This is a genomic window from Lysinibacillus sp. FJAT-14222 (genome assembly GCF_001278875.1).
In the GTDB taxonomy this organism is placed as follows: domain Bacteria; phylum Bacillota; class Bacilli; order Bacillales_A; family Planococcaceae; genus Lysinibacillus; species Lysinibacillus agricola.
This window is the reverse complement of the sequence record NZ_LIYL01000046.1, coordinates 34,774-92,444: the sequence shown is the minus strand read 5'-3', so window position 1 is coordinate 92,444 and position 57,671 is coordinate 34,774. Positions and strand designations below refer to the sequence as shown.

The following is a 57,671-nucleotide window of genomic DNA, read 5'->3' as shown; positions in this document are numbered from 1 at the left end:
ATTGCATTTTTTGTTTTTATTAATCTTTACTATACGCCACATACAATTTGGGCAATCTATCCAATTTTCGCAATATTATGGTGGCCTCTAGCTATGTACTTCGTTTGGTCACGTAAGAAATGGAGTGAATAAAACATGAAGAACTTTATTAGCTTTTCGATTGTTGGTAGTTTGATGACAATGATTTTTTTAGGAATCGTCAATTATACGACGTCACCTCAGGAGCTTTGGTTTATTTACCCGTGCTTACTAGTTTTGCTATGGCCAATTACGTTATTCTTTATGTCTAAAAGAATGTATAAACAATATTCTCTTGTTTGTAGTGCCATGATTATTGCTTTTCTTATCATTGAAAATTATGTATACTCGCCCGATCATATATGGTTCATTTATGCGGTTTATCCAATCATCTGGTGGCCAATTCTTATGTATTTAGAGGAAAAAGCAAAAACATTAAAAATTGCACTAATAGGCTGTGCAAGTACCATTATTTATTACTCCTTATTAAATATTATTTTGTCCCATCCATACCCTTGGGCGATCTATCCAGCATTTTTAGTAATTTGGTGGCCCTTAGCTTTATACCACGCACAAAGAAAAACGTTTGTAGCATTCTCTGTTACCGCTACAGTTCTTATCAGTATCTTTTTTATTACAGTAAATATTGTCTCTTCACCAGGAGTGATATGGGCGTTTTATCCAATCTTTGTAGTTCTATGGTGGCCCCTAAGCATGTACTTTTATGTTTATAAAAGAAAAATGTACAATTCAACAACTCTTCCTAAAAGAATCTAAAAATTTTGATTACAATTTACATTCGCAGAGGGAATTAGATGAAAAAGATAATGAGATTAATATCTTCTACAGTGTCCGTATTTTACATTGACAAGAAATTAATTTCCTTAAGGATATCGGCAGTAGCCCATATTATTTATTTGCTATATAATTTAGTTATTAAATATTTTAACAGGCTGTGATTATATGTCAGAAAACAATCAACTGCATAACGTGGAAATCATTATGAGAGAGATGCTTGAAATACAGCAAAAATCAAAAATGTTTGTAAATCTCTTATCTGAAGGAGAATCATTATCTCAAAACCAACTGATCCTCCTACTTCAGCTAAAAATTAATGGTGGTATGAAAGCAACAGAAATTGCTGAATTCTTTAGTGTGACACCTGGAGCCGTTACATCAATGTGCGATAAGCTGGAAAAATTAGAATTAGTAGAGCGGCTTAGAGAGAAAGAAGATCGTCGTGTCGTAAAGATGATTTTAACTAATAGCGGCGAATTGAAGGTTCAAGATTTATTTTTAAAGTTTTCACAGGAAAAACTGATAGATATGGCAAAAGTATTGCGTGAGGTTAATCAGTTAATGAATAAAATTTTTTAGGATTTCATAAAATTGAAATCCTTTTTTTATTGCCCAGAAAATATGTGTGGTAATTCATGAAATTCTCATTATTTCCATTGGTTCATTATTCACTTGCACAACTTATTTATATCATATAAACTACTAAAAATTATTATTATTTATACCTTTCTTAATTTAAATAACATTAGAAATATTCTGATTTAATTTTAAGATGAAATGTTAAAATGGAATATAAGAGGTGAGTTCAATGCGTTTAGAAGTAAATCAAAAATTAGATTTAAAATTAGCTATGACAAAACAATTGAGACAAGCAATAGAATTGTTACAAATGCCTTCAGATGAGCTTGAAACATTTCTTATAGAACAATCACTTTCAAATCCCTTAATTGAAGTGAAAGATAGCTTTCACTTTAAGGAAGGTTATCATACAAACAAATATATGAATCTACCTGAAAACAATGCGGAGTTCCGGATATCAAATGTAGATTACCTTTTAAGTGAAATTCGTTTAACTTATCATTCATCTGAAGATTATCAGCTTCTTCAACAGCTTATTCTAAACTTAAATGAGTTTGGTTATTTACCAAATGTGACTCAGTTATTTTCACAGTCTCAATACAACCACGCTTTACAGCTTCTGAAAAATTTAGATTATGTAGGTGTGGGGGCTGCAGATTTTAAGCATTGCTTACTGTTACAACTAGAAGCTTTCTATCCTGATGAATTATTTGCTAAAGAAATTATCCAACATCACTTAGAAAAATTAGCTGATCGTAAGTGGAATGACATAAAAAAATGTTTACAGATAGATGAAGAAGAACTGAAATATAATATAAATATTATAAAATCATTAAACCCAAAGCCTTTTAAACCTGATTATTCTAGTATGTCTGAAGTTATTCGTCCCGATATAATAGTTGACATTAAAGATGATTTCATAACTTACGCTTTAAGTGACTGGTTCTCTCCTTCTATTACTATGACAAAAATAGAGTCGATGTACTTATCAACAGAAGAACAAAAACAAATGAATAAATGGGAGAAGGATTACAACTGGTTATCTCAATCTCTTGAACAACGAAGAGAAACAATGATCGCTATAATGGAGTACTTAATACGAGAACAATTGGAAGCCCTTAAAAATGGACTATATTTTATAAAACCAATGACTCTTAAAGATATTTCAGTAGCTATTGATCGTCATGAATCTACTGTTAGTAGAGCAACGATGAACAAATATATTCAAGCACCTTGGGGAACTTTCTTAATGAAGAATTTATTTTCATCTAAGGTAACGACTCATTCTGGGGAAGATATCTCTAAGGAAAAAATAAAAACACAAATTCTTGAACTTGTAAAAAATGAAAATAAGAAAAAACCATTATCTGATAATAAAATATTGGAACTCATTTGCAACCAAGAAGGAGTTGAGTTATCTAGAAGAACAATCGCTAAATACCGAGATGAATTAAATATCCCCTCATCCTCTAAACGAAAAGAATTGTAGAACGCAAAGAAAGGTGAAGAAAACCGCTAAGCTCTTCTTCACCTTTTGATATATTTTAAGGGGAATTTAATTTTTAATGATAGTCATTATTTATTTATTAAATTTACCATCTGACTGTAATTTACATCTTTCTGAAACCACATTTTTATTGCCTTGTGATTTTGCATAACTAGCATGGTCATACCATTTTGTATACGGGCACCTAAATTTTTAGCTTGTTTAAGAAATGCTGTGTTTTTGGGATTATAAATGACATCCGAAACAATCGCTTTTTCTTTTAGCTGTACAATATTTAGAGGCATGGCATCCGTATGTGGCCACATACCTATAGGGGTAGTTTGAATGATAACGTCATATTTAAGTGTTTGCTGCTCAGCTTCTTCATAGGATAAGATCTTAATATTCGGTCTATCTATCGAGTTCTTCACCTTATCTACTGTTCGGTTTGTTATATCAATTTCAACATCTTCAAATTGCAGGAGCTCAAAGTAGATGGATTTAGCTACTCCACCAAATCCAATCAAAAGAATTTTCATTCCATTCAAGTTTGATAGGTTAAACTCTTGTAAAAGTCCTGCTAACCACGCTTGACCATCAAAATTATATCCAATAAGCTTACCGTTCAATGCTTGAATAATGTTAACAACCCCTGTATTTTTAGCAGTAATATCTAACTCATCTATATATGGCAGCACTTTCTCCTTATAGGGAATGGTGACAAGTAATCCTCCTACACGACTGGATTTTAATTGCATCATTATATTTGTTAATCCATCATCTGCCACTTCAAACTTTTGAAACGTGGCTTGAATATTATTCTCTTTATAGGTTTCATTTTGCAATAAAGGCGAAAGTGAGTGCACTAAGGGATTTCCCAAAATACCATAGACTTGAATAAAAACCACCCTCTCTATTCTTATTGATTCCAAATAACTAGCTTTAATTCTGTCATTTCTTCTATAGCATATTTTATACCCTCTCGACAGTTACCACTTTCTTTCACACCTCCATACGGCATATGGTCTACTCTAAATGTTGGAATGTCATTAATAACTACTCCACCTACTTCTAAAAGATGCATGGCTTTTGAAGCTTTTCGAATATCATTTGTAAAAATACCAGCTTGTAATCCAAACCGAGAATCATTTATTGCTTCAATAGCTTCTTGAACAGTACTAATTTTATTTACTGTAACAATGGGCGCAAAGACCTCTTGGCACGATACTTTTGAAATTGAAGGTACTTCAGCTAAAATAGTAGGTTTTAAAATATTTGCTTCTACTTGGCCCCCACTAATTAATTTTGCTCCCTCTGCTATCGCCTCATCAATCCAGCTTAGGGCTCGATTATTGTCCTCTATACTAATCAGCGTTGAAATATCTGTCGTTATATTCAGCGGATCTCCCAATACCAATTTCTCAGCCTTTTCTTTAAACTTTTGCAAAAATTCTTCTGCCACACTTTCATGCACATAAATTCGTTGTAATGAAATGCAAATTTGTCCTTGATTTGAAAATGCCCCAACCACACATTTATCAGTTATTACATCAATATCCGTATGTTGATCGATGATTAATCCTGCATTCGATCCTAGTTCTAGGGAGACTTTCTTCAGTCCAGCACGTTGTTTTATACCTAACCCAACGCCTGGACTTCCCGTAAACGTAACCATTTTTACTTTTTCACTTTCTACCAAAACATCTCCAACTGTTCTTCCACTTCCAGTTACCAAATTAAATGCGCCTTTTGGTAAATCTGTTTGGCTTAATAATTCCGCTAAAAATATGGATGATAGCGGTGTTTGAGATGCTGGTTTTAGAACAACCGTATTACCCGCTGCAATCGCTGGCCCTAATTTATGTGCGACTAAATTCATCGGGAAATTAAATGGCGTAATAGCTGCTACCACTCCTAATGGTTCTCGAATTGTTAATCCAATTTTATTCGCACCATTTTTGGCAGCATCGATAGGTAGAACTTCACCGTAAATTCGTTTTGCCTCTTCTGCCGCGAATTTATAAGTTTCTATTGTTCGTTCTACTTCACCTATTGCAAATTTCAAAGGCTTCGCAGATTCTAATGAAATAATCTCTGCGGCTTTGTCTTTATTAGTAATTAACAGGTTTACCAACTGTTCTAATATATTTGAGCGCTCATAAGCCGTTAGATTTCGCATTACTTTAAATGCTTCTTGTGCTGCATCGATTGCCTCTTCAACCTGCTCGATTGAAGCCTGGGCAATCTTTGCGATTGTTTGTTGTGAATAAGGTGACTTTAAATCACTATATATTTCACTTTCTCTCCATTGTCCATCAATATATAAATTTTTTCTCATCGTGATAAAACACCTCCATCGACTGGGATTAAAATGCCTGTAACATAATCAGATGCTTTGGTAGCTAAAAACATAGCTGTACCTACAATATCTTGAGGATCGCCCCATTTTTTAGATGGAATGCGATCTTCAAATTCTTTTTTACGTACTGAGTCCTGTAAAATATCGGAATTCATGTCTGTTAAAATATACCCCGGAGCAATGGCATTTACTTGAATCCCATATTGAGCCCATTCATTTGATAATGATTTTGTTAATTGTAGTACCGCTCCCTTACTTGCTGAATAAGGTGAAGAATTGTACGCCCCAACAATGGATACGATTGAGCTTAGATTAATAATTTTACCTTGTCCAAATTTTTTCATTTCGACTGCCGCTAATCGACTTAATTCAAATAAAGATAAGACATTTAAGTTAAATATTTTTTGCCATGTATCTAATGGTACATCCACCGCTGGACTACGTTTAATAATTCCTGCACAGTTAATAAGAACATCTACTTTTCCATCTAATAGCTCTAAAGCTTGTTTAAAATATAGTTTTATTTTCTCGACTTCCATTAAGTCACACTTAATATAGCCAACATTTAAAGAGCTAAGTGAGGCTGTTTTGTCAGAAATATCCAGAACAATAATTTCAGCTCCAGCCTGCTTAAAGGCCTTTACGAATTCATGGCCAATTCCTTGAGCCCCACCGGTTACAATTATTTTTTTCCCTTTTAGATTAAAAAGTTCAGTGTTGTCTGTCATGTTAATGAACCCCTTTACCAATACTTAAATTAGCTACTTCCATAAATATTTCAGACAGTGATGGGTGTGGTTGAATCATCTCAGCCATTTCATACACGGTACCTTCAAGACTCATATATGCCGATCCTTGTCCAATTAATTCTGTTACATATGGACCTACCATACACATACCATAAATTTCACCGTATTTAGAATCTGTAAATACTTTGACAAAGCCATCTTTTTTTCCTAAAGTCTGAGCTTTTCCATTTCCAAAAAGATTATATTTAGTAACTGTGTAATCAATACCTTTACTTTTCAAGTCATTTTCTGATTGGCCAATACTTGCAATTTGTAAATTTGTATAAATGCATCGTGGCACAATTGAATAATCGATTTTCTTTTGTTTACCTAAAATATTCTCAATGACAGTTAATCCTTCTGCACTTGCAACGTGAGCAAGCTGATATCCGCCTATTACATCTCCGACCGCATAAATATTTGAAATATTTGTTTGTAAATAGTCGTTAACTTTAATAAATGCTCCATTGTACGCTAAGCCTAATTGCTTGGTCGCAGAATCGTTAGGTGTCCGTCCTACTGCCATAAGTAACTCTTCTGAAGAAACGACAACTTTCTCTCCTGATTTCTTCTCTACTTTTAGTGTCTTTAATCCATTTTCTTCACTCATACTTGTCACAAGATGTTCCGTTAAAATATTAATTCCTTTTTCGTGAAGCTTTTTGTGTAAAACTTTTGAAGCTTCCTCATCTTCCATAGCAATAATTCTGTTGCTATATTCAATAATAGTCACTTTAGATCCTAAACTATGAAATACATCGGCCAGCTCTACGCCAATTACCCCACCACCAACAATCGTAATAGATGATGGTAACGTTTTAAGATCAAAAATTGTATCAGTTGTATGATATTTAACTTTCTCTAAGCCTTCCATTTTCGGAATAAATGGACGGCTTCCTGTTGCAATAATAATATTTTTAGTTGAAAGAGTAGTCTTTTCATTATTTGAAATGACTTCAACCTCTTGAGGATTTTTTATTGATCCTAACCCATTAAATACTTCTACTTTTCTAGTTTTTAATAAAGATTGGATACCCATTCTTAAATTATTAAGAACTGAATTTTTGTAGGCAACCATACCTTCCATCGAAAATTCTACGTCTTTTACTATAATCCCACGTTGCTTTCCTTGCTCAATTTCTTCTAGTATTTCTGCATTTTTTAGAAAGGTTTTTGATGGGATACAGCCTTGATTGAGGCAAGTTCCTCCTAGCTGTCCAGCTTCTATAAGCGCAACCTTTAGTCCTTCACTGGCCCCTCTCAACGCAGCGACATATCCCCCGGGACCTCCGCCAATTATGATTACATCAAATGTTGTCATGTTCTCACCTCAATTTAAACAAGCATTCTAAATGGATTCTCTAGATTTTCTTTCAAGTCCGTCATAAACTGAGCAGCTGGTGCTCCGTCAATTACTCTGTGGTCAAACGATAATGATAATTGCATCATTGAATTTATAACTACCTCACCATTTTTTACAATTGGCTTTTCCAAAATTCTTCCTACACCTAAAATCGCTGACTGTGGCTGATTAATAATCGGTGTAAATGAATCAACAGCAAACATGCCTAGATTGCTAATTGTAAAAGTACCATTTTCAAAATATTCCGGACTCAATTTTCCACTCTTTATGTTTGCAACTATTTCCTTACTTCTTTTTACAATCTCCGCTAAACCTATTTGATCTGTATTTCCAATTACCGGTACTACCAAACCTTCATCTAGAGAAACGGCAAATCCAATATTGACCTCCTCATAAAAATGAATTTCGTTATTTTGTAATGAAATATTTAATGCTTTGTTTTTAGATAATGTATGTGCAACTGCTTTAACAATTAAATCGTTAAAGGATAATCGATACCCTGTTTCTTTCTCAATTACAGGTAGTAATTGTTTACGCAGACTTACACATTCCGTCATATTGATTTCTGTTGTCATTGTTACATGCGGTGCAGTATAATAGCTTTCGCTCATTCGCTCTGCAATTACTTTTCGCATGCCTTTTAACGGTACTTTTTTCAGCGGTGTAGATTCTACTTCTTGTGATGATGTTGTTGCAGAAACAGCGGACAAGACATCCTTTTTCGTTATTTTACCGTGCTGTCCTGAGCCAATTAAATCTTTATCATCTATCTTTAGGTCCTGAACCATCTTTTGTGCCAATGGTGTGATTTTAGATGTATCTTGTTGTAAGTAATTTTCAACATCCTGTTTTTGTACTCGACTGTTTGGACCTGTTCCAGATATAAGAGAAAGGTCAACTCCATTATCTTTTGCAAGCTTGTTGGCAGCAGGTGTTTTTCGTACTTTTCCTTGCTCATTGCTTTCTTCTAATTTATTATCTATAGATTCTGAGGAGTTTTCAGTTTGCTCTATTGCCTCATTTTCTTCACCCATATAGGCAATAATTTCATGTACTTTTACTGTGCTACCTGCATCATATAGTTTTTTTAAAAGATGTCCTGAAGATTCAGCTTCTACTTCTAGAACAATTTTATCTGTTTGAATTTCAGCAATCGGATCGCCTTCCTCGATAAATTCACCATCATTTACAAGCCAACTAACAATGATGCCCTCCTCCATCGTTGCTCCTAATTTGGGCATTACCACTTCTCTTGCCATTTCGGTTTCACCTCTATTTATTCATTAATTCTAAACATTTTTGATAAATATCTGATACTTGAGGGATTGCAGCTTTTTCAAGTTTTGGGTTATATGGTATTGGTGCTTCTACTCCACCTAATCGTAAAATCGGTGCATCTAAGTAATCAAAGGCATCACTCTCAGCGATTAAACTAACGATTTCTGTACCAAATCCGCCTCTTTTCACTGCCTCATAAACGACTAGTACTCTCCCAGTTTTCTTAACAGATTCTAAAATCGCCTTTTCATCTAACGGAACAAGTGTCCGTGGATCAATTACCTCCACATCTATTCCCTCTTGTTCAAGTTGTTGTGCAGCTTCTACTGCATGATTTACCATCATACCTGTAGCAATAATAGTAATGTCCTTCCCCTCTCGTTTAATATCTGCCACGCCAAGAGGAATTTCATAAGATTCTTCAGGAACATCTCCTTTTAGGTTATAAAGCATTTTATGCTCATAAAATAAAACCGGATTGTCATCTTTTATTGCAGCTTTTAATAAGCCCTTAGCATCGTATGCATTGGAAGGTTGTACAACTTTTAAGCCCGGTATATGTGTCATCCATGCTTCTAAGCTCTGTGAATGTTGTGCTGCAAATCCTGCACCAGAGCCAGCTGGTAATCTTACTACCATTGGAACTTTTGCTTTCCCACCAAACATATAACGCATTTTAGCTGCTTGATTTACAATATTATCCATAGCAATTACAACGAAATCGGAAAATTGAATTTCTAAAATTGGGCGCATTCCTGTCATTGCTGAACCGACCGCACAACCACTAATTGCTGCTTCTGAAATAGGAGTAATACGAACTCGTTCAGGACCAAATTCATCAATCATTCCACTTGTGACACCAAAAGCTCCACCATATACTCCGATGTCCTCACCCATAATAAATACATCATTATCTTCACGCATCACTTGAGTCATTGCTTCTTTAACAGCTTCTGAATAACTAATTTCTCTCATCTTGATTTCTCCTTTTCCCCTAGGCGTAAATATCTGTCATTAAAGTATCTATACTTGGATCATCACTATTTTCAGCATATTCAACCGCTTCTTTCATCTGGTTTTGAGCTTTTTCGTTTAACTCTATGAATTCGTTTTCATTTATGACATTATTTGAAATTAGAATTTCCTTAAAAACTTCGATTGGATCCTTTTCTTTCTTCCACTCCTTCTCCTCTTCGCGCGTTCTATATTTTCGAGCATCACTTCTTGAATGCCCTTCCCATCGATAAGTTTCCGCTTCAATCAATGTAGGGCCCTCACCCTTTTTCGCACGTTCGACTGCATCTTGTGTCGCTTTAATGACCTCTAAAATGTTATTACCGTTAATTGTTTCGCTTGGAATTCCGTAGCTTGATCCTCTGACAGCAATGGACTCAATATTTGTCATTTCTGTAATAGAACCTGACATTCCATATAAATTATTTTCACAGAAGAAAATTACCGGAAGCTTCCATATAGATGCAAGGTTAAGTGATTCGTGGAACGCCCCTTCATTTGTTGCACCATCCCCGAAGAAGCAAAGTACTACATAGCCTAGCTCCTTCATTTTTGATGTCAAAGCAGCGCCGACACCAAGTGGTAGACCAGCTGCTACAATTCCATTTGCACCTAGATTTCCAACTGTCATATCAGCGATGTGCATAGAACCTCCTTTGCCTTTGCAATGACCCGTTACCTTCCCAAATAGCTCTGCGACCATCTTTTTAACATCTGTTCCTTTAGCAATACTGTGTCCATGACCGCGATGTGTGCTTGTAATCTTATCTTCATTATTCAGAGGGAAACAAGCACCTACTGCTGTGGCTTCTTGGCCAATACATAAATGCATAGTTCCATGAATTTTTCCTTGTTGATATAGTTGTTTCAGTGTCTCTTCGAACTTTCTAATGAGAATCATGTCATACAACATTTTCTTTAAATCCTGATTGTCTAAGCCTAATTCTTGAAATAATAACTCATTTGACATATATAGAACCTCCTAAAGATATTTACATTAATTATTAATGCAAAAAGCATGCCAACTTTTATTGATGCAAAAATCCAGTATTTTCTCATCGAACAAGGGGAAAATTGATGTATAATTGTGCCGAAGTGATGAGTTATTACATCACATCTACTTAAGGGGGAGTATGAATGTTTTACAATCAATTAAAAGTACTAGGGGTTATAGAGTGGGATCAAGTTAGAGATGTTCTAGCAATTAATGAAACTGCCAAGACTTATGAAAAGTTTTTTGATGATATAAAAAAGCAAGTTTCTAATGGTTATAAGTATTTTTGTATGTTGTCTTCTAACTTGGAGATAAATGTTATAAACAATGCTGAGGATTTTTCTAAACTAACAATTTTTATATTACCTCTAACAGAATCCGTTAGCTTAAATCAGGAAATTGATAAGTTGGATAATTTAAAAAAAGAGTTAGATGAAGTTATTAATTCATCGTTTGACGGTATTGTTATTTCTGATGCGAAAGGGAAAATTATGTATCAGAATCCTGCCTATGAAAGAATTACAGAGCTTTCAACTGAATTTTGCATAGGAAAAAATCTACAATCCTTAGTAGACAAAGGAATTATTGATGTTTCTGCATCATTAAAAGCTATCAAGGGGAATCGTTCTATCACAATAAGTCAGAAAATTAAAACAGGGAAAAATGTTTTAGTTTCAGCCGTTCCAATCAGAAGCAAGCAAGGGGAAATCATCAAAATTGTTAATAATGTCCGTGACTTAACTCAACTAAATAATCTAGAGACAGAAATTCAACAATTAGAAATTAAAAATCAAAGAATCCATGAAGAGTTACAACAATTAAAAGGGATTAGTGACCCGAAATATTCAATTATCGCACACTCTACACAAATGAAAGATGTCATTGACCGGGCTTTAAGAGTTGCTCAAATTGATTCAGGTGTATTAATTCAAGGGCCGTCTGGTGTAGGTAAAGAAAAAATAGTAGATTTAATACACCGAAATAGTATTCGGAAGGATGGGCCATTGATTAAAATTAATTGTGGTGCAATCCCTGAATCTCTTCTTGAATCGGAATTATTCGGATATGAATCAGGTTCTTTTACAGGTGCCACAAAAAAAGGGAAGGCTGGATTATTTGAGGCTGCTAATAATGGTACAATCTTTTTAGATGAAATTGGAGAGATGCCTCTACAGCTTCAAGTAAAACTATTACGAATACTTCAAGAACGAGAAGTTATGCGCATTGGTGGTACAACACCAATTCAAGTAGATGTCCGTGTAATTGCTGCAACAAACAGGAATTTATCGGATATGATTGAAGAGACGAAATTTAGAGAAGATTTATACTATCGACTTAATATTATACCAATCAAAATTCCACCACTTGAGCAAAGAGTAGCGGATATCATTCCTCTTATTTATCATTTTACGAATAATTTAAATATTAAATATGGATTAAATCGTTCTTTTTCATCTGAAGTGCTTGAAACGTTTGCGAACTATAAATGGCCAGGGAATGTCAGAGAGTTACAGAACATCGTAGAACGAGTTGTTTTAATGAGTCAACACTCAGAGATTACGATGGATGATTTACAAAGAGAATTAAACTTAAATAGCGATAGCATTCAAGTATCAAATGGCAATACATTAATTACCCATCATCTACCGTTAAAGGATCAAGTTGAATCTTTTGAGGAAAATATTATTCGAGAAGCAATTAAAATTTATCCTAGTATAAGAAAAGCAGCAATTGCATTAAAAATAGATCAATCCACACTTGTAAGAAAACTACAAAAATATAAAATAGAGAACCATTCATAATAAAAAACGACCTCCTGCTTTTGAACAGTGGAGGTCATTTTTATTTAACTTTAATATCATTACTTACTAGATAATAACTGTGGTAAAAATAACGTTAATTGCGGCACAAATGTAATGACGCCTAGTAATATTAGTAACGCTATTACAATAGGCGTTAAATGTTTAAAAGTTTCTTCAAAACGTATATTTGCCACTTTTGCACCAATAAACAGATTTAACCCCAATGGTGGTGTTAATAAGCCTAATGTCAGGTTGAAGCACACGATCATTCCAAAATGTAATGGATCTACTCCTAAAGGCGTAACGATTGGTAAAAGTAATGGTACAAATATTAATAATGCTGCAACTGTTTCAATAAACATTCCTACAACTAATAAGAAAAGATTAATTAACACTAGAACGATAATCGGATTTGTTGTAAAGCTTGAAATACCATTAGCTATATATTGTGGTACTTGCTCTAATGTTAAAATTTTACCGAAGAACGTTGCTGTACCAACGAAAATCATGACAGAACCAGATGTAACAGAAGCTTTTAAAAATACATCCATTAAATCACTTAATCGTAATTCTTTATAAATGAATAAACTTACGATTAAGCTATAAACAACAGCTACTACCGCTGCTTCTGTAGGCGTTACAATACCACCATATATCCCACCTAAAATAATGATAGGGGCTAATAATCCGAACTTTGCTTCATTTAACGATCGCCAAAAACCTATTTTTTCTTCTTCCGGTTGTTGGTCTACATAACCTTCTCTTTTACATACAATATAGTTAATGATGATTAATATCACTGCAATTAATAAACCTGGGACAATACCAGCGATAAATAAGTCGCTAATTGACACTCCTGCCATGATGCCATAAAAGATAAAGACAATACTTGGTGGAATGATAGGACCGAGAGCGCCTGCACTTGCTGTTAATGCTGCGGCATATGGTTTCTTGTAACCACTGTTAATCATGTGCGGTATCATAATTCCACCGATACTGGCAACCGTTGCTGCACCTGATCCAGAGATTGCTGCAAAAATTAAACTTGCGAGTATTGTAATTAAACCTAAGCTACCTGTCCAGGAGCCCACCATTGATTTGAAGAAATCAATAAGTCTTCTAGAAATCCCCCCTGTACTCATTAACTCTCCTGCTAAAATGAAAAATGGTACAGCTAATAATGAGAACGAATCATTCGATGTAAATGTCGCTTGAATAAGAAATGAAATAGGGATTGTTCCTTCAATTAGAACAACGGTTAACGCAGAAATTGCTAAAGAAATTGCAATCGGGATATTTATTAATAGACATAGAATAAATACAATTGTGAGAATTCCAATGGCACCTAACATTATTTCTCACCCTCTTTTCTCTTTACAAAAACATCTAATATCTCCACTACAAAAATTCTTATAGCCATTAAAAAATACCCAATCGGAATCCCTAAATAGACTACTCCCATTGGTAAATTAAGTGCTGCTGAAGTTGCGTTTTGTTTGTATAGATTATTTGCATATTGAAAGCCTAGATACGAAATATATAAACTGAACAGCATCCATATCATACTACCTACCAAGTTCACATATGGCCGGATTTTTTTTGGGATAATCATATTCAATGCTTCTACTCTAATATGTGCTTTCGTAATGACAGCATAACTTGCACTTATAAAAACAAACCAAACAAACAAATATCTTGATAGTTCTTCTGCCCAAACAATTGAGGAGTTAAAAACATATCTTGAAACCACAGCTGCAAACATGACTACCGTCATAATTAATAGAATTGCAAAGCTAGCATAAGCTTCGATTGGTCTCTTCATAAGCTTCCCCATTGCTTGTCCCCTCCTTTTGTACCCTTGTAATTATCAATAGGTCTTTTCATTACAAGGGCAATAAATTGAACTTTATTTCTCAGGAAATTATTTCAATTCCTCTAGTAATTTGATAGCTAAATCATAATTTTCTTGACCAATTGCATCCATGTTGTCTTTGGCAACATTTGATGTCACTTCTTTAAATACCTTTCTCTCTTCCTCAGATAATTCAACTACATCTACACCTTTATCTTTTAAGCCTTGGATGGCATCTTTTTCTGCTTTCGCTACAAGGTCTATCGCATATTTTGTATATGAAGCTACAGATTCATCTATCATCTTTTTCATATCTTCACTTAAACCATCATAGAAATCCTTATTTACTAGCACACCATGTAATAATAAAATGTGATTTGTCGCTGTAAAATGGTTGTTTACTTCATAAAAACGATCTCCGTAAATTAAAGGTGTTGTTGTAGATACACCATCGATTGTACCTTGCTGTAATCCTGTAAACACTTCACTATAAGCCATTGGTGTTGGGTTTGCTTTCATTGACTTCAAAGTACTTAAATGTAAATTCGCAGATGAACTTCTAATCTTCAAACCTTTTAAATCTGATGGTTTCTTAACAGATGTTTTACCGTTTAAAATGCTATAGTAGCCTAAATCTATAAATCCAAGGAGATACATATTTGATTTATCAGCAACCTCTTTCTTTAATAGGTCCCCATATTCTCCCTCTAGGAAAGAGTAAAATTGTTCGCGACTATCAAATAAAAATGGTACATCAAAAATATTAAAAGCATTTGCACCAATTGAATTTGCAATACCGTAAGCTGATGTTGTTGACAGTTGAATTGTACCGTTTTGTAATAATTCAGCTGTTGTTTCATCAGAAGTTGTTAATGTACCGCCATTATAAATTTCAACGTTTATATCACCATTGCTTTTCTCTTCGATTGTATCTTTAAAATTCTCATATCCTAAATTTAAAAAGTTGTTTGCATCGACTTGGTTTGCCATTTTTATCGTAATTTCTTTACCATTAGATGCTGATTCTTTTCCACTGTTGCTTGAACACGCTGCTAAAAATATTAACGACAACGCCATTATTGAAAACATCAATTTCTTTAGTACATTTTTATTTTTCATAGTATAAGCCTCCTGCTTTTCACTAAACATTCGTTCAATTGATTTGATGATTTAAATTCATAAAAATTGTCCAATTCTACCGGATTAAAAATTCATTTTAGATTGTCCACCGTCTACATTGATGGTTGCACCAACAATCCAAGAAGCTTTTTCAGACGTTAAATAAACAACTACATCTGCAATTTCTTCTGGTGTACCAAAACGACCTGCTGGAATATCATTCTTTACAAACTCTTCAATTTTATAAGGATTCTCTCTCGTTAACCTTCCCCAAACACCACTTTCATGATAAACACTACCAGGTGCAATGCTGTTAACTCTTATACCGTATTTAATGACTTCGCTTGCTAACGCTTTCGTGAAACTAATTAATGCTGCTTTTGAATTATTGTAGGTTGCCTTGCCTCCACTTTCCCTACCATAAATAGAAGAAATATTAATAATATTCCCTCTTCCTTGTTTTTTCATATGTTTAATGACCAATTTGCTAAGATGTACGGTCGAAAAATAATTTAATTCAAATGCTTCATAGAAATTCTCCATGGGAGTTTCTAATATGCTAGAGCCATTACTTCCCCCTGCATTATTTATCAATATATCGATATGATCATGATCTAATATGTATTTTTCTATTAGACCCTCACGCTCATAATTATTCGTAATGTCAGATTGATAGGTCGTAACATTTTTTAACTGTAGTTTGGCTTCATTCAAATGCTCTATAGAACGGCCAACAATTGAAACATTCGCATTTTCTTCTATAAATCTCTTAGCTATTTCTAGTCCAATACCCTTTGAACCACCAATAATCAATACATTTTTCTTAGCTAGATTCAACTCCATATAATTGCTCACTTTCTCGAGATTATCGTTTATCTCCTACTAACTCGCTACCTATCTATAATTCCTTATCTAGGTTTACTAGTTCAAAGAGGATATCATTTCTTATAATTCCAACTCCAACTTTTTATCTTCCTAAAAAACCACCGTCTACTGGTAAGAGGATGCCATTGATATAGTCTGATTTATCTGAGCATAAAAATTGTAAAGCACCAGCTAATTCATTTGGCTCGCCAAAGCGTCCAGCAGGTACACGGCTAATTAGTGATTGATATCTTGACTCATCCTCAAGAATAAATTGATTTAATGCTGTTTTATAGTATCCAGGAGCAATTGCATTTACGTTAATACCATCTTTAGCCCATTCGTTAGATAAAGATTTTGTCAATTGGGAAACTGCTCCTTTACTTGCGGAATAAGCTGATGCATTATAACCACCCTGTACAGCTAATACAGATGCAATATTGACTATTTTCCCAGCGCCCTTTTTCAACATTTCATGATATGCCAGTCTACTTAATTCGAATATTGCAGTGACATTAACATCAATGATTTTTTGGAAATCCTCAATTTGTAAATCAATCGCAGGCATTGGTTTATGAATTCCAGCGTTATTTACAAGAATATCTAACTCCCCACCTAATAGTTGAACTGCTGCATGGAATACTTCAGGAATTTTCTCTAAGTTCGATAAATCTGCTCGCGCCCCGTATACAGAAAATCCTTCATTCTGCATATCTTGAGCAATCTTCTCTACATCATTTGAATAATCAATGATACAAACCTCTACACCATATTCACAAAGACCCTTTACCATTGCTAACCCGAGACCTTGAACGCCACCTGTAAGTATTGCTTTTTTACCCTGTAAACTTTGCATAAACTCCATCCTTTACTGAATTCGCTTTCATTAATTTGTACTCTTTTCCATCAGCTCAATAATATATCCATCCGGATCATACATATAAATAGCTTTTGATCCCTTATTTGCACCTAATGTAATATCTACAATTTTTTTAGATCTAAATTGAACTCCAGACAATTTTAGATCCTCGTACATTTCTTCTATCCCTTCAACCTTTAGACAAATATGTCCCGATCCATAATCGCATGGACGAACATTGCCTGGGTATCTTTCCATGCCTACATACTCAAGTAGCTCTATTTCATTTCCTCCTGGAATTCTAATAAATGCAATTTTGACCTCTTGTAAATTGACAAGTTCAACTATGCTTGAAATATATTCATTACTTGAAATTTGTCTCGAAATTAATTCTAAACCTAACTTATTTACGTAAAAATCTAAAGAAATCTCTAAATCCTTTACTGTTATTCCACTATGGATAAAACCTGTAACTTTCCCCTTCACATTTATCCCCCCTTTCCGCCTCACTTTTATATCATGCAAAAACCGTGCCAATTTTAAACCATGATTAAAAGTTGGTGAAGTTAGATTAATAACACCAATGACACATAAAAATATTTGCAAAAAATCATCACTTGATGATTTTTAACATCATTTAATTTTAGGGCTTTATAATTTTTTATTACCCGAAAATAGGCGAGAACTCATTTAATGGATATTTAGACATATTATTTAGTTCTTGACAAAATGGAGTGGTATATACTTTAATTAATATATGTTTTAATAATTAAAATATATATTAATTAAATTAACATGAGGTGATTATCCGTGATTCAAAAACTACGTACAGTAACCCTTACAAATGGCAATATTAAAGACTTAGCAGCAGACTGTGAGCAATTAAATATCCGTGGATCCGTTGCTTTACATCAAGAAGTACGCCTAAAAAAGATCTCTACTCATGGTCATAGTTCTTTTCATTCCCGTGTTGAAGCGCAGATTTTAAATAGTACAGGATCATGCTCTATAAAAGATTTTTGCGAAATTAATGAGGTTAAAAATGCCGGGAGCTTAAATATGCGCAATGGGCAAGTAACAAAATTGAATAGTTCTGGGAAGCTGACCATTGAACAAAGTTTAGAGGCTGAAATTGTGGATGCAATCGGTATTGTGAAAGCAGCAGAAATACTAGCCAAACATTTTCATTTAAAATTGTCTGGTGAAAGTGGAATTAGGGAGCTTATTGCAGATGAAATATGGATAGAAAAGGATAAGATTTCTGTTCTTCCTTTATTAAAGAAAAAATTAATTTGTCATTGTATAAAAGGGAAAAATGTACGACTTTCCTATACGCATGCGGAAGTAGTCGAAGGAGATGTGGTCATTGTAGGCAGTAATTGTAGAGTAGAAACACTTTATTATAAGGATAGCTATTCAATCGCTCCAAATGCTAAAGTGCAACAAATTGTACGGAGGGAAAAGGAATGACATTCGTAAAAATCATTCAGGCCTTTTTTTGCTCATCGGCACTCCTTGTGTTATCTATCCTCTATGTATGTTTGGTAGTAAGTGCATTAGTGTCAATACTAGCTGGCATTTTGCGAACATTTGGCCTTGAGCAAATAAAGATGGGCATTTGGTATGGCGTTGACCTTCCAGTCATCTTTAGCATTCCCCTAGCCCTTCTTGTATCTTTTTTGCTGTTCTTTTGTTCAATGTATGTTAAACGCTCTATCGTATTCTGTCTTTCGAAGCTTAGGTTTTAAAATAAAAAGGCACATCTTTTGTTTTAATCATAAAAGATGTGCTTCCCTCTCATATCTTGTCCAGAAATAGATACTTTTATTAATTCTGAGAATACTAAATTAGAATTTGAAAAGCTTCTCTTACACCTAAAAGAGGAACTAGTAATAATAATCCGCTGGAGACTTTAGGCCAACAGATGTAAGAAAAACATATTGAAATGCTTTAGGCTGAGTGACGAAATACATGGACATCCCCTCTACAGCTCCCCTTCGAGAAACTTGATAAGATATATTTCAGGCTTCGTAAGAAATTCTTTAAAGCTACACAAATCAGCATACTCCTGATGCTCCACATCATAGCAACCAATTTGTCCTTTTTTCTTTGGATTCCATACTATCTGTAAATCTGAATAATTGTCGATATCTGCTGATAAACGCAGTAGCTTTTGACGACCAACCTTCATTTCAATGGTATCCGTCAATGTGAAAAACTCGATATAGCTGATTTCATAATCATTGGGATCTAGCTCAAGGCGCAGCTTGTCTCCTGTAAGAAAGCTCATCAGCTCATCACTCAATTTATATTTTTTCAACGCATATTTTTTGTTCTCTAAATCATGAAGCTCGGTTGGCTCCAGTGATTTCAAATAGTCGGCCAATACAGTATTTTTATTGCCCACCGCAATCGTATATGGACGCTCTCCATCCTTTTCCGCTAAGGTAACGTCTGCACCACGTTCAACCAAGTATTTCACCATTGTTAGATTCCCTATTCGTGTTGCCTCTGTTAATGGAGTCGCTTCATAAGGATAAACCATATTCGGCTTATTATAATTAATGTCCACCCCTTGATCGAGTAAATATGTAATTGTCTTCATGTCATGATCCGACACAGCTTGACGTAATACTGGACCGCCGTGCTGTTTTATATCCAAACCTAGTTCATGAATGAGGGGCATATTTTTTTTATTACCATAGTAGGCCTGTGAATAGGCGCCAGACCCGACCTGATTGAGCATGTCCAGCTTCGCTCCATGCGCTACAATATAGCGAACTACATCTTCCTTACAATAACGAACAGCACACAAAAAAGCTGGGTTATTTTTAACGTTCAGGTTGACACCATGCTCTACTAATAGCTTTACAACATTCAGTCTCTGCGATATAAGCGCCAAATCTAACGGACTTAACGAGATATGTTTACTCAATATAATGTCATCTTCAATATCCCAGCCCTCTTCAATAGCGTTCAGTAAAGCAGGAATATTTCCATTGTATATATGCATTGCAATTTCCGACAGTTCATTAAATCTCCCGATATCTTTTAAATTAATCATCCATCTCGCTCCTTCCTAGTGTTTATGAAAAGTATAGAAAACAACCTTATAGAACACAACGGTCCATAAGGCTTACAGGAAAACGGCAGGATGAAAACCTTGTGCTACAAGGAGATGCTAGCGCTACTTTTATTAACTTAAAGTCATCCACTATGCTTTTCAAAGCTGAAATCTTTGGTTGGATTATCATCCTAATTACTGACATTGTAGTTACCTGGGTGTTTTATATTTTTCTAAAGCCCATTAATAGAGGCCTTGCATTGCTCGCAGCATGTCTCCGTCTTACCTATACGACGATATTAGGCATTGCCATTCTGTTTATGATGATTAATATTTGAAATGGCTTGTTCATTGGATGTGACCTCTTTTCTTGTTTCATGACTGTATCTCTTCAACAATCGCCTGTTTTTGTTCTTCATTAAGTGTTAAATACTTCATTAGTATTTTTTCTCATTTAGCTCTCCACTCAACTTTTTTCATTAAATTATTGTGATTTTGTCATTAATTTAAGCCTATTTTAATATATTAGTTAATATGGATGATAGTTCTCACTACACCCTAGGAAAGCACCCAGTCAGAGCGAAAATCTCCATCTCGTTATCATAATGAGCCTTATTTTTTTGCAAAATATGCTTCTCAACGGTTTATGAAATAAAAAAATAGAACCTTCAATCCAAAATTAGATTGAAGGCTCTATATTATATTTTGTAGAAACAATTGCTTAAACGCTTACATCCTCTGTTTCTACATCAAAATTTTATTTTAAACCAAGCGCTTCGTCTGTGGATGTACTAATTTCCTTAAATAGCTCTGGGTTTTCTGCTAATGCTATGCCGTAAGATGGGATCATTTCCTTAATTTTCGCTTCCCATTCTTTACTATGTTGAGGGAAGCATTTATTGATTACCTCAAGCATAACGTGTACAGCAGTAGATGCACCTGGAGAAGCTCCAAGTAATGCAGCAATTGAGCCATCAGAAGCACTTACAACTTCCGTACCAAATTGAAGCGTTCCTTTACCACCAGCTTCAGTATCTTTAATAACTTGTACACGTTGACCAGCTACAATAATATCCCAATCATCGCTCTTAGCATTTGGGATGAAATCACGTAACTCTTCCATACGTTGTTCTTTAGAGAGCATTAGCTGTTGGATTAAATATTTTGTTAATCCCATTTCTTTAACGCCTGCCGCTAATAACGTTGTAAGATTATGCGGTTTTATAGAAGCAAATAAATCCATATTTGAACCTGTTTTTAAGAACTTAGGTGAGAAACCTGCGAACGGTCCAAATAGTAAAGATTTTTTGTTATCAATATAGCGTGTATCAAGATGCGGAACAGACATTGGTGGAGCACCAACTTTAGCTTTTCCGTATACTTTCGCATGATGTTGTTCAGCAACTTCTTGGTTTTTACATACTAAGAATAATCCACTGATTGGGAATCCACCAATATGTTTTCCTTCAGGAATACCTGATTTTTGTAGTAATTCTAGGCTTCCTCCACCAGCTCCAAGGAAGACAAATTTTGCTGTATGGTATTCCATTTTACAGCCATCCTTGTCATGCACTCGTACTTCCCATGAACCGTCGCTAGTACGTTTCATGCTTTCAACACTATGGTTGTAGTTGATGTCAACACCTTTAGTATTTAAGTGGTCGAATAACATACGTGTTAATGCACCAAAGTTAACGTCTGTACCAGTGTCGATTTTTGTTGCAGCGATAGCTTCATCTGCTGGGCGATCCTGCATAATAAGAGGAATCCATTCCTTTAGTTTTTCTGGGTCATCAGAAAATTCCATGCCTTGGAATAAAGGATTTTTTGTCATCGTTTCATGACGTTTTTTTAGAAACTCTACATTATCCTTCCCTTGTACTAAACTCATGTGAGGTAAAGGCATAATGAAGTTTTGTGGATTATTGATTAGTTTATTGTTCACAAGATAAGACCAAAACTGTCTTGAAACCTGGAACTGTTCATTAACGTTAATCGCTTTACTGATATCGATTGATCCGTCTTTTTTCTCTGAAGTGTAGTTAAGTTCACAAAGCGCCGCATGCCCAGTTCCCGCATTATTTAATTCGTGAGAACTTTCTTCACCTGCTTTATCGAGCTGCTCAAACACTGTAATTTTCCAATCTGGCGCTAATTCTTTGAGCATTGTACCCAAAGTCGCACTCATGATTCCGGCACCAATTAAGATAACATCTGATTTAATTTGTCTGTTACTCATTTTTACCTTCCTTATATATTAAGATTTGCAGAAAGGATGTAAGCTCTCCTGCTTGGATGTCACAGTAAGCCATGGAGTAACCTAGGAGCACACCTTTTCTGTATCAATTATTACCTTATTGCAGTGTATCACAATTACATAAAGATTAAAATATCAACTATCTATATGAGAGTTATGTGCATTTTTCGAGCCTTCTCCTTAATAAATCAAGAGAAAAGCCTCCTATTCCCTCATCACGAAATCCAACCTTTTTTTAAGCTTTATGGAAAAATAGACCTAAAATTGGCTAGCATTTTCATATAATAATGAGCTTTACTAATTATTATATCTATATAATAACATAAAAATATGGAACCGGTCTTGTTTTTGCACCGGCTCCTTTCCACTTATCTCTTTTCGCTATTTTTCTAAATAAACGAGTTCTGTCCCAGCCTCTTTTTTCTAATTATGAATGGATGAATTATTTTAGCCTGTCTCTGTGTCTAGAAGATACAATCCGCTTATTTAAAAATATCAGCTAAATAGGTTTGAATAGATTCAGGTAATATTTGAAAAAACAATCCTTCATATTTGATATCGAGTATACCAGCAATGAAAATAATAATAATGATGACTAATAAAAGGGGTTTCTTATTTTTAGAAATCCACTTCAATAGGCTCCCTCCTCTGAAAAAATAACGTTGCAATTTAAGTATATATTGATTCATGTAATGTATAAACCTATCCTTTTGATGATAATATCATTCTCTGTCACCCATATTGGAAATGTTACATAAATTAAAATGATACTGTACTAAAGGTGCTTCCCTTGGGCAAACAATAATCAGATAATCGATTGAGATTTAATAAAGAAAGGAATGGCTATGGTAAATTTCAAGTCTTTTCGTGGGGTCGTTACACAGATTGATGATTTTTCAATCGGGCAAAATGGGGAAAGGGAAGGTTGTTATAAACTTATGACGGTAGAAGATAATACTGGCGGCATCGTCAATTTTGTCGTCTCACCTTCTACTTATTTTGTAAACCAAGAAATTGTGACTCTCGGTGATCAGGTTACTGGATATTATGATGGGGATGCACCTGTACCTTTAATATACCCTCCTCAATATCGAGCACTCGTCGTTGTAAAGGAAAATAACTATCAAAATGTCAAAGTCGACTTTTTTAATAACCAATTAGTAAGTAGTGATGGCCAATTACAACTAAATCTCTTTTCTTACACACTTATCTTGCTCAAAAATGGGCAACCCTTTTCAAAAAGTCCAGCAAATCGAAACCTAATTGTTATCTATGGCCCTACTACAAGAAGTATTCCTGCACAAACCACACCTTACAAAATAATCGTTTGGTGTTAACGAAAGATTAGACTCATCACCACCGTTAATTTACTGCAAGCAAACTAAATAAATAAAAAACAAACGGCTTAAGTCCTTTAGAATACAAGGCTCAAGCCGCTTAAAGCATTATTATTTCTTCTGTCTACTTGACAGGGAGCCGTTCAAATCGACGCGAGTTACTGTCTTACTCTACTCCACTTTCCCTTGCATTTCGTGTAATTGCTGCCTGATCAGCTCTAAGTGTTCTTTATTTTGTTTAACCATATCCAAATGCTCACCATATTGCACCGCATTCGTGAGTGCATTTTCTGCATGCTCTATTTGATTGAAAGCATGCTCAATCGCTATCTCCTCCGGATGTGACTTTGCATGCTTCAACAAACGCTCTGCCTTTTGGACTGAGTTGCCAAACAAAGTGCTTGGGTGATCCTGTTTCCAACTTGTTTCTGAGTGCTTAGCCAATTATATCTCTTCCCTTTCTTCAATTAGATAAATTATCTAGACATAGTATTTTAAAAAATACAGAAAATATGCATGTATGAAGTAGGCGGAAAAGTTAAAAAGTGCAATATAAATTTTATATATTCACCTTTATTTATTACTGATAGTATGGCGTTCTTTTATTGACGAACCACATGTTATAGCGAAAATGGGACAAACAGAAACATGGATGGTATTTTTAAAGACGGTCTCCTTTACTTTATAAAGCCTCTTAATACTTGCTAAAAAATTTTCTTCTTATAATTCTTGATTAGCCATCTTCTTATTGTCAGTATGAATGCTTTTCATCCCTTCAAAAAATGGATATTCACTACTTAAATATCCTTCTAACTCTCCGTTGTCATGAAGAAGCTGATTCAAGTAATACTTCGAATAATTTATCCTTTTTTGGATTTCCTGTTGATTTTGTGTTGTCGAACCGTGTCCAGGTATGTGAGTCGTTATTTGATGATTAAGCAAAATATTTTCAGCTTTATTGATCGTATTTATATAATCTTTATAATTGCTAAAAATGAACGGAAACTCAATATCTGACAGATAATCTCCAGAAAGAAATAAGCCATAAGGTTCTATAACAGTAAATAAACCATCATAAGTGTGACCAGGTGCTTGATAAAATGTCATGGTTATCGAACCTAATTCTAATTTATGCCCATCCTCTGAAACAACAATATCTACAGTTGGATATACAGCTGAATAACTTCTATTCAAATAATATCCTTGGTCAAATTGTTTAATTTTTTGAATGATGTCTTCTTTGTTTGGATTTTCATCAAATTGTTTAGATGCAATTACCTTAGCTTCTGGAAATGCCCCTGACCCAATAATATGGTCAAAATCGCTATGTGTGTAAATAATATATAATTGTTTATCACCTTTTATCTTGTTTATGTAGCCCTTAATTTCTTCAACTTCAGTAGGTAACCAATTAGGATCCGTCATAATTATAGCTTCATTAGTTTGAATGATTGCCGAGGTAGTCATATATAATGCACTTTGAAAAACTGTAATATTATTTTTTTGGAATTGAATCACTATGAACCATCCTTTTCCCCATATTGTTAATACAGATTTCTCTAATTTTTATTCATACAAATAGGTAGCATTTTAAAGGCTCATCACCATAACGTGAGGTTGATCTCCGTTCTGACTGGACGCTTTCCTGGGGCGTCCGATGAGCCGCTTCGCTTGCGCTCCAGGGTCGCATCTGTGACGCCATCCCCAAGGAGTCGCCCAGTCTCCACTCCAATCACGGCATCCCCAACTATTAGTGGTGGGCTAGTTTGTTGAACAAGAACTTTAATTTGTTCATTTGTCCTCTCTATTTCAATAGTTCTAGCAATATCGATAAATCCCTCTTTAAAAAATTGATTACAAGCATTCATTACAAGCTCTATATATTTTTTACTAACATTCATCTAAAAACCGCCTTACTTATGATACGATTCTCCATGACTAGTCTAAGTGTAGAGGGATATTCCTTTGTATACCACCGTCTATTACAAAATCCTCTCGAATCAATCTCCCCTATAATTAGATAGAAACCTTTCCATTCAATAAGGAGAACCAACATGAACAACAATAAGGACAACACAGAAGTCATCTTACTTTCTGACCCCTCTGAATGCTTGATGCATCCATTTTATAATAAACAAATCGTCTTTACAGGGGCACTTTCCACCATGACACGTTCAGAAGCTGCGAAAAAAGTACGAGCTTGTGGAGGGATTATGCAAGGGGCTGTTACACAGGATACAGATTTCGTTATTCTGGGGAAGAAACGTCGTGGTATAAGTACGAAACAAGCAAAAGCTGAGCGGTTGATTAGCCTTGGCCTGGACATTCAAATTATTGTTGAGGATGATTTTATTTGGCTCATTTCTATGGAAACAGAATATCTACCATCATCTTTCAAAGATGGGCTTCCTCAAATTTAAATACCTTTTCTCGAATTCATCTCATCTAAAAAGGTATGCAAAACAACTATGTTCGCATACCTTTTCACCTATTTTATTTCCTCAAACTTCTCAAAGGTTCTCCGTAATAAATCTAAATGATTTTAATTTGAAAGCTTACAATTCCAGAAGAACTAGAACAATTAACTAATCAAAGTTTAAAAAATAGCACGACTTAGTTTACTACACAATCAAGCTCAAATATAGAACATATCTTATAGTATCCTAGCAAAAGGAGGTGATAAAATGGTGCAAATTCTTGATTACCAAGCAACTGAACCTCTAAGTACGTTTAACCCAGAAATTGCTTTTCCAATTCCACAGGCTCCATTTAGAGTTCTTTTAGCTTCGATTCAAATAAACATCCCAGGCACCGCTTCAAGAAATAATCGCGTTGAGCTTCTTTCAAGCGTCGGTGTGTCCGGAATTACAAATATTTCACAAATTGTATTTAGAATCTTCCGTAACGGGAAAGAAATCTTTAATACTCAAGATGGAGTAGAATCAGCTGGTTCAGAGCAAAATTACATCTTTACGTTCCAAGCTATTGATTCCAATTTAATAGCTGGCGCTAACTTCTATCAGGTTTTCGCTGAGAATATTACACCCAACACACAAGCAGACGTTGTTGGACCCGTTTCTTTTAGTGGCCTAGCAATAAAAAGTTAACGATAATAGCTCTTACTATGCATCTTGACCACGTTATGCTCAGTACAAATTTGTGGCATACATGATCGATTTTTTAGAGTGTCAATCGATAGAGTGAGATGCATGTTTTAAGGCACATTATATAAAGATTAAAAATAATAGGCTGTATAGAAGTTATAAAAAAATTAAACTTACTATACAGCCTATTTTATTTATATAATTACTTCCTAATCTAAAATTTATTAGATACTCATTTATTTATGATGCGGTTCTCCGTAATGTATTTAAATGAGGTTGAAGTTAATTATTCTCGTCAATGAATGAGCTTCATTTTCTTTCATTACCTCGCCATTTTGTTGACTTTGGCCCTGATTTTTTAGGAATGTTAGTTTTTTTAAAAATTCAATTAGATCAAACTCGGATGAGATTTTCCTGCAAGGCGTTGAGCAAAAATGAGCTCGGTTCACCTACGCTGTAAAGCTGCAAATCATGCATCGCTCTGGTGCAGGCGGTGTAGAAAACTCTGCGCAGGCTCTTATCACCATATTTTTGCTCCGATGCATCATAGATGATAACAGCTTCGAATTCGATGCCTTTGGATAAATACGATGGTATGACTACAACTCCTTGTTCATACTCAGGTGAGCCATTCTTTATGAGCTTAATATCTTCAATGTTGGACAAGGCTTCATATGCACTCTTACTTTCCTCAGCGGATTTGCATATTATGGCGATACTATTATAGCCAAGACTTCGCAAAGCTTCGACTTTGGAGACAATGCAGCGGTGCAGTTCTGCGTGATCGAACAATTGTGTTAGCACAGGCAACTCGCCATCGCGTTCGAAAGGAATAATCCGTTCGCCATTTGGAACTAGTCTGCGTGTAAATTCAATGATCGGTTTTGTAGAACGGTAGCTGCGCGTCATGTTGATTACTTCCGTTTCATCCTGCCCGTATAAGCTGCTAAGGCTATTAAAATCCACCATTTCATCAGCATGGGCAAATATCGCCTGATTAAAGTCACCTAGTACAGTCATCCTTGCCGAAGGAAACAAACGCTTTAGAAATTCGAATTGAAATGGTGAATAGTCCTGCGCCTCGTCAACAAGTATGTGCTTTATCGACCTATTCGTCTGAAAGCCTTGAATCAATTCTTTCATAAGTAAAAACGGAGTAGCATCTTCATAAAGCAGTTTGCCTTCGTCTACCATTTCTAGCGTCGCTCGACAAATATCCGCCCACTCCACGGGTGTTTCCCCCTCTATCCACTGTTTGATCTGCAGGGGGTCTGCAAAAAGCTGCTTGTATATCTCCTTAATGTCGATAAAATGAAACGCCCGGATTCGTTTTCGCAACGGCTTCAATTTCTGGTGAACAATCAATCGTGTAAGTGCTTCAGGCTCCATCTCATAATCGCCAATCGATTCTCTTTCAAAGCCGCGCTTTTTCGCTAAGTAGATATGTGCCTTATGGTATTCCTCGTTGCTAAGCAGCTCAATTGCCTCCTGCACCCATGGCTTCATCCGTTCGACCTTTTCGGCTTCCTTTATTTGCTTCATGAGCCATTCCTTTAACTCTTCAAGTCTATTATGGAAGTTGATTGAGGTGTCGCTGCTATAAAATCTATCCGCAATTTGTTGAGCGGTAACAATCGGCTTTCCTCTGAAGTTAATGCCCTTGAATAACATTCCAGATAACTCCAGCGACTTTCTGTATGATTTGATGACCTCAAAAAAACAGGTAGATGCTTTGAATCGGATGCCAGCCACCCTTGACCCGTGCGAAGGAGCATTCGCTGCAGTTAAAACATATTCCAATTGCTCGTAAGGATTTTCAACCTGAAACTCTTTACTTAGTCGATGATCCAAGTATTCCTGAAATGTAACCTGCTGCATATTCTCTTCGCCGAGTTCCGGCAGCACATTGGACACATAACTGTTGAACATTGAATTAGGTGAAAATAAAATAATCTGATCAGCATTCAGACTATCTCGATATTTGTAGAGCAAATAAGCGATTCGCTGTAATGCCGCAGATGTCTTACCACTGCCAGCTGCACCGTGAACAATGAGCAGTTTCCCGTGATTATGACGGATAATCCGGTTTTGCTCCTGTTGAATGGTAGCTACTATACTATGCATATGTTTATCCGTACCTTGACCCAGAACCTGCTGTAAAATCTCATCTCCAATAGTGAGACTTGTATCGAACATAGATTGAAGAACACCTCCGCGGATAAGATATTGCCACTTTTTCTCCAATTCCCCTTGGATTGTGCCTCCGGGTATTGCATACTGGGCAGGACCAGGCTGGTAATCGTAGTAGACACTCGAGATTGGTGCTCTCCAGTCGTAGATAAGGAAATCCTCTCCACTTTTATCCATAAGCGAGGAGATTCCTATATAGATATGTTCCTGAGTTGACATTCCTTCTTCTATGAAATCAATTCGGCCGAAGTAGGGAACCTTCTGCATACGGCACAGCGTAGACAATCTCTTAGATGCATGTTTGTGGGTGCTTTGGCTTACGGACAATGCTTGAGCTTCTTGTCTCAAGCTGATGACGGTCTCAAGAAAATCGTCGAAGGTATCCGTATTCACCTTGATTTCATCCCAAAAGTGTTTGCGAATATTTACCACTTCGTTCTTGCGCTGGGAAGTTTCTACCTCTAATCTGCTAATTTGCTCCGTAATGGTCTCCATTACATTGTTCACTCGTTTTTGCTCCTGCTGAAACTCCGAATTCATAGCATTCACTCCTTAAAAATATAAATATAGGGGTTGACTAATGAAAAATTATATTTTATAATTAAAATAGGGATATTATACTCATTTTAATCATAAAATGTTTATCTATATAAATTTACCATGGGTTCACATTTTTTTCAATGTATTTGACATGATTTCTATTTCTATAATTAACATTTATAGTAAAGTGAAAACACTCCTAAAGCTGCATTTAGGAGTGTTTCTAACTATCTACTTATCATTCCATGAATTACTAAAAAAGCACCGTTCTAAAATCTAGAACGGTGCTTTCTCTATTTTCGAATAAACCGCACTTACTTGTGGTACGGTTCTCCGTGACTTTCCTAAGTGCGATTTTTTATTTCGTTTAAATTTGATTATGAATTAAGCTATTTCTTAAAATAGAAAAAATTAATCAATTTTAAACCGTTTGATTAATTCTCCCTTTTATAACTTTAGGCAGACTTAAAGTTCCATCCAAATATCCCCTTAATGAAAGCATCATTGGTTCACTATTCTCGCCAACACCAATTATGATACTTAAATCTTTTGGTGAATAGACAACTGTATGCAGCGTTCCGAAATACTCTTTATAGTATTTAAAAAATAAAGGAGAATTCCCATCATTAAAATGACGATATACAGATATTGGTGAAAGTTCCTTTGTTAGTAGACTATTTATATACTCCTTACGCTTTACTGATCCTTGTATCTCTTTCCTATTTTTTTCTCGTAATGCTTCTGAATCAAAATGATTTGTACAGATTAGTGGATTTCCGAAACTGACAAACTGTTTCTGAGGAGAAGCTTCCACCACCGCCCCTCTTCCACTTTGATCTGTAATCGAATAATTGTAGCAAAATCCATGAGGAATGGTTGAAATTAAGTCGATTGCCTCTTTTATGCATCCACACTGATCCAACAACAGTCTAACAATTGTCGTCGCAATAAATCCTTCTTCTTTGTCATGATTATTTACAAAATGTAATCCGACAACAAGCCCTTTTTCATTCATACCATCAAGCCTTCCAATCACTTGCTGGCTAAACCCAACACTTGCGTAACCATCGATTGGATTAGAAAAAACGAGTCTTGCATCATACAACTCTGGACTAAAATCATAATTTCGTACATAATAGTCATCATTTACAAATGCGGTACATCCCATTGACGGAAAAGATACATCATAACCGCTATAAAGTCTAATTATCGTGTCTAACTCCATATCCACCCCCTCTGCTAGCCCTCTAAGTTCTTCTAAAAGATTCGGTGAAATAACCTTTAGTATCTCTTTAGCTTTCTTCGCATTTGAATTAGAGCTCAAATTCTCAAGTAAGCTAAGTTGCTTTAAAAGCTGTGTCGATTTAATTTCTTCACTTTGCTTTAAACCCCATTCAAAAGAACTTCCCTGTAACTCTACTATTCTTATCGTCAATTCTTCCATTTGTCATTCTACTCTTCTTTCAATTTGAGTAACAGGCATTAATAACTCCAATTCTGTAAAATCCACACCATAATACCATTCTAGTATGGGCGATATTGGTGTCCATTTATGTTCGAGTGCATAGGTCATTAGTTTATTGTAACCATTTTGGATTCTAGATAATGACTCTTTAAAAGGCATTGCGATACAGATGCATGGAGGCATGTGTTCTATTAAGGCGATTTCTGTTAAATCATTTATTCTTAAGTCAATCGGTACTCCAAAGCCAATTTGCACTTTAATAAAATCTTTACCAGATAGATATTTCAAGTAACAATTTTTAAATGGAATATTTAATTTTTGCAATTCACTTCCTCTTTTCAAAAAATGCTCTTTAAATTCTCCTGTTTTAGATTCGGCAGTATACCCAATAATTTGTTCTGCACTTTTTTCTATTAGATAAATTTCCTTACTTATAGAGCCACTTTCTAGATAGCGTAAACTCACCGTTAAAAGGTCCCGTGTCTTTTTTATGTTGTAAATCCAATTTTCCATCATTTGCTGCCGTTTTGCCTCTTCATTTTCCAATAAATAAATTTGAATATCTTTTATAGGTATACCAGCTAAGCGTAAACTTGAGATTAACTTCACTGTTGCGACTTGATCATCAGAATATACGCGATAGCCATTTGCACTTCTTTCCCGAGGGAAAAGTAAATTTTTCTGTTCATAATACCTTAATGCACTTTTAGAAATACCTGTTCTTTCGGAAAAATCCTGTATATTCATGAACTGAGTCACATCATCACTCCTCTTAAGTCTAATGTTAAACCTTAAAGTAACTTGAATGTAAAGGGATATTTTCCAAAATAAAATGACTTACCACATAGGCAAGTCACTTCAAGTATAAGTATATAGGTAGTTTTTTCTTTTTAATTTCATACTGCTATAAGAGAAGAATATTAACCGCACTTACTTGTGGTACGGTTCTAAGTACGGTTTTCTACTTTAATAATAATTGGGGGTATTCTGATTTCATTAACTCAAGGTTTAACAACAATCTCGAAGTGCGACCGTTACCATCAATGAATGGATGAATACCTCCTCAATAAATCGCAATTCTCTTGTCTAGAACAGACCTATTTTGCACCTGATTCCCTAAAATATATAGCTTTTTCAAATTGGGCAGATTCACTAGAGAATTTACATTTGAAATAGCGTTATTTTCCAAATGAAGCACCTCAATTTGTTGCCAATTTTCCATGAAACTTAACGATTGAAGTGAACTGTCTTGTATTGAGAATGAACGCAAGGCTGAAAAATCGGCAAAGTAAGGCATGACCTTATCAACTTCATGCAACCAGTCACCATTACCTACTCGAAAAGATACGTCATTCAAAGTTAAATGTTCCAGCACGTTGTTTGCAAATGGATGTTGACTATTAATTTGAAACTTACATTCATAACAATTTAACGTTTTTACATGCTGTAAATTGAATAATTCACTCGTTTCTTCATAAAAAGCTGTCTCATTTAAATTTATTGTTTGCAAACTAGGCAGATCATTTAAAAAACGAATACCTGTAAAATCTCCATTCTCCATTACTGTAAGTTGTTCTAGCTGCGGGTATTTCAGTAATTCTGCTCCATTCAAATACGACTCCGACGCGCTTATATAAACAGTCAAAGATTTTAAAGCTGGTGCCTCTAACTTTGGTATGATAAAACCTTTTAATTCCGCTTTTTTTAAATTGGGTGCTACAATCGATGGTCCATCGCCACTATAACCAGTTATCGATAATTCAGTTAGTGAAGTCAGGCTGTTCACAATATCAACTGATTCTAATTTATAAAGAGAAGATAAACGCAGCTTTGTCAATGATGACTTATTTCTAAGGCGTTCTAAATTCGTAATATCCACATTTTCAAGATCAAGCGATTGCAGGTTAGGCATGTTTTGTAAAAAATCAAGCGTTTTTAAATTTCTTAACGATGTAAGCTTCAATTCTTGTAATTGACTCAATGAATAGAACGCGCTAAAATCTGTCGCTTCACTCAAATCTATTGCTAACGACTCTAAATCAGTTAATGAAGACAACCACTTTAAATCATTGGCAGATCTTAAAGACAATGATTTTAATGGCAGTTTATTCAGAAGAGGGAAGTCTGTAACCGTCTCGGTGTGATACGAAATTTCAAGTGATTGAAGATTAGGAAACTCTAATAATAAAGCAAGTTCATCATTACTTCGGATTTGAATAGAGAGCTCTACAACATTAGACTTATCGCTAAAATATTCAGCAATTTTACTAAATGATTCATTAAAGCCACCTGTATAGCTTTTTAAGCCTTCCAAATGTCGGAAGCTTACATTCTCACTTTGCGATATTTCATAATCACCCATCAGTTTCAATACCGTCAGTCCGGTAAAGGCTTCAAAGTCTTTTTGTTCGATTTTTTGTGTATTTAATAGCTTATCCATAATAATATAGTTAGAAATTTCAGCTTGCTTATTCGTAAATGGGTCGTCCAGGCTGTAATCAAAATGCCACTGATTTTCAGAATAGTAGGCAGCCAAATAACGAATACTTGCGATTTCTTCTTTAGTAGGCATCGCTTCACCTTTATCAAAAATATCTTTTAAAAAGAACAAAAGGACATCGCTTTCAGGCATTGTTCGAACAGATATTTCTCCATGGTTGCCTTGTTCAGTTTGATTGCTACTCAACAGGAAATATCCAAGGAATGCACAAATGATTACAATCGCTACAATAAGAAGCGCTTTTAAATTCGTTTTTGGGCGTGTAGTTGTATTAGGAGAAGTTGTTCCATAATAATTATTAATCGTTTGATCAACGTAATAGACTTTATTCTCTTTCAACATTATTTCAGTTTCACAAAAAGGACATTTGAATGGTTGTCCCTCTTTATATTCAATTTTCCCATTACAATTCGGACAATTTAATTTAATAAATTCCACAGGCAGTCCCCCTATCATTTAAAGCAATCGTTTTGTAACAAAAATAGAATAAAGTATCCTCGGCTTTATTTTCAATTAAGCTTAGTTGTCTAAAAAATAAATGTCAATATTTCTATGGAATACAAGTTATCTTCCATCTTATATTTTCGCATTGCTCGAGCAAATAACCAGAGACTAAATTGCTGCGTGCTCACCCAAGGTTTTAAAACCCTAGTTTCTTTTATTCCACACGCTCATCAAACTTCCCTCTTCATATCCACAACAAAAAATCGCCCAAGAAGTTTTAAAGGGTGACTTTTTTGGACTTCTCAAACCGATATTCTTCGGACTAATTCTATATATGAATGTAAAATAAAAATGGGAGAAGAGAAATCGTCATCAGACGACTTTTCTTCTCCCTTTTCCAAAAATGCTCAACTACATTATTATTTATGAAGCTGACACAATATGAACCGGTCTCCATTTTGAAAAAAGATTGATCAAAATGGAGTTGCTCTTTTTAGCTTAATATGAGATTTTTATAAAAAAGTTTGATCATTTCAATGAGCCTTCTTCAAATAAAGCACCTATTAGTTTATGTGTATTTATTCACATCGCATCAAAGGCTACCTAAATATTGCATTTTTACTCAATCGGAACATAAATATCTGTCTTGCTCTTGGCTTTGAAGTTTTTTGGTGGCTCAGTAACGTATAATTCAAAGGGGAATGAATCTCTCGGTGTGTATTCGTCTTTTTTGCCGTCAAATTGGTGCATGGACTTTAGTGCCTTAAAAAATGTTTCTTGTGTAATTTCTTCTGCAATATTTTCATCTGACGCCAGTGATATCATATAAAAATAAACGTCATGAAAATATGCTTGATAGATTTCCTCAAAGTCCATGTCTTCCCCCCTTTTACCTAAATAACTAGCGAAATATTAAAGCGTTACAATATTTGCAAAAAAAAATAGACATATTCATTTTATCTGAATATGTCTAGCTAATGATTAAAAACATATGCGCTTGCTCAAGAACATACCATTAAAACCGCACTTACTTATGGTACGGTTCACCGTAAAACCAATGAACATAATCATCAAGTTCAAGAGCGAGCTGTTCAAGAGAAGTGAAATGAGCCCCATTAGCGAATTCTGTTTTAAATACTTTAAACGTCGCTTCAGCCACGGCATTATCATAAGGACATCCCTTCATACTTAATGAACGCTGGATATCGAATGTTTCAAGTGCCTCAGAAATAAGCTTGTTATCAAACTCTTTCCCGCGGTCTGTATGGAATACTTTCACATCATTCAGATTTGCTTGAATGCTTGCGATTGCTCGATAAACAAGCTCTGCTGTCTTATTTGCACCAGCACTATACTAAAAATTAAAAGATTAGCTGAGACATTGTCTAACTCGTGCTCAATGAATTTATGGCATTGGGGTTTTTTGTTTCTTCAAGACGAAAAACATAATGAAGACAAAGAATAGAATATAAATTAAAGTATAAAGTATGCTCTGATTAATAGAATATATATCTGGCATAGCATAAAAAGACACTATACCACCATACGCTGTTTTTTCGAATAAGATTGGTAGCATTGATTTCTGAATAAACAGAGGAAACCATTGACCGAAAGACCAACTATGTAGAAACGTGGATTCAATAATAGGGTATAAGAATCCAGCAATCATTCCTACCAATATACTTTTTGTGATAACTGTGATACATGCGGCAAAGATACCCCATAATAAAAGACTTATTATCGTTCCTACAATTTGTAAAATGGAACTCTTAAACATTAAGGGTTCCTCCGAAATAACTTCCATAGGCAAGTTGAATAGAATAGGAGTAATAACACTCATAATGTAGCCTACGAGCACACTAATACCTATGAAAAGCAGTATAAAAGTTGAAAGGCTAAACACCTTACCCATTAGTACTTCTTTTCTTGTCATTCCACTAACCCACAGTTGTCTAATAGTAAAATGGCGATACTCAACACCAAACAGCAGTGCTCCTATGATAGACAAGATAATTGGACCTAATGAATTAACTGCAGCCAACGAATAAGTCAATGCCATTGAAGGACTTAAAACATAAAGTTTCGCTGCTAGTGGTTCAGTAAAATCAGATTTGGCTAAATAATTAAGAGTTTCTTGTTCACTATAAGAACCATTTTCTAAAAATAAAGCAAATGATTTTTGAAATTGAAAGCCAACACTAACATAACAGTAGATAAGAAATAGGATAAAAAGCGCAATCCCCCAAAAAACAGCAGGGTGTTTAATTAGTTTTTTCCATTCTCGTCTATATATTCCTAGCATTAATGTCCTCCTCCTTCACCCACTGATTGTAAAGGTTTTCCCATTCTTGAACTGGCTTAATATTGATCCATTCCTGTATTAAAATATTCTTCATTATTAACAATTGTTGAACAGTCTGGACTGATTGTTCCGATGATATAGTCAAACGCCAAGTTTGATCGTCTAATTCTACACATTCAAAAACGTCAACTATTGTTTCAATTTCTTCTTTTCTTATAGGATTTAAGGTTTTCATTTGGATAATTGGTAAGTTAACTTCACTTATTCCTTGGAAAGTGTCTAGCTCTTTCCTAATAGTCCCGTTGTAAATCATTCCAAGACGGTTACAACATTGTTCAATAATATCCCATTCATGACTGGCTATTATAAACGCACTACCATTTGATGCCATATCTTTAATAATTTCAACTAAATTTTTACAAGAAGCTACATCTAACCCATTTGTTGGTTCATCTAATAAATAAAGATTAGCTTCTTTAGAGAGAGCAATAGACAATCCCAACCGCTGCTTTTGCCCAAAAGACAATTTTTTTACTTTTTTAGACAGTATTTTTTCAGATTGGTTTAACCTGTTTAATATTTCATATGCATTGGAAGGTCGTGGAGAAAGTAAATCAATATTATCTTTTCCACTTAAATAGGGATATAGCGAAGTGGGTTGAAAAGCAAAACCTGTTGGATTTTCTTTTTTATTTTTTTTATCAATATGTATAGTTCCTTCATCTGAATGAACTAATCCTGATAAAATAGATAAAAGAGTTGTTTTACCTGAACCGTTTATCCCAACTAGAGCATATACATCATGTGCATTAAGGGAAAGGTTAATGTTTTGTAAAACTGTTTGGTTATGATATTTTTTCTTCAAACTTTCAACTTTCAGAATTTGTTCATTATTAGTTTGATAATTCTCTTTTAATTGTCTTGTTTCTAAAATATGTTCATTCATAATTTACCACCTTTCTTCTTTCTTTTTTATAAAGTTACATTTACTTGAATTTAGTTTAACTGAATTCAAGTAAATGTAATGAGTAATTTAATTATTTTCTATTTAAAAGTTGCATTTTAATATGCACTCGAATTACCAGAACCTGTTATGTCGGTGATAATTCTACTTGTGAACGAAGGTCCACCAACATGCCCCCAAGGAGTTGGGATGCCACTATCAAATTTAACACTTTGGTTAGCCTGTCCAGATGAAGTTCCTTTTAAGTTCCACGTATTACTTTCACTTCCATACCCATAGCCTATTGCTGCATTGTTATCTTGCCATAGATTATTATATTTAGTTATTTTTCCAGAATCATATGTCCATTGAATATAAGCCAATTGAGTTGCTACATTAATACCATAGAGATTTGTGTACCTTTTCCCGTATGAAACTGTTGCAGTCCAAGCACGAACATCGGGTCCTTTAGATATTAATTCAGGTGCAACGTACGCATCTGATCCTATAACCGATGTATCAGGAAGAGTGGTATCTTCTAATTCTGCAGCATGTGCTGAAGAAAAAGATGCTATTGATATTCCTAACGATAAAACCCCAGCAGTAACAAGTTTAGATAATAATGGATTTTTCATTTTCGTTTCCCCTTTCGGTTCCTCAAATTTTTTTTTTGAAAAATCAAGTGACGGGTACGTAGCAACATTTAACTTCTAATAAGGTCATATCACCTGCCCCACTATTTTTAGAATAGGTTATTGTGTATAAGATTCTCTTAGGAAGTTAATTTCATTATAACTTGTAAAAAAATTGATTATAAGCAAAAGAAGTCGACAAAAATATATACATAAAGATACATTTCACTCGGAAATTATAAATTTTAATACTAGATTCAATGTTAAGAGATAAGAATAGCTCGATTTCTAAAAAATTGGGGGTTATTTACAAGAAATAAAAAAATTGATTATTCTATAAGAGTGGTTGCTATTTAGAGCATCCATCTTTTTTGTTCTTAAGCATCATTTCTCTAATTGCTTTTCATATAATTTAAATACAAATCCTCCCCTTTTAGAAATGGATGCTAAAAATAAAATTATTATTTGTGATTTTAAAAATTCTAACGACGACTTTTCGAAATATATAATAGATTCTTGGAATACATTTAAAGCCAAACTTTAAATGAAAACAGGTACACTTATTAAAATGTACCTGTTTTTAATTTATTATATTTTTCAAACACTAATATATGCTCTATATTCATACCGCCACCATCATTACCTAAATTAGGAATCCTTTTGTTTGAGGATATGACAAAACCGCACTTACTTATGATACGGTTCACCCTTCATAATCCTAAAACTCCTATAAATCTGCTCTACCAAAACAAGCTTCATTAGCTGATGTGGTAATGTCATCTTTCCAAAGGACTGCTGCTCATCCGCTCGTTTCAAAACATCATCATGTAAACCAAGAGAGCCGCCGATAACGAAGGCGATTTTGCTTTTGCCGTAGGTCATGAGAGATTCGATATCTGCTGCCATTTGTTCAGAGGTTTTCATTTTTCCGTTGATGGCTAGGGCGATAACGTATGTATCTGGGCCGATTTTAGATAGAATGCGTTCACCCTCTTTTTTCTTAACGATTTCCATTTCGGCGTCGCTTAGCTGCTCGGGTGCTTTTTCATCTGGTACCTCGACTAGATCCATTTTTGCGTAGCCGCCGAGACGTTTTACATATTCGTCTATGCCCATTTTTAAGTACTTTTCTTTTAGTTTTCCGACTGATACAATCGTTATATTCACACGTTATCCACCTTTACAATTCATTTACAAACAACTTATCCACAAAAGTTATCAACATATCCACATAGCATTCCTATATATTGTGTAAAGTTATTTACTTGATACAATATATTCTGCTGGTTGTTCACAGTAGCTACATTTTGTGGATAACTTTTTATCCTCTTCGACTTTATCCATAATTGGGAACTCTTTTTGCTCTGCCACAAACATGTCTAAAGCGTGATCTATATGGCTTTCACAGCTGTATTTTTCCATTTTTATATCTCTCCTTATTTTCCGAAATTTCCACAAACTTATTCACAATTCGGTCTATGTTATCCACAATCTATTGTAACAAAGGACAGGCGAGTATGGAAGAATAGGCTTTCTATCGCTAATTGCTGTGTAATGTAATTATTCACAATTTTCTAGTTATCCACAATATTTTCTAAATCATTCTTAATAATTCAGTCAATGCCTCCGAATATTTTTGTCTCATTTCTATAATGTGGGGTTGATTTCCGTTCCGACTGGGTGCTTTGTAGCTGCCGCTTTGCTTTCGCTACAGAAAACATTTGTTGTTACTGTCGCTTCGCTTTCGCACAGAGCAAAGTTTCCTGGGGGCATTTGATGAGCCCCAAGGAGTCACCCTCCACTCCTATCAACTTATATTGGCATACATTTTAACAAATATTAGCTCCATCTTTTGATGATAAAATATAATTTTTGATTCTACAACACGAAAAGAAAATCAGTGAGGACCTATAATCCCCACTGATTTTTTCATTTACAATGAATCGCTATTTGTTAATGTTAATGATAGTTCCACTAATTTACCTTGACGATATACTTTCATCGTTAAATTATCACCAATTTTTTTGTCATTATATAAATGTTTGCGTAAATCGATTGCTGTTTCGATTTTTTGTCCATCCATTTCAACAATAATATCGTATTGTTGAACGCCTGCTTTTGATGCTGGTGAGTTAGCTACAACATCTGTAATAACAACACCTGTTGTTAAATCTTTTGGCAATTTTAACGTTTGTTGTTGGTAGAATGACGGAACATCCGTTAAGTCTACTAATGAAACACCCATTGTTGGACGCTTCATTTCACCATTTGCCTCTAATTCCTCGATAATTGGAATTGCTGAGTTAATCGGAATTGAGAAGCCTAAACCTTCAACAGAGGATTCCGCAATTTTCATGGAGTTAATGCCAACTAATTCGCCAGCAATGTTTACAAGTGCACCACCACTATTACCAGGATTGATAGCTGCGTCTGTTTGTAATACTTCTTGCTGCCAATCTATTGAGCCATCACCGTTTATGTCAACTGGTACAGAACGATCCTTACCAGAAACAACACCTGTAGTAACAGAGCCATAGAATTCTAAACCAAGTGGGTTACCAATCGCAATGACTGTTTCACCTTGTTTTAATACATCTGAGTTACCGAATGTTGCTACTGTTTTAACATCTTTTGAGCTGATTGAAATGACCGCTAAGTCTGTCCAAACATCGTGACCAACTAATTGTGCTACTTCTTTCGTTCCATCTGGCATTGTTACTTCTAACTGTTTTGCACCTTCAATAACATGGTTATTTGTCACGATAAAGGCTGTATCACCTTGAACTTTATAAATAACACCTGAACCGCTTCCTGCAGGCTGGTCTGATGTGGATTGTGGACTCCAGAATCCGCCATTTGACACTTCTTGAATATTTGTGATCCCTACAACAGCATCTGAAGCCTTATCTACTGCTTTCGTAACATCGGTTGTCACTTCTGTTGCAACTTGATTAATGGTTGTGTCATTCTTACCTGCACCGCTTGTAGTTGTGCCAGTTGTACCAGGCATTTGATTGACAAGTCCAGGCATCATGAGCCAAACGAGTAAAGCGCCTATGATGACGCCGATAAAACCGGTAAATAAATAACCACCTTTACCTCCGCCACCGCCTTTCTTTTTATGACGTTTCTCTTGCGTTTCTCGCTCCTCTAGTTCGAGTCGCTCCTGAAGAGGTGATTTCTGTATTTCATCGTTTTTTAGAAAATCACTGTTTTTATCATCATCTTGAAAATTGCTCATTCTCCTCATCCTTTCACTTATTATTATTTGTTAGTTGTTACCCTAATATTACGATTCAAACATTAAAATCAGATGAAAAATAAATAAAATGAACATAAAAATGGCTGTTCAAAGCATTTACTATAAAATGCTATTGAACAGCCTCATTAAAGCTTCATTTTTAAATTGTATAATGTCGATATTATTAACTCACGCTAAGAATCATAATTCCGCGACATCCGCTGAAAGAAGTTAAACTGTCACTAATTTCGTCGGCTCTTCGGCATCTGTATCAAATAAATTTACATACTCTCCTGCAATAATGCCACATGATTGCAAAGTCTGTGTGACACTCATGCGCGCAAGCTCTTTCATGTTATTATCCATACTTAAATGTGATAAATAAATATTTGTTGGTTTTTCAAATACTACCTCACTCATTGCTATAGCTGCGTCCTCATTTGAAACGTGCCCTACATCACTTAAAATACGACGTTTTATAGACCATGGGTAACGCCCCATTTGCAGCATATTGACATCGTGGTTACTTTCAAAGACAAAGGAATCAGCACCTCGGATGATGCCCTTCATACGGTCGCTAACATAGCCTGTATCCGTAATAACAACAAGCTTGCGTCCATTTTCATGAAAGCTATAGAACATGGGATCTGCTGCATCATGTGATACGGCAAAGGATTCAATAGCTAATGAGCCGAAATGCTTTACTGTATCCATTTCAAATTCAAACCGTTGCTCTAACGGAATATCACCAACAAGCCCATCCATCGCCTGCCACGTTTTGGCGTTTGCATAAATAGGTACATTATATTTTCGTGCCAGTACACCTATTCCTTTAATATGATCACTATGCTCATGTGTAACGAAAATGCCACTTAGCTGTTTCATATTGCGGTCGATTTTTGTAAATAATTGCTCCATCTTTTTACCACTGAGGCCAGCATCGACAATAAATGTATGATCATCATTCTCTACATAAATCGAATTGCCTGTACTGCCACTTGCTAAAACACTAAATCGCATCATTCTCTCCCCAGTCTTCTTCTTCGCCCTCTTGCTTGTCCCCTTGGATTTCAATCATTTTTCCATCAATAGCATCAACGAAGTACTCTTCTATTTCGTCGTCCGATAATTTCACTTGTACTTCCCATGTTGGTATCAACACTTGCGTTTGCGTTAAATTACTAAATGTCGAATAACCTAACTTCATATGCATAATACGCGATTCTGACTTTAACAGATTTTTATTATAAAGTGTCTGGATAATTTGAAGTGGTGGTATTACAGTTTCTTGTTGCTCCATTTCTTCGATATTATCAATCATCGTCTGCTCATACATTGTAACTTCGTCGTCTAGATTCCACTGTACTTTTAATAGGGCACTCTCATTGTAATAGAACATTCGATTACTTTTTTTCTGGAAGAAGATTGCGATTCGTTCCTCACGATCCACCTTCCATAATACATAAGAATCTCCTTCTTTTACGTTTGCATGGACAAACTCTGTAAAGCTTGCATCATCATTAATATTTCGTAATTTCACAGGGCTTATAAAATTGGCACGTATATGTGTGTCAGTAATGAAATTTACTTGCTGATTGCCATCGGTAAAATCAGTATTTTTAAATTTATGCGCTTTACCTGTAATGTAAGTAGCAGATTCATTACTATTTGGCAATGTTCCATACGTAATATTATCATCTTTTAATCGGGTTTCTATTGTTTTTTCACCAAGTATTTCTACACTCTGTGCTTCATTATAGCGATTTAAATACAACGAATATAAGAAGATATTTAAGATTAAAAAAACGAATATGAAAATAGATTTTGTTCTATTCCAATCCATTTTTGACACCTCCTAATATTTCAGGCGTCAGTTTCGTCGATACACCGTTACGAATAGCAAACCAGCATGGCTCTAGTGTCACTATTGTACTTTGTTTGTGAGTTAAATAGTAACCCACAACAATGTCATCTATATCTGATAAATCAATGTTATTAAGGTCTTGAATCTTTTCAACGACTTCCGATCCTGATGGAAGTTCTTTCATCTCTTTTTCGGATGGAATATCTTTCTCAAAAGAAAAGTATGGACGTTTGTAGCGGAAAATACGATTATCTCCCCAAACAGTTGTAATTCGGCTTATAGCCTGATCACTATAAATTGGTAATCCATGTAAATATAGTTGATAATCTAATTGGTTATTGCTTGTACTTGTTGATACATAGCGATAATCAGCTGTAAAGCCTCCGTGTTCATTGATAAATTCAAAACTATCCGTCAAGAGCTTGGAAGGCTCTATCCTTACACTACTTTCTGCAGCTGGATATACATAGGTCAATGATTTCAATTTCGAATCAATCGTCATCCGTGACAGTCCATCTTGATATTTTTCAATGGTTACACTTTCATCAGTGCGCAGGACATTGTTTGGATTTGTAAATAACACATCTTTAAATAATTCAGGTTGCTCTTCGATAAAATACGTATATTTCGCTGATTCAATTTTATCGTTGGCAATATAAAGTGAGGTAAACCCATCACGCTCCACTTCTTTAAAAGTGCCGTATGTTTTCGCTGGCTCAATAACATTTCGTACAAATTGGTTAGCATTTTCTAGACTTACACGTGAACGCATCAATAATTCATTATTACTACTAATGAAAAACACCTGTAACTCTTTGTTATTATAATTACTCCAATCTATCATCATACGATTAAAGGTTGTTTCAGGTAGCTCCTTATCGGGGAACTGAAAAATTGAGTTAAAGGCAGAGTAAGGAATCTCACCAGTAAAAAAGACAGTCATAAAATTATTAGTACGAATCATCTCGTTTACAGAGTTGGCTGTAAGGTTATTGTTAATGGGCACTAAATCTAGGACATTCCAGCCTTTAAATGCTTCCATAATATCTTCCATTGCACCATTGGATACTGTCCCGGTAAATTCCTTATCAAAACGGTAAATAGCCTTATAAGGACGAATTAAATTCTCCATTTTTTTTTGTGGTCCAATTAGGATTTCTTTTTCTTCAGTCTGTTCAATAACTTTATAATCCGGCGTGTATGTCCAAATCATATAGGTTAAAACCACACTTAGCATAACGAGTAGGAATAATACAACTGATTTAACTGGTTCTATATATTTCATTCCCACTCACCTGCCTCGTCAAAATCGTCTAAATTAAGTGGTAATGTGAAGAAAACTGTTGTTCCTTGTCCTTCCTCACTTTCAGCCCATATTTTACCACCGTGAGCTTCAATCATTTCCCTGGCAATAGCTAGCCCTAGACCTGTGCCTCCCATAGATCGAGCTCGAGCTCGATCTACTCGATAGAAACGATCAAAAATACGTCCTACATTTTCCTTAGGAATTCCCATACCATCATCAGAAATCATAACCTTCAGCATATCTCCTTGCACGGTAAAGCCAAAGCGAATATTACCTCCGTCTGGTGAATACTTAATAGCATTGGAAATGATATTATCGATAACTTGTGTTACCTTATCCGTATCAATTTCTACATAATAAGATGCCTCTGGAAATAAACGTTCAAACATCACTTTGTCTGACTTAGACATTTCAAAACGATCGATAATACGGTTAAAGAAAGAATTGAAGAGAACAATGTCTTTATTCAACTCATAATCTGCACTATCCATTCGTGATAACTGCAATAAGTCATTTACTAAGCGAATCATACGCTCTGTCTCTGTTTGTGTGACATTCAAAAATGTTGGAGCAATGTTTTCATCTTTCCATGCACCATCTGCTAATGCCTCTAAATAACTACGCATCGTCGTTAATGGTGTCCGTAATTCATGTGACACATTTGATACAAATTCCCGGCGATCCATCTCTATTTTTTCCTGCTCCGTAATATCGTGTAGTACAGTAATTAGACCATTAATAAAGCCTGTTTCTTTTTGAATAACAGAGAAATTCGCACGTAAAATATACGGTGCATCTGCCGTACTGAAATTTAAATTCACCGCATCATTCATATGAATTAAATCCTCAAAACTATACTCTTGGTCAATGCCTAAAACAGATGCAATCGGACGCCCTAGTGTAATATCTCTTGAAATATGCAGCAGCTCTAGTGCGGGATCATTAATAAGAATAATGCGCCCTTTTCGATCTGTTGCAATAACACCATCTGTCATATTACTAAGGACCGAATCGAGCTTTCGCCGCTCTGCCTCTGTAGTAGATTGCGCCTCCTGCAAGCGATTCGTTAAATGATTAAAGGTTATAGCAAGCTGCCCTATCTCATCTGTACCATAAACCCGCACTTTTCGTGAATAGTTTCCCTTTGCCATCGCCTGTGCCTGCTTACGCATATCTGCAATTGGCTGTGTAATTGTTCGTGCCACTAAAATTCCTAAAAAGATAGTAATCACCAAAGACACTGCCGTACCACCAAGGAAAATACCGTTAATGTCATTCACTTGTTCAAAAACAGATTCAATATTAGCTTCAATATAGAGTACACCTATGATTTCATCATCAGGACCTGCACCATCTCGTATTGGCGAAGCTAACACCCACACTCGATTTCTTGTTTTATTATCAAGTTTGATGTTTTCAAATAATGTTTCTGCAGAAATTGCACGGCGTACGAGATCATTATTCGAGCGCTGTCCAATCAAACCTTGATTGTCTACCTCAGACGTGGCGCGAATACGCTGTCTATTATCAATGACACGGATTTCTAAAATATCTCCATTAGATTCCTTCAACCCCGTGGAAAACTCCATTACAATCGTTTTCAGGCTTTCTTCAAGAGCTGGCATACTTTCATCGCGTTCTTTTAACATTTCTTCACGAATGCTATATTGCATCAAATCGACACGTTGAAAAATGGATTCTCGGAAGTTGGTTTTTAAATTTTGCTCTAATTCATTTGCAAAATAGATGCCTATTATTTGTAAAGCGAGCATAATTAGTAAAATGTAAATTAGTACTAGCTTTACATGAATTGATTTAAAGAAGCTTACTTTCTGCATCCCTTTTTACTCCTGTTCAGGATTTCGTAAATAATAACCTACACCACGGCGTGTTACAATCCAAGCTGGATGACTAGGATTGTCCTCTATTTTTTCCCGTAAACGACGAATTGTTACATCTACTGTTCGTACATCGCCGAAATAGTCATAGCCCCACACTGTTTGCAGTAAATGCTCACGCGTCATGACTTGACCAATGTGCTTGCCTAAGTAATGCAATAGTTCAAATTCCCTATGCGTTAGTTCAATTGATTCATCACGCTTCAATACTAAGTAAGCATCTGGCTGAATAACAAGAGAGCCTACTACAATTTCATTGGATTCTTCTTCAACCTCTTCGGCAGTAGGCGCTACTACCTGTAAGCGACGCATATTTGCCTTTACACGTGCAATAAGCTCACGTGTACTAAATGGCTTTGTCACATAATCATCTGCGCCCATTTCTAGTCCTAATACTTTATCAATTTCAGATCCTTTTGCCGTTAGCATAATGATAGGGAAATCATATTTTTTTCGCACTTCTCTACAAACTTCCATCCCATCACGCTTAGGTAGCATTATATCTAAAAGCATTAAATCTGGTTGCTCTTCCTCAACCTTCTCTAGTGCTTCATCTCCATCATAAGCACAAATAACTTTGTAGCCTTCTTTTATTAAATTAAACTGTAAAATATCTGCGATTGGTTTTTCATCGTCAACAACTAAAATTGTTTTGTCCATATATTTTTCTCCCTTTCGCTATTTATCTATTTTTAAATGAGTGTATTTTTAAAGTTACTCTCTTAACTCTACCATGCTTTTAGCTTCTATGCATTATTCTAAATTCAAAGACATTATAGGATATTGTATTGAACTATATTTCGACAAATATTTCTTGGGAAATAACATAGAATTAATAAGAGCTATATAAAAAGACAGTCCCTATTCGGACTGCCTTCTATTCGAATTGATTAACTGCCTACATATGATAATGGATTGACTAACGAACCATTTTTCTCAACTTCAAAGTGTAGATGTGTACCTGTTGAATTCCCAGTAGAGCCCATAATACCTATAACAGAACCTTTTTCTACCACTTGACCCACTGTAACATTAATTGAAGATAAGTGTCCGTAAAGCGTTGTATAACCATTATTATGATTAATCACGATGCGATTACCATAGCTACCCGAGACACCAGCTGCGACAACAACACCATTATCTGAAGCTAAAATATTATAATTACTAGGACGGGCAATATCAATACCTCGATGGAGTTCTCCCCAACGTTGACCCATCCCACTTGAAATATAGCCACCCACTGTCGGCCAAGTAAATTCACCTGTACCACGAGAAGAAATCACCTTCGTACCAACAACTTCAATTTCGTCAACTGGTTGTTGTATGATATTTTCTTCTAACGCAACTTTGGATGTACGAGTTCCATTTTCAGACGTTAATAAATAAGCTGTTTCTTTTTTTCCATTAACGCCTTGTTGTTTAATCACTTTCTCACCTTTATACATCGTCGGATCTTCTTCAACTATTTTCTTAAACGGAATTTTATCAGTAACTTTCTTCTCCTGTTTTACTTCAAGTGTTACAAATGGTTTAGCGACTGTTACATTCAATGCTTGTCCGACCTGTAAAACTGTATCAACAGTGATACCTGGATTTAACGTTACTAGCTCAGCTGTTGTTAAGCTGTGTTTTTTAGCAACCGAGCCTAGAACATCACCTGATTGAATTTTATATGTCTCTTGTTCGAGAGATCCTGTCATTAAATATTCCACTGCTTCCTCAGGCGTTACAATAGCATTCGGGACTACTTTTTGTGTCGCACCTGATACTCCCTGTTTAAAAGTAACATCTAAAAGGCGCGTTTCACCTGTTTGTAACGGTGGTATATTCGTAGATTGCTGATTAGCATATAAACTATTTAACTCTTGCTGTGAAACATATTGTAGCTTTAGCATACGAATAGTGTCTTCATAAGCTTTTGCATCTTTTAAAGAAACTATAGGCTTATTATTTACAAATAATGTATAAGCTGGAGATTGGGCTACTAAAGATTGCTCAAATTTCGCCAAAATATCTACATCTTTTGTTTCATTACTAAACACTTGCTCTGGGATTATTTTAACAGCTGAGCTAGCATCAATAGACAATTCCTTGTACTGTTGGTTTGCTTCTTTTTCCTTTGATGCGATAATTTCTTGAATAGCTTTCTCATTAGAGACTGCACCAATATATTGATTTCCCACGTAAACGTGATAAATTTTATTTAAATCTTCTTTATGATTTTCTTTTGCAAAACCTACATTAAACGTTAAACTTGTCATTAAAACTGTAATAATGGATACCTTTTTAATTAAAGGAAAATTGTAAGTGAATCTATTGTTTTTTTCCTTCTTAGACCAAGACGAACTCATCAATAAAGCTCCTTCCAACTTCAACCTATCGTAGGATTAATTACCCACAAGGATTTTTTGCACCACTATACTGTACCATAAAGAAAATATGGTTTGAATATTTTCATCTTTTTGTAATGTAAATGTATTATTTCTCTACTAATTGTTACATAATTCCTATTTTCCGTAGTTTCTAATAACTGTATTTTCATTAAAAAATTGGCTCACCACCATAACATAGAGTTGATTTCCGTCTCTTGTGGCGTCCAGCCTCGACTCCAATCGATCGCTTAAAAATATACTTGTTCTTTAAATATCATTTGTAGTGTTTGAATGAGCCATTAGTATTCTATTCATTTTTTTTAGCGTGAATTTAGACTTATTACTTTTTACTTTTTTAATATTCCGATAAAATATAGAAGAAAGATATACTAGTTGATTGGAGCGATTAATTTGAGTGATTCATATACCTCTGAAATAACCCCTAAAGTTAGAAAGCCCCAAAGTAAGAATACGGTTCGTAAACTTATAATTAGGACCATTATGGTGGCATTAGGTGCCGTCATTATGGCACTGGGGCTGGAGCTATTTTTAGTACCAAACCACATTATGGATGGTGGAATCGTAGGTGTTTCCATTATCACTTCTCATTTATTAAATTTACCTCTAGGTATTTTCATCTTCATTTTAAACTTACCTTTTATCTTTTTAGGCTATAAACAAATCGGAAAAACTTTTGCCCTTTCCACAGGACTCGGCATTACAGTACTCTCTTTAACAACACTTCTCTTACATAATCTACAACCATTTACTCAAGATACGCTATTGGCCACAGTTTTTGGAGGCATGATTTTGGGCATTGGAGTCGGCATCGTTATTCGTTATGGTGGTTCTTTAGATGGTACAGAAATTTTAGCCATTTTATTTAATAGAAAAACGCCGTTCTCCGTCGGTGAAATTATTATGTTTTTCAATTTAATTATCTTTACGGTGGCGGGATTTGTGTTCACATGGGAACAAGCAATGTACTCTATCATGGCATACTATATTGCCTATAAAATGATCGACATTGTCATTCAAGGAATGGAGGAATCAAAATCTGTTTATATCATCAGTGATGAAATTGATGAAATCGGGCAGACCATCATGGACCGACTTGGTCGTGGTGTAACCTTCCTTCATGGTGAGGGGGCTTATACGGGGAATGATAAAAAAGTCATTTTCACTGTTATTACCCGATTAGAGGAATCGAAGCTTAAATCAATCGTCGCTGAGATTGATAATCATGCATTCCTAGCAATTGGTAATATTGCAGAAGTTAAAGGTGGTCGCTTCAAGAAGAAAGATATTCACTAATAACAAAAGGGTCGTACCGGATATGGTACGACCTTTTAATGTTGTTGAAAAACTATAACATCTATGAAATTAAGTATGGCTTTTCGGCAAAATGAGAGGTTGATTTCCGTTTCGACTGAGCGCTTTGTTGCTATCGCTTCGCTTTCGCACAGATAAAACATTTGCCGCTGTCGCTTCGCTTTCGCGCAGAGCATAGCTTCCTGGGGGCGTCCGATGCTTGGGCCAACACGATGTTGGTCACGAAGGCGTTATCACAGGACGTGATGGTTTTAGCCTTCGTTCCTCTATCGCTGATCCCCAAGGAGTCGCCCAGTCTCCACTCCAATCAACCACTTCACTTAGCATGTATCTTCTGGAATATCACTCTAATTTATAGTGATATTATGCGAAAACATAGCGTTCATAACAGATGTCTTTAGCTACACCAAATGTAAAATAGCGTCACTGTTATACATCTATAGTTTGATTATGGAAGTAGCCATAACGTTCACTTTTGAATACATAAAATATATCTCTGCATTAACGGGCAATAAGTCGCGTCTCACCTCAAAATTCAGCGAAAGCAAAGAGATACGGTATAAAAAAGGGCGTACCGGATATGGTACGCCCTTTTGTGATTTATATTTATTTTGCTTCCCAAACGTCTACTAAAACGTTCGTTTGTTCACGTGCAGGACCAACAGAGAAAGTAGCAATTTCAATACCTGTTAATTCACTCACACGTTCTACATAGCGACGTGCATTCTCAGGTAGCTCGTCTAATGTTTTGCAACCTGTAACATCTTCTGACCAGCCTGGAAGCTCTTCATAAATTGGTTCACATTGTTCAATAACATGAAGATTTGCTGGATACTCGGTGATAGTTTCATCTTGATATTTATACGCTGTACAAATTTTCACTGTGTCTAAGCCAGATAAAACATCAATTGAGTTAAGCGCTAGGTGCGTAATACCACTTACTCGGCGTGAATGACGTACTACTACTGTATCAAACCAGCCTACACGACGTGGACGGCCAGTTGTTGTACCGTATTCACGACCAACCTCACGAATTTGTTGACCTACCTCATCAAATAATTCAGTTGGGAATGGTCCATCGCCAACACGTGATGTATAGGCTTTTGATACACCAATAACACTTGTAACTCGTGATGGGCCAACACCAGCACCAATCGCTACTCCGCCAGCAACAGGATTTGAAGATGTTACAAATGGATACGTACCTTGATCGACATCAAGTAAGATACCTTGTGCTCCTTCAAATAACACTTTGCCGCCTTCATCAAGTACATCATTTAAGATTTTCGACGTGTCTGTTACATATTTTGCGATTTCTTGTCCATAGTTGTAATATTCCTCGAAAATTCCTTCGAATGTTACGCCTTCAACTTCGTAAAATTTCTCAAATAATTTATTCTTAATTGCTAAATTTTGACGTAGTTTTTCTTCAAATACATCCTTGTCTAGTAAATCAGCCATACGGATACCGATACGTGCTACTTTATCCTGATAACATGGTCCAATCCCTTTACAAGTCGTACCGATTTTATTATCGCCACGACTTTCCTCATCAGCGATATCTTGTTTTATATGATATGGTAAAATAACATGCGCACGGTTAGAAATTCGTAAATTGTCTGTATTAATACCACGCTCTTGTAAACCTCTAAGCTCAGTTACTAATGACTTTGGATTAACAACCAGACCATTTCCGATTACTGAAGTTTTTTCTTTATAAAAAATACCTGATGGAATTAAATGTAGCTTATAAGTTTCACCATCAAATTTAATAGTATGTCCTGCATTATCGCCACCTGCAAAACGAGCGATTGCATCGGCTTTTTGTGAAAGGAAATCAGTAATTTTACCTTTTCCTTCGTCTCCCCACTGTGTTCCTACAACTACAACTGATGTCATAGTCAGCACCTCCGTTAGATACGATTTGTATCTCAATTTTTAAGCCGTTAATTATTGTAACAATGATAGAAACGCCTAGTCAACAAAAATACTTAAAAACACGAACATAAAATCAAGAAATATGATTCAACGTTCGTGTTTAATAACAGAATGGTATGAATATTATCTAACATTCAGATTAATTTTACCTTGGCCTACACTCCAATCAACATATATACATGGCATATGTTTTAACAAATGTCATCTCCAACTATTGATGGTGAGCCAGATAAATATTTATTCACGTGAAGGTGGTGGCGGCATTTGCGACCAATCCACATTAATGAATTTATTGAATTCTTTTTTAAAGGCAAGAGTAACTGTACCCGTTGGACCGTTACGCTGTTTAGCAATAATAATTTCAATCATATTTTTACTCTCGGACTCCTTATCGTAATAATCATCACGATATAAGAAGGCAACAATATCAGCATCTTGCTCAATACTTCCCGATTCACGTAAGTCACTCATCATTGGTCGCTTATCTTGACGTTGCTCAACGCCACGAGATAGCTGTGATAATGCAATGACTGGAACCTTTAATTCACGCGCTAAATGTTTTAAAGAACGTGAAATCTCAGATACCTCTTGCTGACGGTTCTCCCCTGCTTTACCACTACCTTGAATAAGTTGTAAATAGTCAATCAAAATCATACCGAGGCCATGCTCTTGTGCTAAACGTCGACATTTTGCGCGAATTTCATTGATACGTACACCCGGTGTATCGTCAATAAAAATTCCTGAATTTGATAAACTCCCCATTGCCATAGTTAGTTTACCCCAATCTTCTGTTGTTAAAGCACCTGTACGTAAAACTTGTGCATCTATATTTCCCTCTGCACAAAGCATACGCATAACTAGCTGCTCAGCACCCATCTCTAAGGAGAAGATCGCAACATTTTCCCGCGCTTGAACGGCAACACTTTGTGCGACATTCAATGCAAAGGCTGTTTTCCCTACAGATGGACGTGCCGCAACAATAATTAAATCGTTACGCTGGAAGCCAGCTGTTATATGGTCTAAGTCACGGAAGCCTGTCGGAATACCTGTAACATCACCTTTTTGTGATTGAAGCTTCTCAATGTTATCAAAGGTTTCCACCAATACGTCTTTGACATGCTTAAAGTCACCCGCATTTTTACGATTGGCTACCTCCATCATTTTCTTCTCTGCTTCGCCTAGTAATGCCTCTACCTCATCCTCACGAGTATAGCCATCTTCTACTATTTTAGTAGCTACACGAATTAAGCGACGTAATAGAGCCTTTTCTTCGACAATTTTCGCATAGTGTGCGACGTTAGCAGCCGTAGGGACAGCATTGGCGAGCTCTAGTAAATACGATAGCCCGCCAACATCCTCAATTTCTTTTTTAGCTGATAATTCTTCAGTAACTGTGACAACATCTATCGCTTTTCCTTGATCACTTAAACGTAGCATCGTTTCGAAAATTTGCTTATGTGCATTATGATAAAAATCATCTGCTAGTAAAATTTCAGATGCAGTGATTAACGATTGAGGATCGAGGAAAATCGCACCGATAACCGATTGCTCCGCTTCCCGGTTATGCGGTGGAACGCGATCCATCATCGGTTCGTTCATGGATTGTCGCCCCTTATTCTTCCGTTACATGAACTTTTAAAGTAGCAGATACTTCATGGTGTAGTTTTACAGGTACATTTGTAAAGCCTAGCGCACGAATTCCATCACTTAAAGTCATTTTACGTTTATCAATTTTTATGCCATGCGTTTTTTGAAGCGCATCGGCAATTTGCTTTGTAGATACTGAACCAAATAGGCGACCACCTTCACCTGATTTTGCTTTTAATTCTACCGTTAAAGCTTCTAATTTTTCTTTTAATGCTTCCGCTTCTGCTAATTCTGCAGCAGCATTTTTAGCTTCTAAATTCTTTTGACCTTCTAATTGACTTAATGCTTGTGCATTTGCTTCAGCAGCATAGCCATTTTTAATTAAGAAGTTTTGTGCATAGCCGTCTGCTACATTTTTAACTTCTCCTTTTTTCCCTTTTCCTTTAACATCTTTTAAAAATACTACTTTCATGATTCCGAACTCCCTTCGAGTACCTCATTTATGGCCTCTTCTAGATATTTTTTTACTCCAGCAATGGAATTTGCTTCGATTTGGCAAGCTGCATTAGTTAAATGTCCGCCGCCGCCTAGCTTTTCCATAACAAGCTGTACGTTGACCTCGCCAAGTGATCTTGCACTTATGCCGATTTTGCCATCTGAACGATGCGCAATGACAAAGGAAGCACCAACATCCTTCATTGTTAGTAAAATGTCTGCTGTTTGCGCAATTAGTACAGAATCATACACTTTCGATTCCTCACCTGCAGCAATAGCAATCCCCGGCTTCACGAACTTAACAGTTTGCACTATTTTAGAACGCTCGATATACGTAGCTACATCTTCTTTTAGTAATCGCTGTACTAACACTGTATCGGCACCATTCGTCCGTAAATAAGAAGCTGCTTCAAATGTACGGGCTCCTGTACGCAGTGTAAAACTCTTCGTATCTACAATAATTCCCGCCAGTAATGCAGTAGCCTCTAGCATATTAATCTTCGCACGTTTTGGTTGATACTCGAGTAACTCCGTCACAAGTTCAGCTGTGGACGAGGCATATGGCTCCATATAAACAAGCGTTGGATTTCCTATAAAATCCTCACTTCTACGATGGTGATCAATTACTACCACTTTTTCAGCTAGCTTCAATAGGTGTGAATCGATGACTAAATTCGGTTTATGTGTATCGACAATAACGAGCAATGACTTTTCTGTCATTCTTGTCGCAGCTTCCTCTGGTGTTATGAAATTTTCATAGAAATCCGATTTATTCTCAATTTCATTCATTAAACGTGTTACACTGCCGTTTAATTCGTCGAAATTTATGATGACATAGCCCTTTACATCATTCATTTGTGCCATTTTACGTACACCAACAGAGGCACCGATAGAGTCCATATCAGGGTTTTTATGTCCCATAACAAACACTTGGTCACTATCCTGAATTAAATCACGTAATGCATGGGAAATAACACGTGCTCTAACGCGCGTACGTTTCTCAACAGGATTCGTTTTCCCACCATAGAATTTTAGTTTTCCTGTAGGCTGCTTGATAGCAACCTGATCACCACCACGACCTAAAACGAGATCAAGACTTGATTGTGCTAGTTCACCAAGTTCCACTAATGAAGATGAACCTGCACCAACACCAATACTTAATGTTAATGACATATTTTTTTGTGCTGTTTTTTCTCGAATTGTATCTAAGATAGCAAATTTTTTCTTTTCAAGTTCCATTAAAATGGATTCGTTTAAGACAGCTAAAAAACGATCGGATGATATTCGTTTCACAAATATCCCTTGCTCAGCCGCCCAATCATTAACAATTGATGTCACCATCGTATTCGTTAAACTACGTGGCTGATCATCCATCGCTTGCGTAATTTCGTCATAGTTATCAACAAATAAAATCGCAATGACTGTACGATCTGCATAGTATTGTTTTTCAATAGCGATTTGCTCAGTGATATCAAAGAAATATAGCAAATTCTCTTCTTTTTTATAATAAACTCGATATTTACGATCACGGAGCGTAATCGTATCTTCGTTTGTCTCTTCGGTCTTCATTAGAACGTAGATGTCATCAGATATATTAACGATTCCTTCACCTACTAAATTTTCCATATTTAAAACACTTTGCATATATGGATTCGACCATTCTATTTCATATTGTTCATTTACAAGTAAAATCCCAATTGGCATTTCCAGCAATGCCTCTTCCCCTACTTTTTTCATGCGGAAGGAGATGGATTCAATGTGCTTTTCTGTTTCTTCAAAAGTAATCTGTTCTACTTTCCACGTATAGACCATTAATAGAACAAAACCTACTCCATAACCAATACCTATCCCGATATTCCAAATACATAGGAGCCCGAACGTCACAATGCCAAAAATGGAAAGAACAAAAAGCGGATAGCGGATTGGTCGTTTTCTAAAAGTCCCCATTACATCAGCCCCTTATTCTTTAGTTTTCCCCTTCACAAGTGAACGTACGTCGAAACCTAAATCTACGATGCCCAGCAATATCATAAAGGATGATAGTGGTAAGGCTAACAAAGTAGCTATCCATTTTACGGCATTTGGCATTCCTTTTTTAGAAATAAAGTAATGGATAAAGGAAATCCCCTGCAGGATTAATAACATCCATAAAACATAAGAAACATTTAAAACAATAATATCTAATGTAGATCCAGATTCTGGACGCATAAATAAGTTAATGGATAAAACAATCATGTAATACCATAAAATAGATCGTGGTAGACGCATTTGTTGGAACGGTGCAAATTTCGGTACGTCTAAACCAAGACGTTTTAATACAGGTAAATTTAACGTTATGATTATAAATGCTGTCATAAATGCAGAGATCGTTACCGTTGCAGGTATTGTCAGCTCAATTGTTTTTAGCAGGGCATCAATTAGCTCTGGCTGAAATGCTTCTTGACCTGTCATAGTTTTTGCAAGTTCATTTGATTGCTCATAACTTTCGCGGAACAGCTCCATGCTCATGCTAATGATATTGATACCAGCAAATTGAACATAGGCTACATAGACAATTGCCATTGACAGAAGAACAGCAACCCCTGATGACATGAATAGGTAAAGTTTGCTTTTCTTTAGATTAATTGCACTTCCTATAACGACACCAAGTAATGCCAAAATCAAGGCAAATGGTAACATAATTATGCCACTCATTAAAGTGGTTAAGATACATCCTACTACTGCTACAAATATTGATGCGGAACGCTTGTAATTTGCGCTATACCAAGCAATCGGTAGTGGAGCAAATAGTAGACTTACGATAGAAATGAGTGGTACGTATGCAGAAATAAGCATTAGAATTGTAAAGATTGCAACCATCATTGAGCCTTGTACAAGCGCCTTTGTTTGATTATTCGGCATTGAAAACCTTCCTTTTTTCAGTCAAACTTACTGACCTTTATTGTACCATTTTTTCAGGTTATTGAACAAAAAACGCTAAGAACAACTGAATGCTTTGCCATTAATTTTGTAGAACCAATGACTAAAGCATAAAATACATAACTATATAGGAGATTTTTTACCGAAAAAGCATATCAAATTCATTCCCTGATTAGGTTCTTCTTTAAATATATTGAAACGCTCCAATTATTATTATATTTCAACGACAAGCACACTCGATATAAGTATGGTCAACACCTTGGCGACATCAATCTTATTTGTCTTCTGCTAGTTACGTTGGTACTTAGCGCTAATGACGCTTTCGACAGTTACTAATACATGAAAAAAGGCTTTTAATCGAAATGATTATAAGCCGTTTTGTTTTTAAAAATGTCCTTAGTCGATTGTTCCTCTCACCATACGTTTCAGAAATACGATAGCATTTTGTTTCTCAATCTCTAACATTTCATTTTTCTTTATTCATGTCTCTTAAAAGTGTAATAAATTCTTATACTAATAGCAAATGGTAATATATAGAGCAATTACTGAGATAAAATCAACCATATTACCGAAATAAGGATATCCATTTTCATCTTCCAAGTTACAAGATTATCCTTCTTTAGCAACTCCATTTTTACAAATAAAAAAAGCACAATCAAAGCGATTAAACCTTGTTGTGCCTTTAAATATATTATTTGTCTTCTGCTACGAATGGAAGTAATCCCATGATACGAGATACTTTGATAGCTGAAGTTAATTTACGTTGGT

53 protein-coding genes and 3 pseudogenes (1 of these 56 running past the window's edge) are annotated in these 57,671 nt (G+C 35.5%); 11 read left to right on the top strand and 45 right to left on the bottom strand.

What is annotated here, in order from left to right; all coding sequences use genetic code 11:
* The 4 genes from AN161_RS19265 to rpoN all read left to right on the top strand — a co-directional run.
* Positions 1-132, top strand: partial view of a permease prefix domain 1-containing protein gene (locus AN161_RS19265; protein WP_053595969.1) — the 3' end only. It extends 276 nt beyond the left edge of the window; only the last 132 of its 408 coding nucleotides appear in the window; the start codon falls outside the window, past its left edge; it ends in the stop codon at positions 130-132.
* Positions 133-135: 3 nt separating this feature from the next.
* A complete protein-coding gene (locus tag AN161_RS19260) occupies positions 136-795 on the top strand; it encodes a hypothetical protein (RefSeq protein ID WP_053595968.1) in 660 nt (219 codons plus the stop codon).
* A gap of 186 nt (positions 796-981) precedes the next feature.
* Positions 982-1,395, top strand: coding sequence for a MarR family transcriptional regulator (locus AN161_RS19255; protein WP_053595967.1), 414 nt, complete (start codon positions 982-984; stop codon positions 1,393-1,395).
* A gap of 229 nt (positions 1,396-1,624) precedes the next feature.
* Positions 1,625-2,884, top strand: coding sequence for an RNA polymerase factor sigma-54 (gene rpoN / locus AN161_RS19250; protein ID WP_053595966.1), 1,260 nt, complete (start codon positions 1,625-1,627; stop codon positions 2,882-2,884).
* 86 nt (positions 2,885-2,970) lie between these two features.
* On the opposite strand, the gene aroE is transcribed toward rpoN, so the two are convergent.
* From aroE to AN161_RS19215, 7 genes are read right to left on the bottom strand one after another with little or no spacing between them, the layout of a single operon-like run.
* Positions 2,971-3,789, bottom strand: a complete 819-nt coding sequence (aroE, locus tag AN161_RS19245; protein WP_053595965.1) for a shikimate dehydrogenase — start codon at positions 3,787-3,789, stop codon at positions 2,971-2,973.
* An 11-nt stretch (positions 3,790-3,800) separates the two neighbouring features.
* Positions 3,801-5,219: an aldehyde dehydrogenase family protein gene (locus AN161_RS19240; RefSeq protein WP_053595964.1), complete on the bottom strand. Its 1,419-nt coding sequence runs from the start codon at positions 5,217-5,219 to the stop codon at positions 3,801-3,803.
* On the bottom strand, positions 5,216-5,968 hold the full coding sequence (locus AN161_RS19235; RefSeq protein WP_053595963.1) for an SDR family oxidoreductase: 753 nt from the start codon (positions 5,966-5,968) through the stop codon (positions 5,216-5,218). Before AN161_RS19235 ends, AN161_RS19240 begins: the two co-directional genes overlap by 4 nt.
* A 1-nt stretch (position 5,969) precedes the next feature.
* A complete protein-coding gene (lpdA, locus tag AN161_RS19230) occupies positions 5,970-7,349 on the bottom strand; it encodes a dihydrolipoyl dehydrogenase (protein ID WP_053595962.1) in 1,380 nt (459 codons plus the stop codon).
* A 14-nt stretch (positions 7,350-7,363) separates the two neighbouring features.
* Positions 7,364-8,650 (bottom strand): dihydrolipoamide acetyltransferase family protein, encoded by a 1,287-nt coding sequence (locus AN161_RS19225; protein ID WP_053595961.1) that lies wholly within the window; start codon positions 8,648-8,650, stop codon positions 7,364-7,366.
* Positions 8,651-8,663: 13 nt separating this feature from the next.
* Complete coding sequence (locus AN161_RS19220) at positions 8,664-9,644, bottom strand: alpha-ketoacid dehydrogenase subunit beta (RefSeq protein ID WP_053595960.1); 981 nt, start codon at positions 9,642-9,644, stop codon at positions 8,664-8,666.
* Between the two features lie 19 nt (positions 9,645-9,663).
* Positions 9,664-10,596: a thiamine pyrophosphate-dependent dehydrogenase E1 component subunit alpha gene (locus tag AN161_RS19215; RefSeq protein WP_241774605.1), complete on the bottom strand. Its 933-nt coding sequence runs from the start codon at positions 10,594-10,596 to the stop codon at positions 9,664-9,666.
* 224 nt (positions 10,597-10,820) lie between these two features.
* Between AN161_RS19215 and AN161_RS19210 the strand changes: the two genes are divergently transcribed.
* Entirely contained in the window at positions 10,821-12,479 is a 1,659-nt protein-coding gene (locus AN161_RS19210) for a sigma 54-interacting transcriptional regulator (RefSeq protein ID WP_053595958.1), read from the top strand.
* 59 nt (positions 12,480-12,538) lie between these two features.
* On the opposite strand, the gene AN161_RS19205 is transcribed toward AN161_RS19210, so the two are convergent.
* From AN161_RS19205 to AN161_RS19180, 6 genes are all read right to left on the bottom strand, one after another.
* Positions 12,539-13,831: a TRAP transporter large permease gene (locus AN161_RS19205; protein ID WP_053595957.1), complete on the bottom strand. Its 1,293-nt coding sequence runs from the start codon at positions 13,829-13,831 to the stop codon at positions 12,539-12,541.
* A complete protein-coding gene (locus tag AN161_RS19200; RefSeq protein ID WP_053595956.1) occupies positions 13,831-14,313 on the bottom strand; it encodes a TRAP transporter small permease in 483 nt (160 codons plus the stop codon). Before AN161_RS19200 ends, AN161_RS19205 begins: the two co-directional genes overlap by 1 nt.
* 87 nt (positions 14,314-14,400) lie before the next feature.
* Positions 14,401-15,450, bottom strand: coding sequence for a TRAP transporter substrate-binding protein (locus AN161_RS19195; protein ID WP_053595955.1), 1,050 nt, complete (start codon positions 15,448-15,450; stop codon positions 14,401-14,403).
* An 84-nt stretch (positions 15,451-15,534) separates the two neighbouring features.
* A complete protein-coding gene (locus tag AN161_RS19190; protein ID WP_053595954.1) occupies positions 15,535-16,293 on the bottom strand; it encodes an SDR family oxidoreductase in 759 nt (252 codons plus the stop codon).
* A gap of 124 nt (positions 16,294-16,417) precedes the next feature.
* Positions 16,418-17,170 (bottom strand): glucose 1-dehydrogenase, encoded by a 753-nt coding sequence (locus tag AN161_RS19185; RefSeq protein ID WP_053595953.1) that lies wholly within the window; start codon positions 17,168-17,170, stop codon positions 16,418-16,420.
* A 30-nt stretch (positions 17,171-17,200) separates the two neighbouring features.
* Complete coding sequence (locus tag AN161_RS19180; RefSeq protein ID WP_053595952.1) at positions 17,201-17,659, bottom strand: VOC family protein; 459 nt, start codon at positions 17,657-17,659, stop codon at positions 17,201-17,203.
* Positions 17,660-17,983: 324 nt separating this feature from the next.
* Between AN161_RS19180 and AN161_RS19175 the strand changes: the two genes are divergently transcribed.
* Complete coding sequence (locus tag AN161_RS19175) at positions 17,984-18,643, top strand: hypothetical protein (protein ID WP_053595951.1); 660 nt, start codon at positions 17,984-17,986, stop codon at positions 18,641-18,643.
* 514 nt (positions 18,644-19,157) lie between these two features.
* Here the strand turns inward: AN161_RS19175 and AN161_RS19165 are convergent.
* A complete protein-coding gene (locus AN161_RS19165) occupies positions 19,158-20,237 on the bottom strand; it encodes an ankyrin repeat domain-containing protein (protein WP_053595949.1) in 1,080 nt (359 codons plus the stop codon).
* 95 nt (positions 20,238-20,332) lie between these two features.
* Between AN161_RS19165 and AN161_RS19160 the strand changes: the two are divergent.
* Positions 20,333-20,551 (top strand): annotated as a pseudogene (locus AN161_RS19160) (DUF4386 family protein); the annotation flags it as partial.
* A gap of 443 nt (positions 20,552-20,994) precedes the next feature.
* On the opposite strand, the gene AN161_RS19155 reads toward AN161_RS19160, so the two are convergent.
* On the bottom strand, positions 20,995-22,476 hold the full coding sequence (locus AN161_RS19155) for a malate:quinone oxidoreductase (protein WP_053595947.1): 1,482 nt from the start codon (positions 22,474-22,476) through the stop codon (positions 20,995-20,997).
* A 500-nt stretch (positions 22,477-22,976) separates the two neighbouring features.
* Positions 22,977-23,129, bottom strand: a complete 153-nt coding sequence (locus AN161_RS19150) for a hypothetical protein (RefSeq protein WP_198926916.1) — start codon at positions 23,127-23,129, stop codon at positions 22,977-22,979.
* A gap of 210 nt (positions 23,130-23,339) precedes the next feature.
* On the opposite strand from AN161_RS19150, the gene AN161_RS19145 reads away from it, so the two are divergent.
* Positions 23,340-23,831 carry a hypothetical protein gene (locus AN161_RS19145; protein WP_053595945.1) on the top strand — a complete coding sequence of 164 codons (492 nt, stop codon included), beginning with the start codon at positions 23,340-23,342 and terminating at the stop codon, positions 23,829-23,831.
* A gap of 171 nt (positions 23,832-24,002) precedes the next feature.
* On the opposite strand, the gene AN161_RS19140 is transcribed toward AN161_RS19145, so the two are convergent.
* From AN161_RS19140 to AN161_RS19130, 3 genes are all read right to left on the bottom strand, one after another.
* On the bottom strand, positions 24,003-24,275 hold the full coding sequence (locus AN161_RS19140) for a hypothetical protein (protein ID WP_053595944.1): 273 nt from the start codon (positions 24,273-24,275) through the stop codon (positions 24,003-24,005).
* 276 nt (positions 24,276-24,551) lie between these two features.
* On the bottom strand, positions 24,552-25,349 hold the full coding sequence (locus AN161_RS19135) for an MBL fold metallo-hydrolase (RefSeq protein WP_053595943.1): 798 nt from the start codon (positions 25,347-25,349) through the stop codon (positions 24,552-24,554).
* Positions 25,350-25,432: 83 nt separating this feature from the next.
* On the bottom strand, positions 25,433-25,732 hold the full coding sequence (locus AN161_RS19130; RefSeq protein ID WP_053595942.1) for a hypothetical protein: 300 nt from the start codon (positions 25,730-25,732) through the stop codon (positions 25,433-25,435).
* A gap of 153 nt (positions 25,733-25,885) precedes the next feature.
* Here AN161_RS19130 and AN161_RS19125 point away from each other — a divergent pair, with 153 nt between their 5' ends.
* Positions 25,886-26,251, top strand: a complete 366-nt coding sequence (locus tag AN161_RS19125) for a BRCT domain-containing protein (protein ID WP_053595941.1) — start codon at positions 25,886-25,888, stop codon at positions 26,249-26,251.
* Between the two features lie 264 nt (positions 26,252-26,515).
* Complete coding sequence (locus tag AN161_RS19120; protein ID WP_053595940.1) at positions 26,516-26,938, top strand: hypothetical protein; 423 nt, start codon at positions 26,516-26,518, stop codon at positions 26,936-26,938.
* A gap of 390 nt (positions 26,939-27,328) precedes the next feature.
* Here the strand turns inward: AN161_RS19120 and helD are convergent, their stop codons facing one another.
* From helD to AN161_RS19035, 20 genes and pseudogenes are all read right to left on the bottom strand, one after another.
* On the bottom strand, positions 27,329-29,665 hold the full coding sequence (helD, locus tag AN161_RS19115) for an RNA polymerase recycling motor HelD (RefSeq protein ID WP_053595939.1): 2,337 nt from the start codon (positions 29,663-29,665) through the stop codon (positions 27,329-27,331).
* A gap of 421 nt (positions 29,666-30,086) precedes the next feature.
* Positions 30,087-31,109, bottom strand: a complete 1,023-nt coding sequence (locus AN161_RS19110; protein WP_053595938.1) for a C45 family peptidase — start codon at positions 31,107-31,109, stop codon at positions 30,087-30,089.
* Between the two features lie 3 nt (positions 31,110-31,112).
* The gene (locus tag AN161_RS19105) at positions 31,113-31,889 is read right to left on the bottom strand and encodes a MerR family transcriptional regulator (protein ID WP_053595937.1); all 777 of its coding nucleotides are present in this window, start codon (positions 31,887-31,889) and stop codon (positions 31,113-31,115) included.
* 208 nt (positions 31,890-32,097) lie between these two features.
* Positions 32,098-32,190 (bottom strand): annotated as a pseudogene (locus tag AN161_RS29000) (Fic family protein); the annotation flags it as partial.
* Positions 32,191-32,193: 3 nt separating this feature from the next.
* Positions 32,194-34,068: a leucine-rich repeat domain-containing protein gene (locus AN161_RS19100; RefSeq protein WP_053595936.1), complete on the bottom strand. Its 1,875-nt coding sequence runs from the start codon at positions 34,066-34,068 to the stop codon at positions 32,194-32,196.
* A 624-nt stretch (positions 34,069-34,692) separates the two neighbouring features.
* Complete coding sequence (locus tag AN161_RS28280) at positions 34,693-34,950, bottom strand: sigma factor (protein WP_053595935.1); 258 nt, start codon at positions 34,948-34,950, stop codon at positions 34,693-34,695.
* Between the two features lie 151 nt (positions 34,951-35,101).
* Positions 35,102-35,425: pseudogene (locus tag AN161_RS19090) on the bottom strand (IS3 family transposase); the annotation flags it as partial.
* A 54-nt stretch (positions 35,426-35,479) separates the two neighbouring features.
* The gene (locus tag AN161_RS19085) at positions 35,480-36,376 is read right to left on the bottom strand and encodes an ABC transporter permease subunit (protein WP_053595934.1); all 897 of its coding nucleotides are present in this window, start codon (positions 36,374-36,376) and stop codon (positions 35,480-35,482) included.
* Positions 36,360-37,322, bottom strand: a complete 963-nt coding sequence (locus AN161_RS19080) for an ABC transporter ATP-binding protein (RefSeq protein WP_053595933.1) — start codon at positions 37,320-37,322, stop codon at positions 36,360-36,362. The genes AN161_RS19085 and AN161_RS19080 overlap by 17 nt, the downstream gene beginning before the upstream one ends.
* Before the next feature lie 116 nt (positions 37,323-37,438).
* Positions 37,439-37,954 (bottom strand): hypothetical protein, encoded by a 516-nt coding sequence (locus AN161_RS19075; protein WP_053595932.1) that lies wholly within the window; start codon positions 37,952-37,954, stop codon positions 37,439-37,441.
* Between the two features lie 684 nt (positions 37,955-38,638).
* Positions 38,639-39,118 (bottom strand): 23S rRNA (pseudouridine(1915)-N(3))-methyltransferase RlmH, encoded by a 480-nt coding sequence (gene rlmH, locus AN161_RS19070; RefSeq protein WP_053595931.1) that lies wholly within the window; start codon positions 39,116-39,118, stop codon positions 38,639-38,641.
* A gap of 90 nt (positions 39,119-39,208) precedes the next feature.
* The gene (locus AN161_RS27750) at positions 39,209-39,373 is read right to left on the bottom strand and encodes a CxxH/CxxC protein (protein WP_075807296.1); all 165 of its coding nucleotides are present in this window, start codon (positions 39,371-39,373) and stop codon (positions 39,209-39,211) included.
* Between the two features lie 225 nt (positions 39,374-39,598).
* Positions 39,599-39,724, bottom strand: a complete 126-nt coding sequence (locus AN161_RS31120) for a hypothetical protein (protein ID WP_277815963.1) — start codon at positions 39,722-39,724, stop codon at positions 39,599-39,601.
* Between the two features lie 160 nt (positions 39,725-39,884).
* On the bottom strand, positions 39,885-41,192 hold the full coding sequence (locus AN161_RS19065; protein ID WP_053595930.1) for a S1C family serine protease: 1,308 nt from the start codon (positions 41,190-41,192) through the stop codon (positions 39,885-39,887).
* Positions 41,193-41,423: 231 nt separating this feature from the next.
* Complete coding sequence (locus AN161_RS19060; protein WP_053595929.1) at positions 41,424-42,212, bottom strand: MBL fold metallo-hydrolase; 789 nt, start codon at positions 42,210-42,212, stop codon at positions 41,424-41,426.
* Entirely contained in the window at positions 42,202-43,035 is an 834-nt protein-coding gene (gene yycI / locus AN161_RS19055; RefSeq protein WP_053595928.1) for a two-component system regulatory protein YycI, read from the bottom strand. Before yycI ends, AN161_RS19060 begins: the two co-directional genes overlap by 11 nt.
* Positions 43,022-44,341 carry a two-component system activity regulator YycH gene (yycH, locus tag AN161_RS19050; RefSeq protein WP_075807295.1) on the bottom strand — a complete coding sequence of 440 codons (1,320 nt, stop codon included), beginning with the start codon at positions 44,339-44,341 and terminating at the stop codon, positions 43,022-43,024. Before yycH ends, yycI begins: the two co-directional genes overlap by 14 nt.
* Positions 44,338-46,200, bottom strand: a complete 1,863-nt coding sequence (gene walK / locus AN161_RS19045) for a cell wall metabolism sensor histidine kinase WalK (RefSeq protein WP_053595926.1) — start codon at positions 46,198-46,200, stop codon at positions 44,338-44,340. Before walK ends, yycH begins: the two co-directional genes overlap by 4 nt.
* Before the next feature lie 6 nt (positions 46,201-46,206).
* Complete coding sequence (gene yycF, locus AN161_RS19040; RefSeq protein ID WP_053595925.1) at positions 46,207-46,920, bottom strand: response regulator YycF; 714 nt, start codon at positions 46,918-46,920, stop codon at positions 46,207-46,209.
* 230 nt (positions 46,921-47,150) lie between these two features.
* Positions 47,151-48,611, bottom strand: a complete 1,461-nt coding sequence (locus AN161_RS19035) for a M23 family metallopeptidase (protein WP_053595924.1) — start codon at positions 48,609-48,611, stop codon at positions 47,151-47,153.
* 414 nt (positions 48,612-49,025) lie between these two features.
* Between AN161_RS19035 and AN161_RS19030 the strand changes: the two genes are divergently transcribed.
* Entirely contained in the window at positions 49,026-49,946 is a 921-nt protein-coding gene (locus tag AN161_RS19030) for a YitT family protein (RefSeq protein WP_053595923.1), read from the top strand.
* Positions 49,947-49,981: 35 nt separating this feature from the next.
* Here the strand turns inward: AN161_RS19030 and AN161_RS29865 are convergent, their stop codons facing one another.
* The 6 genes from AN161_RS29865 to AN161_RS19005 all read right to left on the bottom strand — a co-directional run bounded on the left by AN161_RS29865 (position 49,982) and on the right by AN161_RS19005 (position 56,885).
* Complete coding sequence (locus tag AN161_RS29865) at positions 49,982-50,140, bottom strand: hypothetical protein (RefSeq protein WP_158003068.1); 159 nt, start codon at positions 50,138-50,140, stop codon at positions 49,982-49,984.
* A gap of 430 nt (positions 50,141-50,570) precedes the next feature.
* Complete coding sequence (locus AN161_RS19025; protein WP_053595922.1) at positions 50,571-51,863, bottom strand: adenylosuccinate synthase; 1,293 nt, start codon at positions 51,861-51,863, stop codon at positions 50,571-50,573.
* Between the two features lie 276 nt (positions 51,864-52,139).
* Positions 52,140-53,501 (bottom strand): replicative DNA helicase, encoded by a 1,362-nt coding sequence (dnaB, locus tag AN161_RS19020; protein WP_053595921.1) that lies wholly within the window; start codon positions 53,499-53,501, stop codon positions 52,140-52,142.
* Positions 53,502-53,514: 13 nt separating this feature from the next.
* Positions 53,515-53,961, bottom strand: coding sequence for a 50S ribosomal protein L9 (gene rplI / locus AN161_RS19015; protein WP_053595920.1), 447 nt, complete (start codon positions 53,959-53,961; stop codon positions 53,515-53,517).
* Positions 53,958-55,931 carry a DHH family phosphoesterase gene (locus AN161_RS19010; RefSeq protein ID WP_053595919.1) on the bottom strand — a complete coding sequence of 658 codons (1,974 nt, stop codon included), beginning with the start codon at positions 55,929-55,931 and terminating at the stop codon, positions 53,958-53,960. The genes rplI and AN161_RS19010 overlap by 4 nt, the downstream gene beginning before the upstream one ends.
* A 12-nt stretch (positions 55,932-55,943) precedes the next feature.
* A complete protein-coding gene (locus tag AN161_RS19005) occupies positions 55,944-56,885 on the bottom strand; it encodes a YybS family protein (RefSeq protein WP_053595918.1) in 942 nt (313 codons plus the stop codon).
* Between the last annotated feature and the right edge of the window lie 786 nt (positions 56,886-57,671).

Excerpts from the sequence above, each read along its gene's own strand:
- AN161_RS19125 (WP_053595941.1), top strand. The coding sequence starts at position 25,886 with ATGAACAACAATAAGGACAACACAGAAGTCATCTTACTTTCTGACCCC.
- rpoN (WP_053595966.1), top strand. The coding sequence starts at position 1,625 with ATGCGTTTAGAAGTAAATCAAAAATTAGATTTAAAATTAGCTATGACA.
- yycF (WP_053595925.1), bottom strand. The coding sequence starts at position 46,920 with ATGGACAAAACAATTTTAGTTGTTGACGATGAAAAACCAATCGCAGAT.
- helD (WP_053595939.1), bottom strand. The coding sequence starts at position 29,665 with ATGAATTCGGAGTTTCAGCAGGAGCAAAAACGAGTGAACAATGTAATG.
- lpdA (WP_053595962.1), bottom strand. The coding sequence starts at position 7,349 with ATGACAACATTTGATGTAATCATAATTGGCGGAGGTCCCGGGGGATAT.
- dnaB (WP_053595921.1), bottom strand. The coding sequence starts at position 53,501 with ATGAACGAACCGATGATGGATCGCGTTCCACCGCATAACCGGGAAGCG.
- AN161_RS19260 (WP_053595968.1), top strand. The coding sequence starts at position 136 with ATGAAGAACTTTATTAGCTTTTCGATTGTTGGTAGTTTGATGACAATG.
- AN161_RS19165 (WP_053595949.1), bottom strand. The coding sequence starts at position 20,237 with ATGATTAATTTAAAAGATATCGGGAGATTTAATGAACTGTCGGAAATT.
- AN161_RS19080 (WP_053595933.1), bottom strand. The coding sequence starts at position 37,322 with ATGAATGAACATATTTTAGAAACAAGACAATTAAAAGAGAATTATCAA.
- AN161_RS19220 (WP_053595960.1), bottom strand. The coding sequence starts at position 9,644 with ATGAGAGAAATTAGTTATTCAGAAGCTGTTAAAGAAGCAATGACTCAA.
- AN161_RS19010 (WP_053595919.1), bottom strand. The coding sequence starts at position 55,931 with ATGGGGACTTTTAGAAAACGACCAATCCGCTATCCGCTTTTTGTTCTT.
- AN161_RS19065 (WP_053595930.1), bottom strand. The coding sequence starts at position 41,192 with ATGAGCAATTTTCAAGATGATGATAAAAACAGTGATTTTCTAAAAAAC.
- rplI (WP_053595920.1), bottom strand. The coding sequence starts at position 53,961 with ATGAAAGTAGTATTTTTAAAAGATGTTAAAGGAAAAGGGAAAAAAGGA.
- AN161_RS19110 (WP_053595938.1), bottom strand. The coding sequence starts at position 31,109 with ATGGAAGAATTGACGATAAGAATAGTAGAGTTACAGGGAAGTTCTTTT.
- AN161_RS19025 (WP_053595922.1), bottom strand. The coding sequence starts at position 51,863 with ATGACATCAGTTGTAGTTGTAGGAACACAGTGGGGAGACGAAGGAAAA.
- AN161_RS19190 (WP_053595954.1), bottom strand. The coding sequence starts at position 16,293 with ATGGAGTTGAATCTAGCTAAGAAAAATGTATTGATTATTGGTGGTTCA.
- AN161_RS19200 (WP_053595956.1), bottom strand. The coding sequence starts at position 14,313 with ATGGGGAAGCTTATGAAGAGACCAATCGAAGCTTATGCTAGCTTTGCA.
- AN161_RS27750 (WP_075807296.1), bottom strand. The coding sequence starts at position 39,373 with ATGGAAAAATACAGCTGTGAAAGCCATATAGATCACGCTTTAGACATG.
- AN161_RS19240 (WP_053595964.1), bottom strand. The coding sequence starts at position 5,219 with ATGAGAAAAAATTTATATATTGATGGACAATGGAGAGAAAGTGAAATA.
- AN161_RS19195 (WP_053595955.1), bottom strand. The coding sequence starts at position 15,450 with ATGAAAAATAAAAATGTACTAAAGAAATTGATGTTTTCAATAATGGCG.
- AN161_RS19235 (WP_053595963.1), bottom strand. The coding sequence starts at position 5,968 with ATGACAGACAACACTGAACTTTTTAATCTAAAAGGGAAAAAAATAATT.
- AN161_RS29865 (WP_158003068.1), bottom strand. The coding sequence starts at position 50,140 with ATGCTCTGCGCGAAAGCGAAGCGACAGCGGCAAATGTTTTATCTGTGC.
- AN161_RS19205 (WP_053595957.1), bottom strand. The coding sequence starts at position 13,831 with ATGTTAGGTGCCATTGGAATTCTCACAATTGTATTTATTCTATGTCTA.
- AN161_RS19085 (WP_053595934.1), bottom strand. The coding sequence starts at position 36,376 with ATGCTAGGAATATATAGACGAGAATGGAAAAAACTAATTAAACACCCT.
- walK (WP_053595926.1), bottom strand. The coding sequence starts at position 46,200 with ATGCAGAAAGTAAGCTTCTTTAAATCAATTCATGTAAAGCTAGTACTA.
- yycH (WP_075807295.1), bottom strand. The coding sequence starts at position 44,341 with ATGAAATATATAGAACCAGTTAAATCAGTTGTATTATTCCTACTCGTT.
- AN161_RS19130 (WP_053595942.1), bottom strand. The coding sequence starts at position 25,732 with ATGAATGTTAGTAAAAAATATATAGAGCTTGTAATGAATGCTTGTAAT.
- AN161_RS19035 (WP_053595924.1), bottom strand. The coding sequence starts at position 48,611 with ATGAGTTCGTCTTGGTCTAAGAAGGAAAAAAACAATAGATTCACTTAC.
- AN161_RS19225 (WP_053595961.1), bottom strand. The coding sequence starts at position 8,650 with ATGGCAAGAGAAGTGGTAATGCCCAAATTAGGAGCAACGATGGAGGAG.
- AN161_RS19145 (WP_053595945.1), top strand. The coding sequence starts at position 23,340 with ATGGTAAATTTCAAGTCTTTTCGTGGGGTCGTTACACAGATTGATGAT.
- AN161_RS19155 (WP_053595947.1), bottom strand. The coding sequence starts at position 22,476 with ATGAGTAACAGACAAATTAAATCAGATGTTATCTTAATTGGTGCCGGA.
- AN161_RS19060 (WP_053595929.1), bottom strand. The coding sequence starts at position 42,212 with ATGCGATTTAGTGTTTTAGCAAGTGGCAGTACAGGCAATTCGATTTAT.
- AN161_RS31120 (WP_277815963.1), bottom strand. The coding sequence starts at position 39,724 with ATGCCCCCAGGAAACTTTGCTCTGTGCGAAAGCGAAGCGACAGTAACA.
- AN161_RS19255 (WP_053595967.1), top strand. The coding sequence starts at position 982 with ATGTCAGAAAACAATCAACTGCATAACGTGGAAATCATTATGAGAGAG.
- yycI (WP_053595928.1), bottom strand. The coding sequence starts at position 43,035 with ATGGATTGGAATAGAACAAAATCTATTTTCATATTCGTTTTTTTAATC.
- AN161_RS19005 (WP_053595918.1), bottom strand. The coding sequence starts at position 56,885 with ATGCCGAATAATCAAACAAAGGCGCTTGTACAAGGCTCAATGATGGTT.
- AN161_RS19185 (WP_053595953.1), bottom strand. The coding sequence starts at position 17,170 with ATGCAAAGTTTACAGGGTAAAAAAGCAATACTTACAGGTGGCGTTCAA.
- AN161_RS19120 (WP_053595940.1), top strand. The coding sequence starts at position 26,516 with ATGGTGCAAATTCTTGATTACCAAGCAACTGAACCTCTAAGTACGTTT.
- AN161_RS19215 (WP_241774605.1), bottom strand. The coding sequence starts at position 10,596 with ATGTTGTATGACATGATTCTCATTAGAAAGTTCGAAGAGACACTGAAA.
- AN161_RS19210 (WP_053595958.1), top strand. The coding sequence starts at position 10,821 with ATGTTTTACAATCAATTAAAAGTACTAGGGGTTATAGAGTGGGATCAA.
- AN161_RS28280 (WP_053595935.1), bottom strand. The coding sequence starts at position 34,950 with ATGGACTTTGAGGAAATCTATCAAGCATATTTTCATGACGTTTATTTT.
- AN161_RS19075 (WP_053595932.1), bottom strand. The coding sequence starts at position 37,954 with ATGAAAAATCCATTATTATCTAAACTTGTTACTGCTGGGGTTTTATCG.